The following is a 51,509-nucleotide window of genomic DNA, read 5'->3' as shown; positions in this document are numbered from 1 at the left end:
CCGGCACGACCCGAATCCACGCGGAGTCTCCGTCTCTGGCCTCCCCGCTCGTGGACACCGTCGGCGCAGGCGACACGCTCGCGGCGGGATTCGTCGCCGCGCGACTCCAACAGATGGCCCTGGCGGACGCCCTCGCCTTCGCCGTGGCGTGCGGGACTGCGTCCACGCGCGGAAGCGGCGGCGTCGGTGCGCAGCCCGACGCCGCTACCGCACGCGCCCTCGCCGCGTCAGTGACCGTCTCCGCCTGATCGTCTACGCGCCCGCCCACAGCTGCTCGATCGCGACCGCCCACCCGAGCGTCCGCTCGGCGGCGCGGTGACCCGAGAGCATGGCAGCAGTGACCGTCGCGGGGTCGTCGGTCCAGGTCGCCTCACCGGCGAGATGCAGGATGCCCCCGATGGGCGTGGCAAGGTCGTCGTGGTCGGCGGTGATCGCACCGACCTTCATGTATGCGTAGGAGCCATGCGCGAACGGGTCGTCCTGCCACGCCGTGCGGTGCACGCTCACGGGCTCGGACACGCCGTCGCCATACAGGCGGCGCAGCTGCGAGAGCACGGATTCGGCAACGCGCTCGTCGTCCCAGTCGCGAGTGGCGATCGCGGCGGGGCCGGCCGCGAAGGTGAGGAGCGTCGGCTCGTCGTGCAGCGTGGTGAGGTCGTACCACGAATGCCACCATCGGCCCTCAGGCCCCTGCTGACGCAGTGCGTACACGCCGTCATCCCAGAAGCGCTCGGGGAAGCGGAGAAAGACCTTCTCGAACGCGTTCATCCGCAGACGCGCGAGTGCGTCGCCGTTGGTCGCGGGTAGTGGCGGCACGATCTCCACCGACCCGGACTGCAGCACGCCGACGGGCAGTGTCACCACGGCGGAGTCGGAAGAGAACTCGCCTCGCGTGGTGCGAATGCGGATGCCGTCCGACCAGTCGATGACCGTGACGACGTGTTCGAGACGCACGTCGAGCCCCTCCGCCAGACGGGCGGGCAGCACGTCGTAGCCATCGGGGAACACCACCTCGTCGCCGTCGATCTGGTCGTCATCGAGTCCGTGCGCAGCGAGGTCTTCGATCCACACCCCGTACTGCTCTTCAGAGCGATGCTCCAAGTACTCCCGGACGCGTTGGGTGCGCTCCGCGTCCCAGTCCCGTGAGGTGAGCGCAACCTCGGTCACGTCACGGTAAGAGGCGTCGGCCGCTGATGCGGCGATCGACTCCACCAGCGCGGCGTCCACTTCGTGAACATCGGCCGCGAACGTGCGCGCGGCGTCGTCGGACAGTCGGTGACCGTCGGGGCCGAAGTATGCGATGGGCCTGCTGTCGACCTGGTATCCGCCGACGGAGAACTCGGTGGAGCGCATGCCGAACGCTGCGGTCGCCTCGGCGACGGGGCTGTCGGCGATCCCGTGGATCCATGAGGCGCCGAGATCTGTCGTCGCACCGGTGCGGTCGGTGTGCACCCGTCCGCCGATCCGGTCGCGTGCCTCAAGCACGACGATGCGGCGCCCCGCATCCCGCAGCAACCGCGCGGCGGTCAGACCCGCGACGCCCGCTCCCACCACGATCGTGTCGAAGCGATCCACGGGTCCTCCTAGACGCAGCCATCCACGCGGACGAGCGCCCGCGTTTCCCTGTCATCCCAGCGTATCGTCGCAGGCGGACGGGCCTGGTCCGGAAGGCCGGCCTCGACGTCTCTCCAGACGACATGTACGGCGGATTCATCACGCCACCCGATGACGACGGCGCCGACTTCGGTGTGCTCTTCTGGCACAAGGACGGCTTCTCAACCGCCTGCGGTCACGGCACGATCGCCCTCGGTGCATGGGCGGTGCGCACTGGCCGGGTGCCGTCGAACCCCGACGGCGAGACCACCGTGACGATCGACGTCCCCAGCGGACGCGTGCAGGCGCTCGTGCGCCAGCGCGGTGGACGGATCGATGAGATCACATTCCGGAACGTCGAGTCGCGGGTGCTCGCCCGTGGCATCCGACTGACCACATCGCGCGGGGAGGTCGACGTCGATCTCGTGTTCGGCGGCGCCGTGTACGCGACGCTGCCTGCCTCCGCCGTCGGACTCGAGGTGCGCCCGACACACACCACCGACCTCATCGCGATCGGCCGCGAGATCAAGTGGGCGCTCAACGAGCATCCCGCAGCACAGCTCGCTGACCCGCGACTTTCGGGCGTGTACGGCACGATCCTCTTCGATGACCTCGGCCGCACCGAGAACGGCCCGCACCAGCGCAACGTCACCGTCTTCGCCGACGGAGAGGTCGACCGCAGCCCGTGCGGCTCGGGCACCGCCGCACGCGTCGCCCTGCTCGCCGCAACCGGTGAGCTCGCCGACGGCGAGACATTGATGCACGACTCGATCATCGACACGCGCTTTCACGCCCGGATCGCCGATCGCACGACATCCGGAGTGATCCCCGAGGTGCGCGGCACCGCCTACCGGGTCGGCTCGTCGACATTCGAACTCGACGACGACGACCCGCTGGCGAACGGCTTCAGCCTGCGCTGAGCGCACCACCACCCGACTGACAGGAGCACACATGCCCGCAGCATCCCTCTCGATCACCGGCGCGCACGTCTGGCACGGCGACGGCTTCCAGCAGCGCGACGTGCACATCGTCGACGGTCGCGTCGCCGAGAGCGCCGCCGACGGTGCTCGGATGCTGGACGCCGGCGGCGCCTGGCTGATCCCCGGCCTGATCGACGCGCACTTCCATGCGTACGCGACGAGCATGGACGGCTTCGAGAACGAACGCGGCCCGCTCAGCTACGCCGCGGTCAACGGCGCGCGCCGCCTGACCCGCGCCCTGCAGCGCGGTTTCACCACAGTGCGCGACGTCGCCGGCGGCGACATCGGGCTCGCCCAGGCGATCGACGCCGAGCTGTTCCCCTCGCCGCGCTACCACTTCACCGGGCCGGCACTCAGCCAGACCGGAGGACACGGCGACCCGCGCTCGGCTCACGTGGACGTGTGCTTCTCGCACGGGCACATGTGCGAGGTCGTCGACGGTGTCGACAACCTGCGCGTGGCCGTGCGCGAACGACTGCGCACCGGTGCGCACGCCATCAAGGTGATGGCCTCGGGCGGCGTCTTCTCGCTCACCGACCCGATCCGCATCCCGCAGTACTCCCCCGAAGAGCTGCGCGCCGTCGTCGACGAAGCGACCCGCCGGGGCTCATACGTAGCGGCGCATGCCTATTCCGTCGAGGCCGTGCAACACGCGATCGCCGCGGGCATCCGCTCGATCGAGCACGGCAACCTCATCGACCGAGAGACCGCCGACCTGATGGCGGAAGCCGGCGCGTTCCTCGTGCCGACGCTCGCGGCGTACGACGCGATGGACCGTCGCGGCGCGGAGATCGGCCTGAATGAGGTCTCGCTCGCGAAGAACTCCGAGGTGCTGTCGAAGGGGCAGGATGCCGTTCGCCTGGCCCACGCGGCGGATGTGCGCGTCGGCTTCGGCACCGATCTGATGGGCGACCTCGAAGACGACCAGCTCGCGGGCATCCGTCTGCAGGTCGAGGCGAGCGGTGCCGAGGCGACCCTTCGGTCGATGACGGCGGTCAACGCCGAACTCATCGGCGATAGGGCCCTGGGGCACTTGGAGGCGGGCGCGTACGGGGACGCCGTGCTGCTGGCATCCGATCCTCTCGCCGACCCGTCGGCGCTGTGGCGTCAGGATGCCCGGGTGTCGGTGATCCGCGCCGGCGTGACGGTCTGACCATTCAGCGGGCGAACGAGCCCCAGGTGGTCGAGCGACCTGCCTCGCTGCGCTGCTGCGGCACGCCCCACGGGTTCGCGTCCTGCAGCGGCGCGGGCAGCAGCTCCTGCGGAGCACCCTGATACGCGACGCCGCGCAGGAATCGCGTGATCGCCGCGGTGCCGACGCTGGTCGCATCGCTCGTGGTCGCCGGGTACGGCCCGCCGTGCTGCATCGCCTGGGTCACCGAGACGCCCGTCGGCCAGCCGCCGAACAGCACGCGCCCGCTGGTCTCGGCGAGCGCATCGACGAGCGGTGCGAGTGAGCCGTCGGCCAGCTCCTCCGGCCGGGCGTGCAGCGTCGAGGTCAGGTTTCCGGGGAACAGCTCGGCGTGCAGCGCGGGCAGGGCATCCCGGTCCTGGTATCGCACGATCACCGACAGCGGCCCGAACGACTCCTCGAGCAGGGCGTCGCGGTTCTCGGTCAGGGTGTCGACGTCGACCGTGACGACGGTGGGCGTCGCATGCGTCTGCCCGGCGTCGTCGACGCGCACCTCGCCCTGCGCGAGCACGGTCGCGCCCTCGGCGCCGATCACGTCGTCGCGGCGCTGTGCGAACGACCGCCCGATGCCCGGGTTGAGCAGGCGGTGCTCGCCGACGGATGCCGCAGCATCTGCGACGGCGCTGAGGTCGGCGCCATCGGGCACGAACAGGAACCCGGGCTTGGTGCACAGCTGACCGGCCGAACCCGACACCGAGGCGACGAAGGCATCGAGCAGCGCCGCGTCGGCGTAGGTCGCGTAGACGGGGTTGACGCTGCCGAGCTCGCCGTAGAACGGGATCGGCACCGGCCGGGATGCTGCGATGTCGGCCAGCATCCGCCCGACGTGAGTCGAACCGGTGAACGCCCCGGCGCGGATGCGCTCGTCCTTCAGCATCGCGACGCCGTTCTGCTGCCCCTCGATCAGCTGGAAGACACCCTCGGGCATCCCCGCCTCGCGCAGCGCGCCGGAGACGACTTCGGCAGTGCGCCGGGAGAGCTCCAGATGCCCGGAGTGCGCCTTCACGATCACGGGACAGCCCGCGGCGAGCGCGGCGGCGGAGTCGCCACCAGCCACCGAGAACGCGAACGGGAAGTTGGACGCCGCGAAGTTCAGCACCGGGCCGACCGGCTCCAGCATCCGGCGCACGTCAGGGCGTGGGCCGATCACGTACTCGGGATCGGCGTCGTCGATGCGGGCGTCGAGGTACCCGCCGTCGACGATGGTGTCGGCGAACAGTCGCAGCTGCCACGCCGTGCGGCGCAGCTCGCCCTTCAGGCGCACCTGAGTGAGTCCGGTCTCCTGCATGGCGATCTCGACGAGCTCGTCGCCCGCCGCCTCGAGCGCGTCGGCGACGGCCACCAGAGCGGCTCCGCGCTCACGAGGGCTGGTGCGGGCGAAGGGGCGAGCAGCGGCGGCGGCCGCGGCGGCGATCTGGTCGAGGGACTTCTCGGTGTCGGTCACGGTTCTCTCCTTGGAGGTCGGATCGGAAGGCGGAGTCGAGGGACGTGCTAGAAGACGAAGCCCTCCGGGAACGGGTCGTTCTCGTCGAGCATGTACTGGCCGAGTCCGGTGACCCAGGCGCGTCCGGTGATGGTGGGGATGACGGCGGCGCGGTCGCCGACGGCGGTCTCGCCGATCAGGCGGCCGGTGAACTCGGTGCCGATGAACGACTCGTTCACGAAGTCGGTGTCCAGGGCGAGCTCACCGCGCGCGTGCAGCTCGGCCATCCGCGCGCTGGTGCCGGTGCCGCACGGCGAGCGGTCGAACCATCCGGGATGGATCGCCATCGCATGCCGCGAGCGGACGGCATCCGATCCCGGCGCGATGAACTCGACGTGGTGCACGTGGTTCGCGCCCTCCAGCACCGGATGCACGGGCGGCGCCTGCGTGTTGATCGCGTCCATGATCTGCAGTCCGGCGGCCAGGATGTCGTCCTGCCGCGCACGGTCGAAGGGCAGCCCGACCTGGTCGAGGTCGACCAGCGCGTAGTAGTTGCCGCCGAAGGCGACGGAGTAGGTGATCTCGCCGATGCCGGGAACCTCGATGCGCTCGTCGATCCGGTCGACGAAGCTCGGCACGTTCTCGATGGTCACGTCGACCGCGCGGCCGTCTTCGACCCGCACGCGCGCGATCACAAGACCGGCCGGCACGTCGAGGCGGATCTCGGTGACCGGCTCGGTCACCTCGACCATGCCGGTCTCGACGAGCACGGTGGCGGCGCCGATCGTGCCGTGTCCGCACATCGGGAGGAAGCCGGATGCCTCGATGAACACGATCCCCCAGTCGGCGTCATCGCGGGCGGGCGGCTGCAGCAGCACGCCCGACATGGCGGCGTGCCCGCGCGGCTCGTTCATCAGGAAGCCGCGGAGGCCGTCGAGGTGCTCCATGGCGTACAGGCGGCGGTCGTTCATCGTCGCGCCGGGGATGCGCCCGACGCCGCCGGTGACGACGCGCGTGGGCATCCCCTCGGTGTGCGAGTCGACGGCCTGGATGGTTCGGCGTGCGCGCATCAGCTGCCTCCTGCGAATTCGGTCTCGGGTGTGTGACGGTCATCCTCGCACTCGGTGGGCGAGACGAGGGCGGCGAGTTCGCCGATGCGGACCGACGAGAGCACGGGGCGGTGGTCGAAGCCCGACCCGCCGAGGATGTCGGCCACGCTGCGGCCGCAGGTGCGGCCCTGGCAGGCCCCGAGTCCGGCGCGGGTGGCGAGGCGCATGCCGCGTGAGGAGGTGTCGGCGTACTCGTCGAGCGTCGCCTTCCGCACGTTCTCGCACCGGCAGACGACGGTGTCATCCTGCAGCCATGCCGTCCACCCGGGGCGGATGCCGTGCACGTCCAGCCGCGCGGCGAAGGCCCGCATGCGGCGGCGAGCGGCGAGCGGCGAGCGGTACCGCAGGTCGGCTCCGGGGATGCCCGCGGCTGCGAGCCCGGCGATCTCGCCCTCGGCGAGCGCGGCATCCGCCCCGCCGATTCCCGTGATCTCTCCGGCGGCGTAGACGCCGGCGATGCTGGTGAGCTGCTGCGAATCGACCCGCACGAACCGGTCGGCGCTGATGTCGCAGCCGAACTGGATCGCCGCCTCCAGCCGCGGCGTGAACCCGTGACCCAGCGCCACCGAGTCGCACTCGACCGTGCGCTCAGTGCCCGGGATGGGCCGCCACTGCGGATCGATGCGCTGTACGGTGACGGCTTCGACGGCATCCGTCCCATGGATGCGCGTCACCGCACTGCCGAACCGGTACGGCGTGCGATGGCGGACGAGGGATGCCACGTACGAGCCCAGTTCGCCCGCCTTGCCCGCGGCCGAAGTGAGCTCCCAGGCGCGAGCACCCCAGCCGCGCACAATCGTGCCGATAGAGGCGGCCTCCACGACCTCGGCGACCTCTCCCCCGAGCAGCGCGATGCTCTGCGCGACCGGCAGCAGGAAGGGGCCGGCGCCAGCCACGACGGTGCGCTCGCCGAGCGTGAGGGCGTCGCGCTTGGCCATCGCCTGCGCGGCTCCGGCCGAGGTGACGCCAGGCAGCGTCCAGCCCGGCACCGGCAGCACGCGGTCGTGGGCTCCGGTGGCGACGACGACGGCATCCGCTTCGAGCGTCTCTCCGACGCGCCCGGCGGCATCGGCGGGTCCGGTGAGCACGTGCACGCGCAGCGGAGTGCCGGTCTCGACCCGCCACACGCTGGTCGAGGTGAGCACCCGCACGTTCTCGATGCCCTCGCGCACAGCGGCGAACCGGCCGAGCTGGTGCTGCAGACGGGGATCGGTGAAGTCGGAGTGGTGGCGCCAGAACTGGCCTCCGACGCGCTCACCCTCGTCGACGAGCACGACCTCTGCTCCGGAACCGGATGCTGCTTTCGCAGCGGCGAGCCCGGCGGGGCCGGCCCCGATCACGACGACGCGGGTCATGCGCGGGCCTCGCGCTCGAGCACATCGCCGTCGCAGGCGGCCCGCTGGCAGGCGCGCACGCCCTCGACGCCGTTGACGGTGATCACGCAGTCCTGGCAGATGCCGATGCCGCAGAAGATGCCGCGCTCGGAGCCCTGCGCATCCCGCCAGGTGCGGTGGCCGTTCGCCATCAGCACGCCGGCGATCGTCTGGCCGTCGCGTCCCGGCAGCTCGACCTCACCGAATCGGATGCTGATGCTCATCGCGCTGCCCTTCCCTGGCGTTCCGGGCCGACCCCGGCCACCGAGCCCCGTCCAGGTCGCAACCGTTGCCGCTTAGATGCCGAAATAGCGGCAACGAGTGCGACCTGGAGGATGCTCTGGTGGGACTCGACGCTCATGCTGATGCTCCCTGGAGAGTGAGGCGGGTCGGCAGGAACGGCGTCGGGTCCAGAGGTGCTGACGTGCCGAGCACGGCGTGCGCGATCAGCGCACCGGTGGTCGGGGCGAGACCGATGCCCGCACCCTCGTGTCCCGCCGCGTGGAAGAGTCCGGCGATCCGGGCATCCGCTCCGATGGCCGGAAGATGGTCCGGAGCGTACGGACGGAAGCCATAGTAGCTGCGCAGCAGCATGGTGTCGCGGAGGAACGGGAACAGCCTGACAGCCTTGGCCGCGACCTCCGAGAGCGGGGCGAGCAGGCCCTCGCCCGAGAAGCCGACGCGTTCGCGGCTGGAGCCGATCAGCACCGTGCCGGAAGGGGTCGATTCGACCACCGTCGAGGTCTGCAGCGCGGCATCCCCCGACCCCACCGCGCCGACGTAGTCAGCGTCGTACACCTTGTGGAACACCCGCTGCGGCATGGCTGCGGTGACGAGGATGGTCCCACGGCGCGGGCGGATGTCGAGTTCCGCGCCGAACAGCGCCGCGGCCTCGCCCGCCCAGGGGCCGGCGCAGTTCACCACGGCGTCCGCGTCGATGCGTCCTTCCGTGGTGAGCACCCCGCGCACTCGCTCGGATTCGACGACGGCACCGGTGACCTCGGCGATGCGCAGCTGCGCGCCGAGGTGGCGGGCACGGGCGAGCATCGCCTGGGTGGCGAGGCTCGGCTGCACCTGGGCGTCATCGGGGTAGTGCACGCCGAGCGCGACCTCCGGCGACAGGTGCGGCTCGGCATCGCGCAGCGCCTGCTCGTCGAGGACGTCGGCGCGGATGCCGATCTCGCGCTGCGTGTCGGCGAAGCCGCGCAGGGCATCCGCTCCCCCGTCGAACGCGACGACCACACCGCCCTTGGCCTCGTACTCGGTGGTCGGCTGCCCTGGTACGCGGTCGCCGTCCAGCCGCTCGGCGAGAGCCCGCCAGGCGCGGTTCGCCTCGATGGCCATCAGCGCCTCGGCTCCCGGCTGCTTGTCGGAGACCAGGATGTTCCCCTCGCAGCGGCTGGAGGTCTCAGCAGCCACACCCGTGCGTTCGAGGACGATCACCTCTGCGCCCGCTTCGGTGAGCGCGAGTGCGCAGGCGGCGCCGATCACTCCGGCGCCGATCACGATGATCCGCACGTGCTCACCCTCCCTCGCGTCGAGCCGATAAGTAACATGTTACATGCTACTTCACGGCGAGATGCGCTTCAGCCGCCGAGGTAGGCGTCGATCACCCTGGCATCCGCCGCCAGCTCCGCCGCCGGCCCCGACAGCGTGGTGCTCCCCGTCTCGACGACGTACGCGCGGTCGGCGATCTTCAGCACGGCGCGGGCGTTCTGCTCCACCAGGAGCACCGTGGTGCCCTGCGCGTTCACCGCCTGGATGGTCTCCATGACCTGCTTCACCACGAGCGGCGCGAGCCCCATCGACGGCTCGTCCAGCAGCAGCAGCTTCGGTCCTCCGATCAGCGCACGGCCGATCGCGACCATCTGCTGCTCACCGCCCGAGAGCGTGCCGCCCTGCTGCTTGCGGCGCTCGGCCAGCCGGGGCATCAGCGCGTAGACCTGGTCCATGCGCCGCGAGATCGCCTTCCGATCCTTGACGGTGTATCCGCCGAGCAGCAGGTTCTCGTGCACGCTCATCGTCGAGAAGATCCGCCGGCCCTCGGGGACGTGGATGAGCCCCGCCGAGACGATGTCCCACGGCTTCGCGATGCCCAGATCCATGTCGCCCCAGCGCACCGTGCCCGACTTGGGGCGCACCAGACCCGAGAGCATGTTCATGGTGGTGGACTTGCCGGCGCCGTTGTTGCCGAGCAGACACACGATCTCACCCTCGCGCACCTCGAAGCTCAGCCCGCGCAGCGCATGGACCCGCCCGTAGTAGACGTCGGCCGCTTCGACCGTCAGCGTGCTCATCAGCGCTTCTCCTTGCGGTTCTTCTCCAGCAGCGAGAGATCGACGGTTCCGGTCTGCAGCTTCGTGTCATCGATCGCGTCGTCCTCGACGCCCAGATAGGCCTCGATCACGAGCGGGTCGTTCTTGATCTGCTCCGGCGTGCCCTCGGCGATCTCCTTGCCGTAGTTGAGCACGACGATGCGCTCTGCCAGCTCCATGATCAGCCCCATGTCGTGCTCGATGAGCACCACGGCCACGCCCAGATCGCGGATGCGGCGGATGAGCTGGATCAGCGCCTGCTTCTCGTTGAAGTTCAGGCCAGCCGCAGGCTCGTCGAGCAGCAGCAGCTTGGGTGACGTCGCCAGCGCGCGGGCGATCTCGACCCGGCGCTGCTCGCCGTACGGCAGCTGCGTGACGTAGAGGTTCTCGTCGCCCGTGAACCCGACGAAGTCCAGCCAGCCACGAGCCTGCTCGGCGCACTCGGCCTCCGCGCGGCGGTAGCCGGGGGTGTGCAGCAGCGTCGCCCAGAAGCCCTCGCGCAGGTTCGCGTGCATCGCGGTCTTGATGTTGTCGAGTACGCTGAGCTCGCGGAACAGCCGCAGGTTCTGGAACGTGCGCGCCATTCCCCACTTGGTCACCCGCGACGGGAGCACCCGGTAGAAGCCGAAGCTCTGCAGCAGATCGACCAGGCGCAGCCGGTGCCAGATCGGCGGCGCCTCGCGCACGATGTCCTTGCCGTCGAACACGACCGAGCCGGACGTGGGCAGGTAGAACGCCGAGATGCAGTTGAACGCGCTGGTCTTGCCGGCCCCGTTCGGTCCGATCACGGCGAGGATCTCACCCTCATCCACCGCGAAGCTGAGTCCGTCGACAGCCTTCACTCCGCCGAACTGCAGGCGAAGATCCTTGACCTCCAGGAGTGCACTCATCGCTGCTCCTCTCCGTCCACCGTCTCGAGATCCTCATTGGCCGACGGCGGCGGTACCGCCATGAACCCGGCTGTGGGAGGCGGCACCGGACGCTGCTTCTTCAGCCACGGCAGCACCGCCGTCGCGGGCCACAGTCCCGACGGCCGGAACAGCATGACCACGACCAGCAGCACGCCGAAGATCAGGAAGCGCCACTCCGAGAAGTCGCGCAGCAGCTCAGGGGCGAGCGAGACGAACAGCGCGCCGATGATGACACCGGGCGTCGAGCCCATGCCGCCGAGTACGACGGCCATCAGGATCAGCGCCGAGTAGAGGAACATGAAGCTGTTCGGGCTGATCGCCGACAGGTGAGTCGCCATCAGCTGTCCGGCGAGCCCCGCCCAGACCGCGCCGATGATGTAGGCCGTGATCTTGGCGATGTAGGTGTTGATGCCCATCGCCTCGGCGGCGTCCTCATCGTCGCGCACGGCCTTCCACGCCCGGCCGAGCTTGCCCTTGGCGAGCCGCCCCGCGCCGATGACGCCGACCAGCACGACGATGATGGCGACGAAGTAGTAGAACACCACGCGCCCGGGGAAGTGCAGTCCGAAGATGGTGAAGCCATCGGCGAAGCTCCAGTCTCCGAACGTCCAGGTCGGGATGCCGTGGATGCCCGAGGGTCCGCCCGTGATGTCGAGGTTGTTCGCGGTGATGCGGATGATCTCGCCGAAGCCGAGCGTGACGATCGCGAGATAGTCGCTCCGCAATCGCAGCGTCGGCGCGCCGATGATTATGCCGGCGAGGATGCATGCGAGGACGGTGGCAGGCAGCGCTGCCCACATCGGCCAGCCCAGCACCGTGGTGAAGATGCCCGAGACGTAGGCGCCGACGGCGAAGAAGGCGATGTATCCGAGATCGAGGAGGCCGGCGTAGCCGACCACGACGTTCAACCCCATCGCCAGCATGACGTAGATCAGCGCGCTGGTGGCGATCGAGATCGTGTAGCGGGATGCGTCGAGGAACGGCAGCACCGCGAGCAGCACGACGCTCAGTCCGCCGAGCGCTCGCAGGAATCCGCGGTTGGAGTTGAGGATGCCGTGCGGCGCGGCCGGACGGTCGAACAGCGGCGACGGCGCGCGCAGCGCTGCGTCGCGCGTGAGTGCGGAGCGGGACATGTCACATCCTCTCTACGACGCGGGCACCGAGGATGCCGGTCGGCTTGAACGTGAGGAACAGGATGAGGAAGGCGAACGAGAACACGTCTCGCCATTCGCCGCCGAACCAGGCTGCGCCGAAGGATTCCAGCAACCCCAGCAGCAATCCGCCGAGCATGGCGCCGTAGAGGTTGCCGATGCCGCCGATGACCGCGGCCGTGAACGCCTTCAACCCGATGATGAAGCCCATCATGAAGTCGATCGACCCGTAGTACGCCCCGGCCATGACTCCGGCGGCACCGGCGAGCGCCGAGCCGATGAAGAAGACGGTGGCGATCACGCGGTTGACGTTGATGCCCATCAGCTGCGCGCCCTGCGGGTCAAGGGCGATCGCGCGCATCGCGCGCCCGGATCGGGTGCGCTCGACGATGTGCGCGAGCACCAGCATCAGGGCCGCTGCGATCACGACGAGCACGATCTGCGCGGCAGTGATGCGCATGCCGGCGAAGTCGAAGCCGCTGGATTCGAGCCGCACCGGGAAGGCTTCCGGGTTGGGGCCGAAGATCTGCCGCACGGCGTACTCGAGCGTGAACGAGACGCCGATGGCGGTGATCAGCACCGCGAGGCGCGGGCTCTTGCGCAGCGGGCGGTAGGCGATGCGCTCGATGCCGACGCCGATCAGCCCTGTCGTGACCATCGAGAGCAGCATGATGACCAGCAGCAGCGGAATGGAGGTCTCGTTCGAGATCCCGAAGGCCGACAGGGTCGCGAAGCCGGCGAAGGCGCCGAGCATGTAGATGTCGCCGTGCGCGAAGTTCAGCAGCTTGATGATCCCGTAGACCATGCTGTAGCCGAGCGCGACGAGTGCGTAGAACGAGCCGACGATCAGGCCGTTCCAGATGAGTTGCATCACTGCGGATGTCCTTCCGCGTCCAGGGGCGGCGCCGAACGAGGTGGGGCGGCTCGCGCCGCCCCACCTGTCGGATCAGCCCTGAAGGTCGTCCTCGAGCACGAAGTCGCCCGTCGCCGGGTCGATGCCCACGATCACGAAGCCACCGCCCGACAGGGTGTGGTCCTCCGTGAAGGTCAGCGGACCGGCGAAGGTGTCGAAGTCCTTCAGCCCCTCGAGCGCGGCGACGACGGCGTCGAAGTCGGTGACGCCGGCCTGGCTCATCGCCTCGGCGACCACGCGCACGGCGTCGTACGACTGGGTCGAGTACGGGCCGGGCCGGCCACCGGCCAGCTCTTCGTAGTCGGAGATCCAGTTCTCGGCGCCCTCGATCATGTCGGGCGTCTGGGTGAAGGTGCCCAGCACGTTCTCGGTGTAGCCGGAGCCTGCGATCTCGGCGAACTTCGCGTCGACCGAGCCGTCGCCGACGAGGAAGGCGCCGTCGTAGCCGGCATCCGTCGCCTGGCGGACGATCAGGCCGCCCTCCTGGTAGTACCCCGTCCAGTAGACGAGGTCGGGCTGCGCCTTGGCGAGCTGGGTCGCGGCGGCGGAGTAGTCGCTCTCACCCGGCGTCACGGTGGCCTCGAACGCCATGGTGAGGCCGGCGGCCTCGCCCTGCTCGACGAAGGACTTCGCCAGATCCGCGGAGTACGAGGTGGCGTCGTCGATCACGGCGACGGTCGTCGCGCCGCTCTTCTGCGCGTAAGTGACGGCGGCCTCGGCCTGCTGCGTGCCGGTTCCGTTGATCAGGAACACGCCCGGCAGACCCTGCGACACGAGTTCGTTGGAGTTGGCTGCGGGGATGACCATCGGGATGCCGGCCTCGTCGAAGATCGGCAGGGTCGGCAGCGTGGCGCCCGAGCAGTAACCGCCCACGGATGCGACGATGCCGCCGGTCACCAGCTTGTTCGCCGCGGCCACGGCGGTGGTCGCGTCGCAGGCGTCGTCCTCGGTCAGCAGCTCGAGCTCACGGCCGTTGACGCCGCCTTCGGCGTTGATCTCGTCGACGGCGAGCTGTGCACCGTTCTTCATGTAGTCGCCGAACGCGGATTCGCTGCCGGAGAACGGGGCGAGCATGCCGATCTTGATGGGACCATCTTCGCCGCCTCCGCCGGCCTCGCCGTTTTCGGACCCGAGACCGCCCGAGCAGCCGGCCATGAGGATGATCGCGCCCGCTGCCGCCGCGACGGACAGTGCGCGACGGTAGCGCTGTGTACGAGTGAGCATGTGTTGGCCTCCTGAATGCCGCATTGCATTTCGTCGGATAGTACGTGACACATTACTGATCGGGGACCATCTAAGGGAACACCCCGAGATCAATCCGTGATGCTCGAGGATTCTTCCTGTCCGCTCCAGACGCCGCCCACATGCCGGATGTGCCGCCGCATCAGCGCTTCGGCCCCCTCGCCGTCGCCGCTGACCAGCAGGTCGACCAGTTCGGCGTGCTCGAGAGCGGTGGAGTGCAGCGCGTCGGTCTCGGCGAGATGGGCGAGACCCACCAGGCGGGTCTGCTGCCGCAGTTCGCGCACCACGTCGACGAGGCGGCGATTCCCGGTGAGCTCGAGTATCCGAAGGTGAAAGGCGGTGTCCGCGGCCAGATACTCTGCGAAGCGCCCCGCGTGCCCGGCATCCACGATCTGCTGCGCGAGGCCGCGCAGTTCTGTGACGAGCTCGCCGGCGAGGGTGCCGGCGAGCTGCCTCATGGGCGGCGCCTCGAGCAGCATCCGAACCTCGCACAGTTCGTCGAGCTCTGCGCGCGACACCTCGGTGACGACGAACCCGCGATTGCGGATGGGACGCAGGAAGCCGCGGCGGGCGAGCGTCAGCATCGCCTCCCGCACGGGGGTCGCGCTCACGCCGAAGTCGCCGGCGAGGGTGGGCACCGTGACCACCTGCCCGGGCGCGAGCTCCCCGGCGACGATCAGCGCGGACAGCTGGTCCTCAACCTGCTCGCGCAGGCTCTGAGCGGGGGCGAGCGCCGCCCCGGCTGCGCTCACGGCGCGGCACCCAGGTGTGTCATGTGGCACACCTTACCGAGACGACGGCTCTGAGTCATCCGCTGTCACCAGACGGCGGCGACCGCCGCGTGCGTCTCGAAGATGCCCTCGGTGGTGCCCTCGGGTGCGCGGCCGATGCCGCACTCCGTCGCGACGCCGAAGACTGGGACGAACCGGGATGCCACGGCGATGCGCCTGGTGGCGCCGTCGACCCCGTCCTCGCGGTGCACGAGACCGAGGTACAGCTCTTCGACCGGAGCGAGATCGGCGAGCGGGGCGAAGTACGCCTCGTCATCGCGATCGATCGGCACCGGCAGGTGCAGCCAGCTCAGCGCGCGATCCGCGGCGACCGAGATCCCGTTGGCGAAGTGCACGAGGTTCGCTGTGTCCGCGGGCTCGATGAAGTGCGCCTCGGCGATGTCTCCATAGCAGAGGTGCACGCCGACCTCGACATCCTCCGGAACGGAGTCGATCAGATCGACCAGTCGCAGCAGCAGCCCGTCGAAGGGATCGCCGGGCCACCACGCCGACATGGTCCGGCCGCCCACCGCAGCGCGCTCGATGATGCCCAGCTCACTGGCGACATCCCACTGGATCGCGAGCTCCGCGTGGGGTATCGCGGCGAGGATCTCATCGAGCTCTCGCAGCAGCGCCGCCGTGTACACGGGCTCGATCGCGGCGCGATCCTCGCCCGAGAAGAACGCCGAGACGACGGCGACGACGGTCGGCAGCGACACCTGGAACCGCACGCCGGGCGCGATGACGCCCTCGTCGCGCAGGCGGCGGAAGATCGCGTACGAATCGACGGCGGCCGAGGCGTAGCCCAGCGGCGGCAGCCGCAGGCTTGCAGCATCCGCCCCGTCCGCGATGCGCAGCGGGCGAGCATCGAGGTCGCGCAGCCACACAGGTGCGTCGCCGACGCGCTCCAGGCCGGCCGCCTGACCGAGCACGTCGGGCTGGAACATGATCCAGTGGAATCGCTTCCCCACCTCGCCATCGGGGATTCGCTTCAGGCGCGGCCCGATGATCTCGGCGGCGGTGCGCATCGTCTGTTCGGCGTCGTCGTAGTTCACGCTGCCGACGAGCAGCGCTCCTTGGGGCTGGGTCATATCTCCAGCGTAGGTGCCCGCCTTTCCACGGCGCCGCCTCGACCCTCAGGCACGGCCGCGGATTAGCATGGGAGCAGGAACGGATGCCGGAACGGAGATCGCGATGGGATTCCTCACCTCACCCGCATTGGATGCCACGGGTCTGGTCGTGCTCGATGATCGGAAGCTGACGATCGACCCCGCCGAGTGGCTCGACCTCGACTACATCGGCTGGCGATCCTCCGGCATCACGCGATTCGCGCCACTCGCCAGCTACGCCGGCGAGATCGAGTGCAACGGCTTCTGGAACCACACGCCGCCGCGCACCGACAAGGACGGCGTCTGGATCGACTCGCAGGTGGCGACGGCGCCCACGCTGCAGCGTCTCGCCCTGGAGCCCGGGGCGAACGTCGGCCGCTGCCGGGTGATCGAGCTGCAGCCGAACAGCTACGCCGATGCCGTCTACAACCTGCACCAGGATGACAACAACCGCCTCAACAGCCCTGGCACCGGCTGGGTGGTGCGCAGCTGGCTGAACCTCACCGACGACGCCGATTCGCTGCTGATCCTGCGCACCGACCGCTTCGACCCCGCGACCGAGATCCGCCTGCCGCTGCACGCCGGCTCGCGGATCATCGTCGACACGCAGCGCTTCTGGCACGCCGTCTGGCACCAGGGACCTGCACCGCGGTACTCGCTGATCACGTCGTGGGCATCCGGTCCCGAGCTCGATGCGTACATCGCCGAGGGCGGCGGCGACCAGCATCCGGAATCGGTGCAGCTTCCGGCCGCGCTCGTCGCCGACGCGCAGATGGAGCTGCACCGGCGCATCGAAGAGCGCCGTCAGGCGTTCGAGGCGCAGGGGATCGTGATGGAGCCTGTCGAGTCGCTCTACGAGTGAGACTCGACCAGCACCGCGAGGTTGTGCAGCGACGAGCGCAGCCCCTCGCGGTGATCGGCGGCAGAGATGCCGGCGGGCACATTCTCGGCGCGGAACGTCGCCCGAGTGCCGGATGCCGTCGGCTCGACCAGCCAGCTCATCGTCATCAGCCCCGAGAACGAGGGGTCGTCCGAGGGGAACTCGACCTGCTGCACGACGCGCACGCCGTCGACGATCTCGACGAAGCGCCCTTCCACGACATCGCTTCCCTGACCGGTCTTGCCCGGGTTCGCTTCGGAATCCGCGTAGACGAGCTCCATCCGGTATGTGCCGCCCGCACGGGCGTCGAACCGCTCGACCCGGCCCGTCATGCCGTGCGGCGGCAGCCAGCGCTCCAGCATCCGCGGATCGACCAGCGCGGCGAACACGTCGTGCGTCGCCGCGGAGATCTCGCGGCTCTCCTCATCCGTGCGGGGCATAGGGCAATGGTAGGTGCACGACCCGCCATCCCGTCACCCGCGACGTCCGGCGGTCAGGCGGCGGTCACCGCGGAGCGGAGCACCTTCAGCTGAACCGTGCACTCCTCCGGCCGCGTCGCCGCGCGGACGCAGTCAGCGGCGAGCGGTCCGCCGGCCTGGGTGAGCACGCCCTGCATGAGCCCGAGGTGTACCTGGCACAGCATCGGGCGGTGCTCGGGAGCGCTGGCGGCATGCGGGCACGGCGTCAGCTCGACGGTCAGCCGGTCCTCGTCGATGACCGGCTCGAAGCCGCTCTCCTCGAGGTGCTCGATCAGGGCGTCCAGCTGGTACGTCGCCTCGCGACCCAGCTCGGAGTCGTCCTCGTGCAGCATCCGGCGCAGCATGTCGCCGCGGCGGGCGGCCTCGGCGACCTTCTCCCGGGCGACGGGACTCGACGCCTCCGGCGAACCGGTGGCGGCGCTGTACAGCGTGCGCGGGCGTCCGCGCGTGGTGCGCCGCTCGCTGGTCTGGATCACGTAGCCGCCTTCGATCAGGCGCTGCAGGTGCTCGCGCACCGTGTTCGCGTGCAGGCCGGTGGCCTCGGACAGCTCTCCGATCGTGCGGTCGGCACGAGTCTGGACCAGGTGCAGGATGCGCACCCGTGAATAGCTGGAGATCGGCCCGTAGACGAGCCCGCCGTTGACCATGCTCCCATCATGACAGAGGCCCGACACGCCCGGCCGGGGACCGGCCGTGAATAATCACGGCCGGCGGTTTCCGGGCCGCGGATAGGCTGGTCGCATGATCGTCGCGGCCGTGCTCACCGTCTCGGATCGCTCGGCCGCAGGCATCCGCGAAGATGCTGCGGGCCCGGTCGCGGACGCCGCTCTCCGCGAGGCGGGCTTCGCGTGCGCGGACGCCGTGATCATCGCCGACGGCGCCGATCTCGTCGAGCGCTCGCTGCGGCAGCTGGTGGATGCCGGCATCCGACTCATCGTGACCAGCGGCGGCACCGGTGTCGCACCGCGCGACCAGACTCCGGAGGGCACCGTGCGGGTGATCGAGCGGCAGCTGCCCGGCATCGCCGAAGAGCTGCGCCGCTCCGGCGCCGCGCTGAAGCCGGCGGCGATGCTGACCCGCGGCATCGCGGGCGTCACGGGTCGCGCACTGATCGTCAATCTTCCCGGCTCGCCGAAGGCGGTCGCCGAGGGCATGCCGATCGTGCTCTCCGTCGCCCCCCATGTGCTCGATCAGCTCGATGGAGAGGACCACCGATGACCGTCACCCTCGCCCGCATCTCGGACACAGCGCTGTCGCTCGATGAGCACGTCGCCGCTGTCGACAGCGCGACCGCCGGCGCCGTCTCGACCTTCGTCGGCCGGGTGCGCGATCATGATCCGGATGCCGCGGATGCCGTCGTCGCCCTGGAGTACAGCGCGCACCCGGATGCCGAGCCCGTCCTGCTGCGGATCGCGGAGGAGGCCGCGGCGGGAACGGATGCCGTCGTCGCCGTCAGCCACCGCGTCGGCCGTCTGAGCGTCGGCGAGTCCGCGGTGCTGATCGCCGTCGCCTCCGCGCATCGCAATGAGGCCTTCACCGTGTGCCGCGAGGTCATCGAGGCGATCAAGCGGGATCTGCCGGTATGGAAGCGTCAGGTCGAGGCCGACGGCACGACCGCGTGGAAGGGCATCGGCGGGTAGCGCTGGACTTTCGCGGGCCGTCGCCCTTGTGCTGCAGTTTCCTGCATCTGCGGCACATCTCTGTGCGGCACATGCAGGAAAGTGCAGCGCGAGATCAGCCGCCGGCGAAGGGCGGGAGCACGTCGACGGTTGCAGCTCCGGCGAGCGCGAAGTCGTCATCGACGCGAGCGCCGTCGACGAGCACGGCGCAGCGCGACAGGAGCCCGTGCAGCGCCGGATGGTCGGCGAGCAGGCTCGCCTTCAGATCGCCGAGCGTCCCGGCATCCGTCGCCATGGTGTCGCGCCCCACGGCCTCCTGAGCCGCGGCGAAGAAGCGCACCGTGGTCATGGGGGTGGTGGTCATCATGCCTCCCGTTCCGGCCAGCCGAGCGCCAGCTCCGCGATCGCGGCGACGGCCTCGCGGACCTGCTCGGGCGTGCCGCCGGCGCGTCCGGCGACGAGTCCCGCGACGAACGCGCTGAACGGCGCGGCCGGTCGCGCGACCCCGTTGGCCACGTCTCTGGCGAGGTCGAGGATCAGCGAGATCGGCACGTCCTCGGCGACCAGCCCGAACCGCTCGCGCAACGCTAGAGCCCATTCGTCGAGTGCCTCCGGCGGCAGGGTGCGGGGCGATTCGCTCACGATTCCTCCTCGAGTGCTGCGCGGGCGCGTGCGAGATCCGCCGGGGTGTCGATGTCGGCGGTGATCCCATCATGGTCGGTCAGCCAGGCGATCTCCAGGCCGCCGAGCAGCGCTCGGCAGGAAGCATCAGCGGCACCGCTGCCGAGATCAGCGAGCGCGCTGCGCAGCGCGTCCGTGCGGTAGATGCCCGCCAGCCACTGCGGATGCCCGCCGGCGCGGAACACGATCGCGTCTGACGCGTCGGGCGCTGACGCGTCGGATGCCACGGCCGCCGTCAGCCGCGCGACCACCGGATGCACGTGGGGCAGGTCACCGGCGAGGATCAGCATCCACTTTGGGTTCTCACCAGGTGCGAGCATCCTCATCGCCGCCGCGATCCCCGCGACCGGGCCGGAGAACGGCGGATCCTCCCGCACCCAGCGCACCGGCGCGCGTTCGTCGAGCACGGGACCTGCGGCGATGATCGGCGCGCACCGGGCATCCGACATCGCCGTCACGGAGCGGGCGAACAGCGTGCGCCCGCCGAACTCGATCAGCGGCTTCAGCCCACCGCCCATGCGCCGCGAGCGCCCGCCGACGAGCAGGATCGCACCGACGGTCATCGCCTCATTCCCCCGGACGCTGCCACGAGCCGCTGCGACCGCCCTCCTTCGCGACGATGCGCAGGTGCTCGATCGATGCCGAGCGGTCGACGCCCTTGATCATGTCGATGACCGAGAGGGCCGCGACCGAGACGGCGGTGAGCGCCTCCATCTCGACGCCGGTGCGGTCGGCGGTGCGCACGGTCGCCTCGATCGTCACGCCGTCGTCGTCGATCTGGAGGTCGACGACGGCGCCGTGCACGCCGATCACGTGGGCGAGCGGCAGCAGCTCCGGGGTGCGCTTGGCCGCCTGGATGCCGGCGATGCGCGACACCGCCAGCACGTCGCCCTTCGGCACGGAGCCGTCGCGCAGCAGCGCCACGGTCTCGGTCGCGCAGCGCACGAACCCGCGGGCGGTCGCCGCCCGGACGGTGGGCGTCTTCTCGGTGACGTCGACCATGCGCGCATGGCCGACGGAATCCAGGTGGGTGAAGGTCATCACAGCTCCATGACTTCGATGAGGTCGCCGACGAAGACCTGCTCCGTCTCGGCGGGGACGATCGCGTACGCCTCGGCGAGGCCGAGTCCGACGCTGAGGTGCGAGCCCGATCCGCCCCTGGTCGCCGGGCGGACGACGGGGTGGGCGGGATCGCTTCGGTCGATCACCGCGGGCAGGTACTGTCGCCGCCCTGGCGGGGTGTGCCAGTCGGTGCCCGCCGGCAGCAGCATGCGGGGACGATGAATGCTGTCGCGGCCCTGCAGGCGCAGCAGCGCCGGACGCACGAAAACCTCGAACGAGACGGCGGCGCTGACCGGGTTGCCGGGCAGGCCGAACAGCAGCATCCCGTCGTCGGTCGCTCCGAAGCCCTGCGGCTTGCCTGGCTGCATGGCGACCTTGGCGAACTCCATCGCATCGCCGAGGCTCTGCTTCACGACCTCGTACGCGCCGGCGCTGACGCCGCCGGAGAAGATGATGGCGTCCGCGCCGAGTCGCTGCGCCTCGGCGACGGCCTCGGCCGGACCGTCGCCCTCGTCGTCGACGACGCGGCAGAGCACGACCTCGGCGCCGGCCTCGGCGGCAAGTCCGGCGAGCAGGGAGCTGTTGGATTCGGGGATCTGCCCGCGCCGCAGTGGCTGACCCGGCGAGACGAGCTCGGAGCCGGTCGAGACGACGGCGACCTTCGGGCGGGGTGCGACCTCGACGCGGCCGATGCCGGCGGATGCCAGTGCGCCGATCTGCCGTGGGCCCAGCAGCGTCCCGGTGCCGAGCACGACATCGCCGACGGCGGTGTCTTCGGCTGCCCGCCGGATGTGGGCGCCGAGTGCCTTCGGTGCGTGCTGCACGATCGCGGTCGCGAGCGAATCTGCAAGGCCCCCGGCGGTGTCCTCGAACGGGACGATCGCGTCGGCGTCGGCCGGCACTGGCGACCCGGTCATGATGCGCGCGGCCTCGCCGGGTGCAATCGCGGGATCCAGAGCGCTGCCGGCGGGGATGTCGGCGATGACGCGCAGCGTGACCGGGTGGTCGGGGCTCGCGTTCGCGACGTCGTCGAAGCGCACGGCGAAGCCGTCCATGGCCGAGTTGTCGAAGACGGGTACGGCGCTGACGGCGAGTGCGTCGGATGCCAGGACGCGCCCGCGCGCCTCATCGAGCGGCACGATCGCGGGCGGATGCCGACGGACCGCCGCCAGCACGCGGTCGAGCTGCTCCTCGACAGTCCGGTAGCTCATGCCGCCTCCCGTCTCGTTGTCATGGGGCCCGGATGCACACCCGTTCGGGAGGAGTTCTCACGATCGGGAGGAGAGATTCGGCGATTCGGTCCTCCCGATCGTGAGTTCTCCTCCGGATCGTGCGCGGCATCGTGTGGCAGGCGCCGGGTCATGATGCATGCTCCGCTGATGCGTGCGCCGCTTCCCACGCCTCCATGCCGCCGGTGAGCACCACGGCATCGGCGCCGACGGCGCGCAGGGCCGCAGCGGCGCGGCGGGCGCGGGCGCCGACCTGGCAGATGACGACGATCCGCTCTGTTCCCAGGGCTCCAGGGTCTGTCAGCACTTCGGTCAGCGGCACATGCCGCGCACCGGGGATCGTGCCGCCCGCCACCTCCACGGCCTCGCGGACGTCGAGCAGCAGCGCCCCCGCCTGCGCCTCCTCGGACAGATCTGCGATGGTGATCTCGGCCGGCGCCTCCGGCGGAGCGGATCGAGCCGGCGCAGCAGCGCTGACCGGCGCAGAGCCACCCGCACCAGCATCCGACACAGCGCGCGCACCAGCATCCGACACAGCACGCGGCCGAGCTGCCCGCAGGGGCACCTCGCTCATCCTGGCGCGCAGCGCGTCGATCACCAGCACGCGGCCGAACAGCGGATCCCCGATGCCGGTGATGAGCTTGATCGCCTCCATCGACAGGATTGCGCCGGCCTGCAGGCAGAGCGCGCCGAAGACGCCGACCGCCGCGCAGGTCGGCAGTTCACCGACGCTGCCCGGCGGATACAGGTCGCCGAGCACGATGGCATCCGACCCCGCCGGAGGCGACGACCAGAACACGGTGATCTGCGCGGCGAACTCCTGGATGACGCCCCAGACCAGCGGCACGCCGAGGCGCTCGGTCGCCGCCGCGACCATGAGGCGGGTGTCGAAGGTGTCGGTGCCGTCGATCACGAGATCAACTCCGGCGAGCAGCTCATCGGCGTTGTCGGGGGTGAGCCGCACGCGCAGCGGTCGCACCTCGGTCTCGGGAGAGAGATCGGATGCCACACGCACCGCGCTGTCGACCTTCGCGGCGCCCACGTCGGCGCGGCGGTGCATGACCTGACGCTGCAGATTGGACAGTTCCACGACGTCGTCGTCAATGATCGTGAGGATGCCGATGCCGGCTGCGGCGAGCGCGAGCACCACCGGGGCGCCGAGTCCTCCCGCTCCGACGACGGCGACATGCGACGCCCGCAGCCGGCGCTGACCGAGCTCTCCGAGACCGGCCAGCACCTGGTGCCGCGCAGTGCGGGCGCGTTCGGCGTCGCTCAGTGCGTCGACCGGGTCGACGAGCGGGGGCAGCGCCATACTCTGAGGCTACGGACACCGTGCGCTCGGCGCCAGCCGCGGATGCCGGTGTTATCGAGCGGCGAGTCCGCCTCCGTCGAAATTCCGCAGATGCGGATTATCACTGCCGATTGTTCTGGATCTGCGCCACAAGGCGCCCTAGTGTGTGAGCATGAGTTCGTACCGCATCGCCGAGGCCGCGCGCCTGCTGGGCGTGAGCGATGACACCGTCAGGCGCTGGATCGATCAGGGTGCGCTGCCCGTCACCGGCGACTCGCCCACGCGCATCCCCGGCGCCGCCCTGGCCGAGCACGCCGCTCGTGCGGCCGAGACGCCGAGCCCAGACGGCGACCTGCTCAGCAGCGCCCGCAATCGGTTCACCGGCCTGGTCACCCGTGTGCAGATCGACGGCGTGATGGCGCAGGTCGACATCCAGGCGGGCCCGCACCGGGTCGTCTCCCTGCTGTCGGCCGAGGCTGCTCGCCAACTCGACCTGCAGCCGGGGTCGCTGGCGACCGCGATCGTCAAGGCCACGAACGTCATCGTCGAGACCCCCAAGGACCACCCGTGAGGATCCGCGCCGCGCTCGTGCTCCCGCTGCTCGGAGCGCTGCTTCTGACCGGATGCACGGCGACGACGGCATCCGACAGCCTGGACCCCGACGGCGAGAACGCCGGTCCCGGTACCGAGCAGCCCGGCCTTGCCGGCGAGGTGACCGTCTTCGCTGCGGCTTCCCTGCGCACCGCGTTCGACGAGATCGCCGAGTCGTTCGAGCAGCAGCATCCGAACGTCGAGGTCAATCCGATCGTCTACGACGGCTCGAGCACGCTCGTCACCCAGCTGCAGGAAGGCGCCAGGGCCGACGTGCTCGCCACCGCCGATGAACGGAGCATGCAGCTGGCGATCGAGTCCGACCTGGCATCCGACCCGCAGCTCTTCGCGACGAACACGCTGGTCGTGGCCGTCCCGGCCGGCAACCCCGGCGGCGTCGATTCGCTCGACGATCTCGCCGACGTCGTCACGGTGCTGTGCGCCCCGGAGGTGCCGTGCGGCAAAGCCTCGGCGACGCTGCTCGACGACGCCGGCGTCGCCGTGACGCCGGCGAGTCTCGAGCAGAACGTCACCGCCGTCCTGCAGAAGGTCGCGGCGGGCGAGGCGGATGCCGGACTCGTGTACGCCACCGACATCATCGGCGATGACGCCGTGCGCGGCTTCGCCCCGGATGGCGCAGATGCGGTGGTGAACCGCTACCCCATCGTCGCCCTCGACGGCGCGAGCGAGGCGGGCGTCGCGTTCGCGGAGTTCGTGCGCGGCGAGACCGGGCAGCAGATCCTGAGCGATCTCGGGTTCGGAGCACCGTGAGCCGCGATCACCCGGGCATCCGCGACACCGGCACGGGCGCGCCGTTCCTGCTCTACGCGCCTGCCGTGCTGGGTGCCGCGCTGCTGGTCCTGCCGCTGTTCGCGCTGGTCGGCCGGGCGTCGTGGGCGACCCTGTGGGAGGACATCACCTCGCCAGCCGCGCTGGATGCACTGCGACTGTCGCTGCTGAGCGGACTGTCGGCCACGGCGCTGTGCCTGGTGCTCGGGCTGCCCCTGGCGCTGCTGATGGCCCGCTCGAGTCCGCGTGTCTCCGCGCTGCTGCGGGCCCTGGTCGCGGTGCCGCTCGTGCTGCCGCCGATGGTCGGGGGCGTCGCGCTGCTCTTCCTGTTCGGGCGGACGAGTCCGCTCGGCCAGGTGCTGTCCGACTGGTTCGATCTCACCCTGCCGTTCACTTTCCCGGCGGTCGTGCTGGCGCAGGCATTCGTCGCGCTGCCGTTCCTGGTGCTGGCCGTCGAGGGGACGATCCGCGGCGTCGGCGGCCGCTACGAGCGCACCGCCGCGACGCTCGGGGCGAGACCGTGGCGGGTGCTGTGGCGGGTGACCCTGCCCCTGGCGGCACCGGGGATCGTCGTCGGGGTGATCCTGTGCTTCGCGCGGGCGATCGGCGAGTTCGGCGCGACCGCCCTGTTCGCCGGCAACGCGCCCGGCGTGACGCAGACGATGCCGCTGGCGATCTACACCGCCTTCAACGGCGCCGGCACGGGCCGTGAGACCGCGGTCGCCCTGTCGATCCTGCTGCTGGCGACGGCTGTCGTCGTGCTGCTGCTCGTGCGCGCCTGGCGGCCGGGGGCCCTGAAGTGAATGGCTCTGAAGTGAGCGGCGCGCTCGAGGCGCACGTTGTGGTCGATCATGCCGGCCTGGACGTCGCGGTCGCGGTCGCACCCGGCGAGGTGCTGGCCGTCATGGGTCCGAGTGGCGCCGGCAAGACGACGCTGCTGGATGCCATCGCCGGGCTCACCCGCCTGGACGACGGTCACGTGTCGATAGACGGCGTGCGATTGGCGGATGCCCGCATGCACACGCCCCCGTCGCGACGGGCGATCGGCCTGCTCGGGCAGGACGCGCTGCTCTTCCCGCACATGACGGCCGTGGACAACATCGCCTTCGCCGCGCAGTCCGCCGGAGCCGGCCGCGACGAGGCTCGCACCGTCGCCGCGGAGTGGATGCCGCGCATCGGCCTTCCTGGCCTCGGCGCCCGCCGCCCCGACCGGCTCTCCGGCGGCCAGCGTCAGCGCGTAGCACTGGCCCGGGCTCTCGCCGCGCGACCCCGGCTGCTGCTGCTGGATGAGCCGTTCTCCTCGCTGGATGTTCAGGCCGCTGCCCAGCTGCGCACGGTCGTGCGCGAGCACCTGCAGGGGACGACGACCATCGTCGTGTCACACACCCTCGCCGACGCCCAGGCTCTCGCCGACCGGCTGCTGATCCTCGAACACGGCCGTATCACTCAGCAGGGCCCACTCCCCGAGGTGCTCGCGTCGCCAGCATCCGACTTCACATCCGCGGTAGCAGCATCCCGCTGAGCGGGGACGTTTCGTCTCGCTTCGCTCGCTCAACGACCGGTTAAGGCCGCCGCAGGCGCTGCGGGTCCGGGGCCTCCACCGGGTCCCATCCGCGCTTCGGCGAGCGCGATCCGCGGTGCTCATCGCGCGAGCGGTACACGATGTACGGGCGGAACAGGTATCCGATCGGCGCCGAGAACACGTGCACGAGGCGCGTGAACGGCCACAGCGCGAACAGCAGGCAGGCGGTGATCACGTGCAGCTGGAACAGGAGCGGCACGTCGAGCATCAACTCGGGCCGCGGGCGGAAGATCATGAGCTCGCGGATCCACGGCGAGATCGTCTCGCGGTAGTGGAACCCCGGCCCGAACACCTGGTGCACCACTGTGGCCAGCGTGCCGAACAGCAGCGTCGCGGCGAGGAAGACGTACATCACCTTGTCCATCACCGTGGTCGCGAGGAACACTGCGGGCACCGTGCGCCGGCGGAACACCAGGATCGCAAGCCCCGCGAGCGTCAGCACAGCCGCGAAGGTGCCGAGCACGGTCGCACCGATGTGGTAGATCTCCTCGCTGATGCCGATGGCGTAGAGCCATTCGCGCGGGATGAGCAGGCCGACGGCGTGCCCGGCGATGACCATCAGGATGCCGAGGTGGAACATCGGCGATCCCCAGCGCAGCAGCGTGTTCTCGTACGACTGCGACGAGCGGGTCGTCCAGCCGAACTTGTCGTAGCGGTAGCGCCAGATGTGACCGAGGATGAATACCGCCGCACAGACGTACGGCAGCACCACCCACAGCAGAATCTGCATCGTGTTCACGATCACTCCCCTGTCTTACGGAAGGCCGGCATGGGCAGGCTCAGCCCGACGGTCTCAGTCGGCGGTCCCTCGCTCACCAGCGCGAGCACCCGCTCTCGGGTGGCCTGATCGACCTTCGGCAGCGACAGGGTGATCGCCCGGACGACGTCCGCCCATGCGCTGTCCATGCTCTCCAGCGCCGCCCGGAGCACCTCGATGCCCTCGCGGTGTGCCGAGAGCAGGGCATCCGCCACGTCCGACTGTGACCGCGCCGAGAACTCGAGCACCGCCGGCAGGTAGTCGGGCAGCTCGGCGGCGTCGAACTCCCAGCCCGCCGCCCGGTAGGCGTCGAGGAAGGTGACCAGCGCGGTGCCTCGCCGACGTGTGTCGCCGGTGGCGTAGTAGCTGAGGTACAGCGAGCACTTGCGCTTGAGGTCGAAGGTCGTCACGTACACCTTCTGCAGGTCGGATGCCCCGGCCTCGCGCGCCCGGGCGATGAACCGCTCCAGCGGCTCGGCGACGGGCTTCGGCAGGGTCGCCGCGTTCGCCTCGAAGACGTCCAGCCGCGTGAACCACTCCGCATCCGGGTAGTCCAGCAGCAGCGAGGTGAGCATGTGCACCGTCCGCCGCTCGGCGGCGGTGAGCTGCGCCGGAGTCAGGGCATCCGGCAGCTTCTTGCGCGGTGTGACGCGCGGAGGCAGGACGGTGCTCATGCCTCCTCCTCATAGGAGCGCTGCTCGGCACGCTCGCCCTCGGGCGGGAACAGCCCCTGCGGACTGCCGTTGCCGTCCCAGTTCAGCAGGTTGATGCGTCCGGGGCTCGAGGGCCGGTCGGCGGTCTGCCGATCCTGCAGCGCGTTGAAGTTCTCGATCGCGACGGGGACGGCCGTTCCGCTGGCCGCACCGAACGGCCCGCCCGCGCCGCCCATGCCGGGGCCGCCGTCGAAGTCGAGCGAGCAGCCCATCTCCTCGAGGTCGTGCGCCTGCTCCTGGTGCGCGGGCGGGATGACGTAGCGCTCCTCGTACTTCGCTATCGCGAGCAGGCGGTACATCTCCTCGATCTCGCGTCCGCTCATGCCGACGGCGTTCGCGATCTCCTCCTCGCGGATGCCGTCGATGCTGATGCCGCGCATGTACGAGCGCATCGCGGCGAGCTTGCGCAGCGACTCGTCCACCGGCGCGATGTCGCCGGCGGTGAACAGCTCCGCCAGGTAGCCGATCGGGATGCGCAGCTTGTCGATCGCGGCGAACAGCGTCCTGGCATCCTCTCCGTCGTTGCCCGAGCCGGTGACGACGTCGACGACGGGAGACAGCGGCGGGATGTACCAGACCATCGGCATGGTGCGGTACTCGGGGTGCAGCGGCAGTGCGACCTTGTAGTCGTGGATGAGGCGCCAGACGGGGCTGCGCTGAGCGGCGTCGATCCAGTCGTCGGGGATGCCGTCGCGCCGTGCGGCCTCGATCACGTCGGGGTCGTGCGGGTCGAGCAGCACCGAGCGCTGCGCGTCGAGCAGCTCGTGCTCGTCCTCGACCGCCGCGGCCTCGGCCACGCGATCGGCGTCGTAGAGCACCAGACCCAGGTAGCGCAGCCGCCCGACGCAGGTCTCGGAGCACACGGTGGGAAGGCCCACCTCGATGCGCGGGTAGCACATCGTGCACTTCTCGGCCTTGCCGGTCTTGTGGTTGAAGTAGACCTTCTTGTACGGGCATCCGGAGATGCACATGCGCCAGCCGCGGCAGGCGTCCTGGTCGACGAGGACGATGCCGTCCTCCTGCCGCTTGTACATCGCGCCCGACGGGCAGGATGCCACGCAGGACGGGTTCAGGCAGTGCTCGCAGATGCGGGGGAGGTAGAACATGAAGGCCTGCTCGAACTCGGCCTTCACCTCTTCGCTCATCTTCTGCAGGATCGGGTCCTCGTGCATGGTCTCGATCGAGCCGCCGAGGTCGTCGTCCCAGTTCGCCGACCACTCGACCTTCATGTCCTTGCCGGTGATCAGGCTCTTCGGCCGCGCCACCGGGGTGTGATCTCCGCTCGGTGCGTTGACGAGCATGTCGTAGTCGTACGTCCACGGCTCGTAGTAGTCGTCGATCTCGGGCAGCTTCGGGTTCGAGAAGATGCGGGCGAGCTTCGCGAGGCGCCCGCCGCTGCGCAGCCGCAGCCGGCCGCGCTTGTCGCGCACCCAGCCCCCGCCCCACTTCTCCTGGTCCTCGTAGCCGCGCGGGTAGCCGACGCCGGGCCGGGTCTCGACGTTGTTGAACCAGACGTACTCGACACCGGTGCGGTTCGTCCAGGCCTGCTTGCAGGTGACCGAGCAGGTGTGGCATCCGATGCACTTGTCGAGGTTCATCACCATCGACATCTGAGCCATTACTTTCATGACACCGCGCCCTTCATCGGTACTGCACGTCCTGCGAGCGGCGACGGATCGTGGTGACCTCGTCGCGCTGGTTGCCGGTGGGCCCCAGGTAGTTGAACGCCCACGCCAGCTGCGCGTAGCCGCCGATGAGGTGGCTCGGCTTGAGCAGGATGCGCGTCAGCGAGTTGTGGATGCCGCCGCGCTTGCCGCTCATCTCGCTGAGCGGCACATCGACCGTGCGGTCCTTCGCGTGGTACATGTACACGGTTCCCTCGGGCATCCGGTGCGACACGTTCGCCCTCGCGACGACGACGCCGTTGCGGTTGTACGACTCGATCCAGTCGTTGTCGCGCACCCCGATCTTCGCGGCGTCCCTCGGACTCATCCAGATCGTGGGGCCGCCCCGCGAGAGCGAGAGCATGAACAGGTTGTCCTGGTACTCGGAGTGGATCGACCACTTCGAATGCGGCGTCAGGTAGCGCACGTGTACCTCGGTGTGGGTGCTCTTGCCGGGCACGACGTCGCCGAACAGGCGGTGCATGTCCAGCGGCGGCCGGTAGACCGGCAGCGATTCGCCGAGCTCGTCCATCCAGTCGTGGTCGAGGTAGAAGTGCTGACGGCCGGTGAGGGTGTGCCACGGTTTCAGGTGCTCGACGTTGATCGCGAAGGCCGTGTAGCGCCGCCCGCCGTGCTCCGAACCCGACCACTCCGGTGAGGTGATCACGCTGCGCGGCTGCACCGAGACGTCCTGGAAAGACAGGTGCGTCCCCTCGTGCTCCTCGGCGAGGAACACCATCTCCTGCCCGGTGTGCTTCTCGAGCGCCTTGAATCCCTGCACCGCCAGGCGGCCGTTGCTGGTGCCGGACAGCGCCAGGATCATCTCGCAGGCGCGCCGGTCGCTGTCGAGCCGCACCGAGCCGGTGTAGGGGCCGGCTGCGACCGTGCCGTTGACGCTCTTGAGCCGCTCGATCTCAGGCTCGGCGTGATAGGTGACGCCCTTCGTCGTCAGGCCCAGCTTGGCGGTGAGCGGGCCCAGCGTCTTCCACTTCTCGGCGAGATTCGGGTAGTCGCGCTCGACCACCGTCAGCTTGGGCATCGTCACGCCGGGCACCCGCGGCAGGTCTTCCACCCGGCCGTGCGGGGTCGCCATCACATCCGGGGTGTCGTGCTGCAGCGGCGTGGCCACGACGTCGCGGCGAACACCCAGATGCGTTCGGGCCATCGCGCTGAACCGCTCGGCGAGGACGCGGAACGTCTCGAAGTCGGTCTTCGTCTGCCACGGTGGCGCGATCGCCGGGTTGAAGGCGTGGATGAACGGATGCATGTCCGTCGAGGACAGGTCGTACTTCTCGTACCAGGTCGCCGCCGGCAGCACGATGTCGCTGAACAGCGTGGTGCTGGTCATCCGGAAATCGGCCGTCATCAGCAGGTCGAGCTTGCCCTGCGGCGCGTTCTCGCGCCAGGCGATGGTCGACGGGCGCGACTCCGGCCCGGCCTCGGTGGCGCGCACCGAGGCATCCGTGCCGAGCAGGTGCTTGAGGAAGTACTCGTTGCCCTTGCCGGACGAGCCGAGCACGTTCGCGCGCCAGATGGTCATGATGCGCGGGAAGTTCGCCGGATCGTCCGGGTCCTCCACGGCGAACTGCAGCGATCCGTCGTCGAGGCTGTCGACGATGTGCTGCGCCGGCTCCTTGCCCAGCGCCTCGGCCTCGTCGACCAGGTCGAGCGGGTTGCGGTTGAAGGTCGGGTAATCGGGCATCCATCCGCGCTTCACCGACTCGACCAGGCAGTCGGCCGTGGTGCGCCCGGCGAAGGTGCCGCGGCCGAGGGGCGACGCCAGCTGATCGGCCGGCAGCCCGTCGTAGCGCCACTGGTCGGTGGCCAGGTAGAAGAACGCCGTGCCGATCGTGTGCCGCGGCGGGCGGTTCCAGTCGGCGGCCGCCGCGTACTGCTGGTAGCCGGTGATCGGGCGCACCTTCTCCTGCCCGACGTAGTGTGCCCAGCCGCCGCCGTTCACTCCCTGGCATCCGGTCATCGTCGTCAGCGCGAGGAAAGCGCGGTAGATCGTGTCGGAGTGGAACCAGTGGTTGGTGCCCGCGCCCATCAGGATCATCGAGCGCCCGCCGCTTCGGTCGGCGTTGTCGGCGAACTCGCGGGCGATCCTGGTCGCCTGCTCGGCGGGCACCGAGGTGTGCTCCTCCTGCCAGGCGGGGGTGCCGGGGGCTGAGGCGTCGTCGTACCCGGTCGGCCACTCACCGGGCAGCCCGTCGCGCGCCACACCGTAGCGGGCGAGCAGCAGGTCGAAGACCGTGGTGACGGTCTTGCCGGCGACGGTGCGCACCGGCACGCCGCGGGTGAGCGATCCGGAGCCGCCGGCGTGCTCCTGGCCGGGCTCGGGGGCGAGGTCGAACCGGGGCAGGCGGACCTCGGCCGCGTCGCCGTTCCAGCCGGGCACATCGGCGACCGAGAGCGGTGGCACGACATCGCCGAGATCGAGGTTCCAGCGGCCCTCGTCCTCGGGTGTGAAGCGGTGTCCGAGCGAGCCGTTGGGCACGACGGGTGTGCCGTCGGCATCCATCAGGACGGGCTTGAAGTCGGCGCGCGCCTGCGTGGCGGTCAGACCCTCGAGATCGGAGGCCGTGATGAACTTGCCCGGCACGAGTCCGCCGTCGCGCTGCTCGAGCTCGACGAGGAACGGCGAGTCGGTGTACCGGCGCATGTAGTCCTCGAAGCGCTCGGTGCGCTTCTCGACGAAGTGCTCGCGCAGGATGACATGCCCCATGGACAGCGCCAGCGCGGCATCCGTGCCGGGGTGCGGAGCGACCCATTCATCGGCGAACTTCGTGTTGTCGGTGTAGTCGGGCGAGACGGTGATGACCTTCTGGCCGCGGTAGCGGGCCTCGGCCATGAAGTGGGCGTCCGGTGTGCGCGTGACCGGCACGTTCGAGCCCCACATGATCAGGTAGCCGGCGTTCCACCAGTCGGCGGACTCGGGCACGTCGGTCTGGTCGCCGAACACCTGGGGGCTCGCGACGGGCAGATCGGCGTACCAGTCGTAGAACGACAGCATGGTGCCGCCGATCAGGTTCATGAAGCGCGAGCCTGCGCCGTGCGAGACCATCGACATCGCCGGGATGGGCGAGAAGCCGGCGATCCGGTCGGGGCCGTAGGTCTTCACCGTGTGCACGTGGGCGGCCGCGGCGATCTCCATCACCTCGTCCCAGCTGGTGCGCACCAGACCGCCCTTGCCGCGCACGCGCTTGTAGGCGCGGGCCTTCTCTGGGTTCTCGACGATCGATGCCCAGGCGTCGACGGGGTCGGGATGCTGCGCCTTCGCCTCGCGGTAGAGCTGCGCCAGCGTGTCGCGGATGTACGGGAAGCGCACCCGGGTCGGCGAGTACGTGTACCAGCTGAAGGCCGCCCCTCTCGGGCATCCGCGGGGCTCGTACTCCGGCGAGTCAGGTCCGATGCTCGGATAGTCGGTCTGCTGCGCCTCCCAGGTGATGATGCCGTCCTTGACGTACACCTTCCACGAGCACGACCCCGTGCAGTTCACACCGTGCGTGGAGCGCACGACCTTGTCGTGCGACCAGCGGTCGCGGTAGAACGCATCCCCCGATCGACCGCCTTTGAGGAACACCGCCCGCAGATCTTCGGAAGTCTCCCCTGGTCGCACGAAGCGCCCCATGTTCAGCAGTGCGTCCGCGAGAGGGCCGTCCGTCGCAGGGTCGCTCTCAGTGCGGGGTCCAGGGGTCATTTCTGCTCCTTCCCGGAGTACACGGGGTGTACCCCAGCATCCTGCCCGGCGGTGGAGCTGTAAACAAGGGCGGGCCGTGTTTAATGCTCCTCGCCGCGCGACGGTTTTTCCCGGTGCCGGCTCTGGCCCTCGCGCGCCGGTCACGCTACTGTCGCCGGTATCGAAGGGATGCCAGATGACTGCACCGACCTCGTCCTCCGCACCGTCCTCGACTGATCTGAAGGGCGGATTCGCCCAAGTGCTGCTGGCGACCGTCGCGTCGACCATGGGCTTCTGGGCGTGGATGGCGATCTCGCCGCTGCAGCAGACCTATGCCACGAACATGGGGCTGGATGAGGGGCAGATCTCGCTGATGCTCGCCACCCCCGTTCTGGTCGGCGCGCTGGGCCGCATCGTGATCGGCGCGATGACCGATCGCTTCGGCGGACGGAAGATGTTCACCGCCGTGCTGCTGCTCTCGGCGCCGGCTGTGCTGCTGGTCGCTCTGGCCGGCAGCATCAACAGCTTCCCGCTGCTGCTGGTCTCGGGCTTCTACCTCGGCGTCGCCGGCACGATCTTCGCGGCCGGTGTCCCGTTCTCGAGCGCGTGGTTCCCGCCGGAGCGACGCGGCTTCGCGAACGGCGTGTTCGGCATGGGCATGATCGGCACTGCGGTGTCGGCGATGGCGACGCCGCGGCTGGCGCAGGGCATCGGCTATCTGCCCACGCATCTGCTCATCGCGGGCCTGCTGGTCGCGATGGCGGCGCTGGTCTGGTTCCTGATGCGCGAGTCGCCGGTGTGGCAGCCCAGCCGCGACAGGCTGATCCCCAAGGTGATCGGGGCGCTGAAGCTGCCGGTGACGTGGGAGATGTCGTTCCTGTACGGCATCGTGTTCGGCGGCTTCGTGGCGTTCTCGACCTTCCTGCCGAAGTACCTCACGACGATCTACCCGGAGGTCGACGTGCTCGGTGCCGGCGCCCGCACGGCGCTGTTCGCCGCGGCCGCCGTGATCGCCCGTCCGATCGGCGGTGTGCTTGCGGACCGGTTCGGACCGAAGGTCGTCACGCTGGTCTCGCTGGGCGGCATCGTCACGCTGGCGTATGTGGTCGGTCAGCAGCCGCCCGAGGGCGTGCTCACCGGTGCGGTCTTCATCCTGATGGCGGCCGCGATGGGGCTCGGCATGGGCGGCGTGTTCGCCTGGATCGGGCCGTCGACGCCGAAGGACAAGGTCGGCTCGGTCAGCGGTGTCGTCGCCGCGGCCGGCGGCCTCGGGGGCTACTTCCCGCCGCTGGTGATGGGTGCGACGTACCACCCCGAGACGAACTCGTACTCGCTGGGCCTGTGGCTGCTGGTGCTGGTGGGCGCGTTCGCGCTGGTCGTCGCCGGAATGCTGAAGGACGTCGGCCGGAAGTGAGCTGCGCTACCTCAGCACGACGGGGACGGTCGCCCACCCGCCCAGCGGCGGTTCGAAGCGCGTCGGATGCCGGTCGTCGGCGGGTTCGATCGTCGCGCCGACTTCGAGCAGCGCCATGATCACGGCGCGCAGTTCGGCGTACGAGAGGTCGCGCCCCGGGCACACGTGCGGCCCGGTGCCGAACACCACGTTGTCCCTCGCGTGCGCGACGGGATCGAAATCCGTCGAGAACACGTCGACGTCCTGATTGGCTGCGGTCCAGTCGAGCAGCACTGAGGCGCCTGCGGGGATCTGCATGCCCGACGGGGTGGTCACCGGGCAGGTCGTGACGCGCTTGTTCGCGACGAACGGGTCGTCGATGCGGAGGCACTCCCCGAGGATCGCGTCGAACTCGTCGCGGCGCGCCGTGGCATCCGATCCTCCTTCTCGGATGCCGGCGGCGAGTGCGCGCATGCGCTGCTGCCAGCGCGGGCGTTGGGCGAGCCGATGCACGACGACGCCGACGCAGCGGGCGAGCGAGCCGAGGTCGCCGGCGGTCCAGTTGCGCAGGATCGACACGATCTCGTCGTCGGTCAGCGGCCGGCCGTGCACGCGTTCATCGAGGAGGCGGTGCGTGGCATCCACCGCGCCGTCCCTGCGCGCCGCGCGGTGCGCGTCGACCTGTCGGATGACGAGCTCATCGAACTCCGCCGCGATGGTCGCGTTGCGGGCCGGATCCTGTGCACGGGCCGCGGCGTAGTTGCGCGCCATCCATTCGCGCAGCTCGGTCTCGACGGCGACGGGCCAGCCGAGCCAGCGGCACTGCGCACGCACGGCGAACGCCTCGCCGAGGTCACCGACCGCGTCGAACGGGACGCCGCGGGTGAGCGCACCGACGACGTCGCGGGCGATCCCGTCCAACAGCGGCTCCAGGTCGGCGACGATCTGCGGGGTCATCTGCCGATCCACCACTGCCCGGTACGCGCGGTGCTCATCGCCGTCCATGCCGTTGGGCACGTGCAGGTGCTGTGAGGTGCGGCTGGAGAAGGTCTCGGGATCCCGCGCGGCGGCGACCACATCGACGTGCCTGGTGAGTCGGACCTGTGCGGTCATCGTGCCCTCTCTGGATCGGCTGGGTGAGATCAGCTGGGGCCCAGCTGGGGCCCAGGTTAGCGCGGCGGCGGTGACCCGACGACCGTGAATATCCACAGCGGCCGTTGAGGCTGCGCGACGTCGGATGCCACGGATAGCCTTGGTGCATGGCCACCCGTCGACCCGCACCGCCCGCCTTCGTCTGCACCGAGTGCGGCTGGACGACGGCGAAGTGGGTGGGTCGCTGCGGCGAGTGCCAGCAGTGGGGCACGGTGCAGGAGAAGGTGAGCTCGGGCTTCGCCCGGCAGACGGATGCCGTCGCCCCCGCCGCCCACCGCACTGCGCGCCCGATCACCCAGATCACCACGGCAGATGCCCCGCGGCGCACCAGCGGCGTCGGCGAGTTCGACCGCGTGCTCGGCGGCGGCATCGTGCCGGGGGCCGCGATCCTGCTCAGCGGCGAACCCGGGGTCGGCAAGTCCACCCTGCTGCTGGAGGTCGCGGCCGCCACCGCTCGCGCCGGACGCCGCGTGCTGTACGCCAGCGCCGAGGAGTCCCCCGCGCAGGTGCGCCTTCGAGCCGAGCGCACCGGAGCGCTGCACGACGAGCTCTTCCTGGCCAGCGAGACCGACCTCGCCACGATCCTCGGGCACATCGACGAGGTGAAGCCCGAGCTCGTGATCGTCGACTCTGTGCAGACCGTGGCATCCGGCCTGATCGACGGCGCCGCCGGGCAGCCGAGTCAGGTGCGCGAGGTGGCGGCGACGCTGATCCGCGTGGCGAAGGACCGCGGACTGCCGGTGATCATCGTCGGCCATGTCACCAAGGACGGGCAGGTCGCCGGCCCTCGCGTGCTCGAGCATCTCGTCGACGTCGTGTGCCACTTCGAGGGCGACCGGCAGACCGCGCTGCGCTTCATCCGCGCGCTGAAGAACCGCTTCGGGCCGACCGACGAGGTCGGATGCTTCGAGATGACCGGAGCCGGCATCGCCGAGGTTCCGGATCCGAGCGGGCTCTTCCTGTCGCAGGGCGCCGCAGAGCCCGGCACGTGCGTCGCGATCGCGATGGAGGGGCGCCGCGCGCTGCCCGTCGAGGTCCAGGCGCTGACCATCGCCTCGAACGCGCCGAACCCCCGTCGCGTGGTGCACGGGCTGGACTCCTCGCGCGTGGCGATGGTGCTGGCCATCCTCGAGCGACGTGCGGGCATCGAGACGTCGAAGCTCGACGTGTACGTGTCGACCGTCGGCGGGGTGCGCTTCACCGAGCCCGCCGCCGATCTGGCCATCGCGATCGCCGTCGCAGGGTCGATCCGGCACGTGTCTGTCCCGCGCACGATCGCCGCCGTGGGCGAGCTGTCGCTCGCGGGCGAGATCAGGCCGGTCACGCAATCGGCGCAACGGCGCAGCGAGGCAGCCCGGCTGGGATATCAGCAGGTGCTCGACGACCGGTCGAAGAACCTGCGGACCGCGCTGGGCGATGTGCGCTCTCATGCGAAGAGCGAGCCTCGCGAGGGATCCCGTCGCCGCGAGGATGACATCCCGCCGTTCTGAGCTGCTGCGCCGTCGTGCGTCGCCTTACGCTTCGAGGGCCTTCAGGAGCTCGGCGGGCGGTGCCTGCATGGGGTGGGGGCCTGCGATGTCGAGGAAGACCGTCGTGATCGTCTCGCGGTGCGTCGTGAGGAATGACCTCAGCCACGCCGGTGAGTAGATCCCCACGCCTGGCGGCAGGTTGGCCGGCTTGTGGGTCGCATCGCTGAACAGCAGCAGCGCGACGTCGCCGGTGTTCGGGTCGCGGTAGGTCCAGACCTCGCCGCCGTCGAGGGGGTTGTCCCGAGCGCCGGGCTTGATCAGCGGCACGACCGTGTTGCCGTTGCGCAGCGCGAGGGCGACCGCGGCCATGTCCTGCTTCTCGAGCGCCTGCGCCAGCGCCTCGGAACGGAACTCCTCCGGTGCGGGGCGCTTCGCCCCTGCCCTCTTCTTCGCCATGAGTCCAGCTTATGAGTGGGGCCCTCTCGAGTCCTCCATTGGGGACTGGCGTACTCGAGAGGGCCCTCCTGATTCTCGGCGTCGCGTATGTCGAAGCGCTGGGGACGCTGATGTCGACACCACTGGGGATGGTTTACGCCACATCATGCCGGAGAACCAGACTCCATGGTATCCCAAAATATTGGTGCTGTCAGTTGAATCCTGGTGACTTTCACGCAGTTTCTGTGCGCAGTCTGTACGGCTCCATCGGCCGGTCAGCGCAGAATGATCTGCTTCGATGTTCCGCTCTTGAAACCGCCGATCTCCACGGCGACATGGTACGAGGCTCCCCCGCCCGGTGCTCGCGGGCGGTTCTTCTCGTCGCAGGTATCCACCGACGAGCGGGTGCGGTCCCAGATCACCGGCGTGGCGCTGCTGACCGTCTTCCCGGCCTCGAGCGTCACGATGGTGTCGCTGGGCTCGGTCTGGCAGTCGGTGGAGCGCCACCACTCGTCCGAGCCGCTGGTGACCGTGAACTTCTGCGTGCTGGAGCCGACGTTCATGGTGCAGTCGGGCCCGTTGTTGGTGAGCTCGATCGACAGCTGCGGCAACTCGCCGGCCGCATAGGTGTCGGCATCCGTCACCGCCACGACGCGCACATCGGCCGCCTGGCAGGCGACGATCTCGGGCGTCGCGGTCTCATCGCCGGTCGGCTCGGGGCTTGCCGACGCGCTCGCTTCCGGTGTCGCGGAATCGCTCGCCACCGGGGTCGGGGGCTGCGAGGCCGGCGCGGGATCGGCATCCGATCCGCTCGACCAGGGCTGCGCGATCGCGAGCCACACGCCGGTGCCGATCGCGGCGATCACCGCGAGAAGCACGACGACGGCGAGGAGCCGCCGACGACGGTAGACGGCGGCTGAGGGACGGGACATGCTTCCAGGCTAATTGAGGTGCTTGATCATCCTGGTGTTGCCGAGCGTGTTCGGCTTCACATGCGCGAGATCGAGGAATTCCTCGACACCCGCGTCACCGCTGCGCAGCAGCTGAGAGTACACGTCAGCGTCGACGACCTGCTCGCCGATCGGCGCGTAGCCGCGGCGAGTGAAGAACGCCGTCTCGAAGGTCAGGCAGAACAGGCGCGACAGTCCCAGCTCTCGGGCGCGGATCTCCAGCTCGTCGACGATCGCCTTGCCGACCCCGTGGCGGAGGAAGTCGTCGCGCACGAGCAGGGTGCGCACCTCGCCGAGGTCCTCCCACATGACGTGCAGCGCCCCGCACGCGATCAGCTGTCCCTCGCTCTCGGCGACCACGAACTCCTGCACCGCCCCGTAGAGCACGGCGAGGTCCTTGCCGAGCAGGATGCGTCGCTCGACCAGCGGCTCCAGCAGTGCATGGATGCCGGTGATGTCGGTGCTGCGTGCTGCGCGGACGGTGTACTCGGTCACGGTTCCAGCGTAGAACGAGCTCATGTGTGCCGGATTACTGACGCCCGCCGCTGGGGACGGCGTGTCGGCGGTTCGACACGCCGTCAGCATCCGACGTCGTCCGTGATCCGACACCGCACGGCGACGAAAACGGGCCCGGATGCCGAAGCATCCGGGCCCGTGGGGATCGCGCGTCAGTCGTTGCCGGTGGCTGCGAGATCTGGCGTCGCCGAGATGCCGCCACCGCCGGTGTTCACGCCCACAGACACCTTCTCGCCGCGCGGCGCGTGCTCGAAGTCGAACTTGCCGTCGACGACGTCGACCTTCACGTGGTCGCCCGTGTTGAGCTGGCCGTGCAGGATGCGCTCCGAGAGCTGGTCCTCGATCTCGCGCTGCATGGCGCGACGAAGGGGACGGGCGCCGAGTGCGGGATCGAAGCCGATCTCGATGAGCTTGTCCTTCGCAGAGTCCGACAGCTCCACCGTCATGTCGCGGTCGAGCAGACGCTCGCCCAGCTGCTTGGTGAACAGGCCGACGATCTGGCGAAGTTCGTCCTTGTTCAGCTGCGGGAAGACGATGATGTCGTCGAGGCGGTTGAGGAACTCGGGCTTGAAGTGGCGCTTGAGCTCTTCGTCGACCTTGCCCTTCATCCGCTCGTACGTAGTCTGCGAGTTGCCCTCGATCTGGAAGCCGACCGGGCCACCGGCGATCGCCGACGAGCCGAGGTTGGTCGTCATGATGATTACGGTGTTCTTGAAGTCGACGATGCGGCCCTGACCGTCGGTCAGGCGGCCCTCTTCGAGGATCTGCAGCAGCGAGTTGAAGATGTCCGGGTGCGCCTTCTCGATCTCGTCGAAGAGCACGACCGAGAACGGCTTGCGACGCACCTTCTCGGTGAGCTGTCCGCCCTCTTCGAAGCCGACGAACCCGGGAGGGGCGCCGAACAGCCGCGAGACGGTGTGCTTCTCGCCGAACTCGCTCATGTCGAGCGAGATGAGCGCCGCTTCGTCGTCGAACAGGAACTCGGCGAGCGCCTTTGCGAGCTCGGTCTTTCCGACACCGGTGGGGCCGGCGAAGATGAACGAGCCGGAGGGGCGCTTCGGGTCCTTGAGGCCGGCGCGCTGGCGGCGGATCGTGCGGCTGAGCGCGGCGATGGCCTCTTCCTGCCCGATGACGCGCTGGTGCAGCGCCTTCTCCATGAAGACCAGGCGCGAGGACTCCTCTTCGGTGAGCTTGAAGACCGGGATGCCCGTGGCCTGAGCCAGCACCTCGGCGATCAGGCCCTCGTCGACGACGGCCTGGGTGGCCACGTCGCCCGAGCGCCACTGCTTCTCGAGGCGCAGACGCTCGCCAAGCAGCTCCTTCTCCTGGTCGCGGAGAGCCGCGGCCTTCTCGAAGTCCTGCTCTTCGCTCGCGGCCTCCTTGTCCTGCCGCACCTTCGCGATGCGCTCGTCGAACTCGCGCAGCTCGGGCGGGGAGGAGAGGATGCTGAGGCGCAGGCGCGCGCCGGCCTCGTCGATCAGGTCGATGGCCTTGTCCGGCAGGAAGCGGTCGGAGACGTAGCGGTCGGCGAGGTTCGCCGCGGCGACGATGGCGCCGTCGGTGATCTGCACCTTGTGGTGCGCCTCATAGCGGTCGCGCAGCCCCTTGAGGATGTTGATCGCGTGCGGCAGCGTCGGCTCGTTCACCTGCACCGGCTGGAAGCGGCGCTCGAGCGCGGCATCCTTCTCGAAGTACTTGCGGTACTCGTCGAGGGTGGTGGCGCCGATCGTCTGCAGCTCGCCGCGTGCGAGCAGCGGCTTGAGGATGCTGGCGGCGTCGATCGCGCCCTCGGCTGCGCCCGCACCGACGAGGGTGTGGATCTCGTCGATGAAGACGATGATGTCGCCGCGGGTGCGGATCTCCTTGGTGACCTTCTTCAGGCGCTCCTCGAAGTCTCCGCGGTAGCGGGAGCCGGCGATGAGCGAGCCGAGGTCAAGTGAGTAGAGCTGCTTGTCCTTGAGCGTCTCGGGGACGTTGCCCTTGACGATCGCCTGGGCGAGCCCCTCGACGACGGCGGTCTTGCCGACACCGGGCTCGCCGATCAGGACGGGGTTGTTCTTGGAGCGGCGGGAGAGGATCTGCATGACCCGCTCCGCCTCCTTCTCGCGGCCGATGACGGGGTCGAGCTTGCCGTCGCGCGCAGCCTGGGTGAGGTTGCGACCGAACTGGTCGAGCACCTGCGAGCCGCCCTGCGCGGCCGCGGGGCCGTCGTTCGCCTGGGCGCCGACGGACGCGGTCTCGCGCCCGGGTGCGCCGGAGAGCAGCTGGATGACCTGTTGGCGGACCTTGTTCAGGTCGGCGCCGAGCTTGACGAGCACCTGCGCTGCGACACCCTCGCCCTCGCGGATGAGGCCGAGCAGGATGTGCTCGGTGCCGATGTAGTTGTGGCCGAGCTGCAGTGCCTCGCGCAGGCTCAGCTCGAGCACCTTCTTGGCGCGCGGCGTGAAGGGGATGTGGCCGGACGGCTGCTGCTGCCCCTGGCCGATGATGTCCTGCACCTGCTCGCGCACGGCGTCGAGAGAGATGCCGAGGCTTTCGAGCGCCTTCGCTGCGACGCCCTCACCCTCGTGGATGAGGCCGAGCAGGATGTGCTCGGTGCCGATGTAGTTGTGGTTGAGCATCTTCGCCTCTTCTTGGGCGAGGACGACGACACGACGGGCGCGGTCCGTGAATCTCTCGAACATGCTGTGACTCCTTTTCGCACGGGGCGAAGCGGCTGTGATGCCTTGTACATCGAGAGTAACGACCGCAAGGTGCCTGATCGGCCGTGTTCGCCGTCGGCATAGTGGGGTTGCTTTCCGCCGGTCGGGGCGCCCGAGCCCCACCCCTTGACGCGTATATCGACTGTCGTTATGTTAACGACTAGCGATAACAACGAATATCGATATGGAGAAGAACATGAGCATGAACCACAGGCCGTCGCGGGCCGACGGCTTCGGGCTCGGCCTGATCGCCACCGGCGCCGTCAGCATCGCGGTCGCGGCGCTGGTCGCCGTGATCAAGGGCGCATTCGAGGTGTTCGGCGCCGCCGTGACGGTGCGGATGCCCGTCTCCGGGGAGGCCGTTTCGGCGTTGGCCGGGGTGGATGGCATCCGATCCGCCGACTACTCGCACGCCGACGTCACCTTCTCGTCTCTCTCGGCGGGTGCGCGGTGGATGCTGCTGCTCGAGGGCGCCCTGCCGGCTCTCGCGACCATCGGCGTGTGCGCGGTGGCGTGGTGGCTGGGCGTCTCGCTGATCCGCGGACGGCCGTTCCGCGGAACCATGTCGACGACCATCGGCATCACCGCGTGCCTCGTCACCGCAGGCGGCCTGTTCGGGCAGTTGTCCGGCGCGGTGGGCCGCGCGATGATCACTGATTCGCTGGCATCCGACGACCCGGCGATCTACGACACGTTCGCTGCGTTCTCGATGGATCTCGACCTGGCGCCGATCGGGTGGGGCTTCGCGCTCGCGCTGATCGCGATGGCGTTCGCGACGGGGACACGGATGCAGCGCGACACGGAGGGTCTGGTGTGATGGACACGAATGGTTACGCCGCGCGAAGTGGCGCGCTGATCGTCGCGCTGGCGCTCGGCGCGCTGCTGCTGCTCGGTTCGGCGATCAGCGCCGTGCCGAGAATCACCGGATACTTCACCGGATATTGGAACGGCCACAGCGACCTGCTGACGGGGCGCGAGCCGTCGATCCGGATATCTGACCCGAGTGACGTCGACCGGGTCGACTACAGCGGGATCGTCATCGTCAGCGATCAGACGCTGCTGTTGCCGCGTGTGCTGCAGGCTGCCGCGGAGGGTCTCGGCATTCTCGTCGTCGTGGGCGGCGGTGTGCTGACGGTGATGCTGGCGGTGCGGATGCTGCGCGGCAGGCCGTTCGCGCGGATGCTGGCGTGGGGGCTCGGCTCGGTCGGCGTTCTGGCGATTCTCGTCGGTGCAATTGCGCCACAGCTGCAGGCCTGGGCCGTGGATGCCGCCGTGCGCGAGCTCGGCTATGAGGTGTCCGCCGGATTCGACGGAACGCTGACTCCCGATAGTCCGGAGGTGATCGCGCTGCCGCTGTGGGATCCATTGTGGGTGCTCGATCGCGTGGATATGACGCTGGTGCTTCTCGGCGTCATCATCGCGATCGTCGGGTTGCTCATCGCTGACGGCGTGCGTATGCAGCGCGACACGGAAGGATTGGTGTGATGCAGCTGACTTCGGATGACTTGTTCTCGGGGCTGTCGATGCTCGCGCTGGTGCTGGTGATCGCCGGCCTGGTTGTCGGATTCTCGATCGCGCGGGCGCGGCGGCACGGCAGCACGACACTGGCGCTGGATGTGACGCGGAACGCGTCGTGCGTCTTCTTGGGGCTGTGCTGCGCTGGTGTGGTGCTGCCGGTGTTCAGCGCCCTCGACCCGAACAGCATGTCGCTGGAGGGCGACGTCGCTCAGTGGGTGACCCAGGTGCAGGATCAGGTGCTCAGCCCGGTGTGCCCCTTCGATGACGACGTAGCGAATCTTGCCGAGACGGCTTTGTGCGGAACCTGGCTGTCGAACGCGCCGCTCGCGCCGCGCCTCGTGCTGTGTCTGGGCAGGGTGCTGTCCGTGCTGGCATCCGGAGCGATCGCGTGGGCGATCTACAACGCGACCCGCCGCGCAGGTGCGCGTGAGCCGTTCCATCGCAGCGTCTCGCGTACGTTCGGGGTTGTCGCGATCATCGTGATGGTCGCGGGCGCGCTGGGCGAGCTGGTGCAGCAGATCGCCATGACGATGGCGGCACGGAGCCTGGAGTGGTCCGACGATCTGCTGCCGCCGTTCAGTCTCAGCATCCCGCTGTGGCCGTTCGCTGTGGCGGTCGGTCTGTTCGCACTGTCGGCGATCTTCCGGTACGGCGCGGTACTGCAGCGCGAGACGGAGGGGTTGGTATGACTCCCGCGGACTCGGACGACGAGCTCACCGGCATCCACTGCCGTCTGGATGAGCTGCTCGCCGAGCGGAACATGACGCTGACTGAGTTGAGCGCGCGGGTGGGTGTCAGCATCGTCAATCTGTCGGTGCTGAAGAACGATCGGGCGCGGGCGATCCGCTACTCCACGCTGCGGGCGATCTGCGACGCGCTGGAGTGCGAGGTGGGCGACCTGCTGGTGCTCGCGCCGCGCGCGTGAGCGGCGCGGGAGTCTTCGGGCACCTGTCACGCCGCGGGTCTGAATCTCTTCGGGGGCGGGTCGATGTCGCCGAAGGCGTAGGTGAGGACGGTCCGTGCTCGTAGGGCAGACCTCTCCCCCGATGGATACTGGAGCATGAGGTCGCCGTCGCCCTCGCGGATGATGCGCCACCCGCCGTGATGGAGAGTCATGTGGTGATAGCGGCAGAGCAGGATGCCTCGGTCGATGTCCGTTCTGCCCAGATCTCGGGCCCATTCGTCGATGTGATGTGCTTCGCAGTAGGAGGCGGGTCTGTCGCAGCCTCGCCAGCGGCATCCGCCATCACGGATGGCGAGGGCGATGCGCTGTCTCGGGGTGAACAGTCGGTGTTCCCGGCCGACGTCCAGCGGTTTCCCGCACGCGTCGATTGTGAGGGGCACGAATCCGCTCTCGCAGAGCCGCTGATCGACCGCCGCGGCGGGAACTGAGATCAGGTTGTCTTCGCTATGCGCCACCGGTGCGCGGTTCCCGTCAGCATCCACCGTCTGAACGAGGCGTACGCCTGCCTGCCGCGTGCCGAACACGCTCTCCGCGTCGGCGAGCGCGCCGGCACGCAGCACATCCATGAGGAGGTCATAGGCCAGTTGGTCGTTGGTGCGCGGGTCGTCGGCGAGGGAGCGGGCCTGCTCCTTCTCGTCGGAGTCGACGAATCGCGGCCCACCGCGGCGAGGGCGCAATGCCGACGCCAGCATGGTCTCCAGAAACAGGTCGCCGTCATCGTCGAGCACCATGCTCGCGCGCTTCTGCCCGTCCTGCCCGCGGTACGTGCGGAACGACCGCTTCTCGAACCGCTCGAGGAACCGGTCTTCGGCGCCGGTGGGGTCGAGCAGGTCGCGGATCGTGCGCGCCTGCTGCCAGAGCTCCTCGACCGTCCGCTCACTCGCTTCGCCGATGAGCTGCTCGGCCGCCTGCGCCCAGGCGTCACAGACCTCACGCTGCGCCTGTACCAGCTCGGCGGCAGCCAGTTCTCCGCCATCCACCTCGAACGGCTCTCCCAGCCCACGTCGGATCGCATCGAACTGCGCCGACGTCAAGCAGTTGTCTCGAAGCGCATCGCGAAGCGGCTGGTACCACGGAGCCGCCGACGGGCGCTCATCCTGCAATGCGTCAGCGGGCCCCTCCTGTTGCGAAGCCGCAGCGTCGTCATCGAGCAACGCTTCTCCCACCCGCACCTTGCGAGCAGCATCCGACTTCGTCGAACCCGTGACGTCCTGCACAAACGCTGCCGCCGACCGATGCCCGCGTGACGCCGACAGGCCGGAGTGCCCCTGCTCTCGCTTCGACCGCAGCGCGATCACCCCGGCCGCCGCCACCTGGATCTGCTCGACCTGCTGCACCAGCGCGGCAGTCTCTTCCAGAACGCGCACAACGTCAGCATCCGACATCAGCATCATCCATGCCCGCGCGCGATCCGCATCACCGCCGTCGATGAGCTGCCCACGCAAGGTGGGGATCAGCGCCGCGACGTCGGTGAAAGTTGCCATACTTCATAGTCACAGGGGCCACCGACATTGAGTTCTACGAGGAGTAGCGACTTCAGCGGCCAGTCAGAGCCAATCCCGCAACAATGATGCGGTCATCCACCGAAGTCGCCGCCCATGCTTCTGGTACTGATCGATCAGGTTCAAGGACTTCCCGTCGCGCAGATGCAATGTCCCATCGATTGAGACTGTCCCTATCGCTTCCTGCTCGCGCAGTAACGTCCAGAAGTGACTCTGCGGTTCGCCATGGATTCCGAGACGCGGAAGGTGCATGAGATGGTCGATCGCGGATGGAAAGTGACGGAGGTGATCAGGGTTCTCACCGTATCCGGCGGTGTCGAAGAACTCGCTCCGCACATCCCACGACAGTCGATGGTAGTGGCAGAACTCGAGCGCAGCTGCCAGAAAGCGGTATGTCAGGGTACGAGGCGTCGACGCCGGGGTCTTCTCGGGTTGGGGCAAGTCGACGTGCCATTCCAGTTGCTTCAGGACCTCCCAGCGATGAGCCGGGTCGACAAGATGCTTCCAATGAGCGACAACCACCTGCTCATTACCCGAATGCACTTGCAGTGACCCGACCCGGTTGAGCATTACCCGGGCAGGCGGAAGTGACACACCTGGCGAGAACTGCTCTGGTGAGGCGACGGCCAGCATGTCGTACATGCCACCACCCGGATGCATCTCGTACACGAGCAGTTCCGGGTGTCGACGAGCGAACTCCGCTGCCAACCACCACGAGTGCACGTTGATCGCGCGCGCTTCGTAGTCGATGGACGTGGTCTGGCCTGTCACATCGGCCGGCATCGTCGCGACGTCGCTCCGCACGGGCTGCGCTCCGGACGAGTTCAGCTGTTCAACGAAGGCTGCGTGAGCGGACTCGAAAACGGTCTGCAACGTCGACAGTTCGCGTTCTGGATAGTCGAGCGCGAGGGAATCCCCGACTGAATTCGGCGTCCAGACGCGCCAGTTCGGCGAGCTGTGCGCCTTCCACTCCGCCCATTGCAGCAACGACTCCATGGGCCGTTCGAACAGCGCCTTGCGTCCGCGTTTCTCGAATTGTGTGTTCTGATCCGGGTAGAAGCTCTCATACGCCTCCTCGCTGATACGCCACGCTCCGACGGGCTCGAGTCGACCAGCCGTCACCGTGCGCACTGAGTGAATCAGCAGGAGCGCCATATCAGTTCTCGACGGCCACGACAGTGTCGAACAAGCCGTACCGCCTCAGTCCTTCATGCGATTCGAGCCCGGTGTACGACAACGACGCGTCCTCGTAGCGCCGGAATGCGAATACCGCCTGGTTCATGTGGCTGGCGTTGAAGACGCCAAGGGAGACGAGGAGCTCGAAATCGGCCACAGTGAGTCCGGTGACTGCTCGGAACAAGTCCGGCTCGATCTTGGTGATCACGTCCTTAAGGGTGTGCTCGCGGTAGTCAGTCAGGTACATGAACGCGGGTATGCGGGTGGCAAACTTGATGAGCTTCTCTTGGATCTGCTTCCGCTTGGACTTGTATTCCTTCTCCTCAGCGGTCAACTCCTTCTTCTCGCTCGGAGTGATGTCGTCCCCCTTCTCCTTCTTGGTCTTCGACACCGCCTCGCTCTTATTGACCACCGTCTCGAACACGCTTGAGCCGAGTGCACGGAAGCCCTCGATGTTCATGACCGCGTTCATGGCGGCATCCGAGCCCATGATCTTCTTCAGCGTTTGGTTGTCCACGTTCACGAGAACGGCGGACTCCCATTTGCGCGCAAGCAACGTCGCGGAGGTGCCAGCCATGGCCATGTCGAGGATGCCCGCCGCATCCACCTGCGTCATATTGGATCCGTCGTAGGCGAGGACAGGCAGGAAGCTGACCAGCTCCTCGACTGCCTTCTCAGGATTCGGCGTCTCAGGCGAAAGCCCGCGGCCGTACTCGCTGATCTGCCTGAGTGCACGTGTCGGCGCAAAGTCGAAGACGAAGCTGACGGGCTTGAAAATCGCTTCTTCGTGCGGGTCATCTCCGTTGGGGTTGCGGATCACCCACGGCGACTGGACGCGAAACGCAGCTTGGAAGTATGTCTCGGGGGCGTTTAGATTGCGCAGCATCAGAATCGCCGACCACTGCGGGACGGTGACACCGGTGGTCAGCTTACCGACCGTGAGCGTGATGGTCTTCGTGTCGAACCCTGCGCCGATCGCCGCGCGCACGGGCGGAAGCGCGGCAAGGCCAACCCCCACACCCGGCTTCGAGACATTCACGACGCGATAGTCGCGCCAGTACGCATTCTGCGGCTCGGCGAGCAGATTCTCCATCGCGGCACAGGCCGCGGTGCTCGGCAGCATCCAAAGCGAATGCTGCATGTAAGGAAGCAGTCGCACGTCAGAGTATGGAAACGGCGGACGCGTGCCGGTCTTCAGCGCATCGACCTGAGTAGGCGCGTAGTTGCCCCGGATGATGTCGAGCCACTTCTGCACGTCGTTCTTGTGAGTGAACTGCGCATCGGCTCCGACGCCCTTCGCCTCGAAGAACGCGTTGAGGTCGAACTCGTCGAATTCACCCTGGTTGGCTATCGCGATGAGCTCATCGGGCATCTGGTAGGTCAGCAGGCGCATCTCCGGCAGCGCCGCGTACGGGTTCGGCTCATTCGGATGCTGCTGGGCGAAATCGGCTTTCGCCCGCTGCTCGTCTGTGTAGGTCCAGTTGTAGATCTGCTCCTCGATGAAACGTCCCTCGTTGAGAACTTTGAAGGGCGTGCCCGAGAGATAGAGATAGGAACGGGCCTTGATCGGGACGATCGCGTCCTCATCGAGGCCATTGACTTCGCGCTCTTCGGTGAAGGTCTCGAGGTCGGCGCCGAACTCCTGCGCAGTGGCCTTCTTCTTCGCGGTTTCGTCCTCGCCCTCGAACAGTTCCTTGGCTGTGTCTCGCCAGGCACCGAAGTGGTACTCGTCGAAGACGACAAGATCCCAGGCGACGTCGGTGAGCCATTTGTGCTTCGCTTTGAAGTTCCCGGCCTTGTCTTTGCCCATGAGGTCTTGGAATGAGCCGAAGAAGACGAGTGGAAGGTCGGGGTCGACGGATGCCGGGTCCCTCCCTGCTGCTCTGGACAGGTACTGCCAGCCGTCGAAGTCGACATGCGTCTTGAGGTCGCTTTCCCATGCGTCTTCGACCGCGGGCTTGAAGGTGACGACCAGCACCCGCTTGGCTCCGAGTTTCTGCGCGAGTTTGTAGGTCGTGAACGTCTTACCGAAGCGCATCTTCGCGTTCCAGAGGAACTCTGGGACCGCGTCAGCGTCTTCAGACCAACGATCTTGGAAGTACGCGTAGGTCTTGTCGATTGCCGCCTGCTGCTCTTGACGCGGTGGAAAGTCGAGGTGGTGCGTACCTTCGAGCGCCTGGTTGACGCGAAGCTCGGCGATCGCGGTGCGGACGTCCGCCACTGTGCAGCGCATCCACTCGAGAATCGGGTTGTCGAACCCCTTCTTCTTGAGCCGCTCGCGGACATCGAAGTCTCGGAACACCGATCCATCCGGGCGATCGGCCGGCTCGTCGATGACGATCTCGTAGTTTTCGATCGCAGCAGTCTTGAGTTGCTGGGAAACGCGCAGCTTGACGTCCTGCGTAGTCTGGCCGATCTTGAGGAGTCCGGCGTGCGCATCATCGGCGATCGAGTACGCGTAGATACGCAGGCGCGTCGCAGGTTTCTCGGGGAGGAGTTCGACCTCAGCCCGGCTCACTCGTACGCTCCCTTCCAAGCCACAGGTTTGACGAATCGGTCCATGAACGAACGGTCACGTTCAGTGAGCCCGTACTCCGTTGCCAGGTCGTCGTCCGTCCATGCACGGCTGAAGTCCTGCAACGGGGCGAAGGCATATACGCTTCTCGTGACATGCTGCGACATCCGCAGCAAAGTCAGCATGAAGCGGAAGAACTGCGTCCCCATATATCCGGCGGCATGTCGTGCCTCAGACTCATTTTCGAATGGACCGATCGCCAGGTACGTCTCTGTGGCGATCTCACCCGGTCCAGCGACGATAGGCCGAGACAGGACCAGGTGCGGGTACTCATCACTTCCAGGGCTCGCGTACGGGACGAACAACTTGACTTCGTCCACGAGATCGTGTCCTGCTGTGACCGCTTGACGAGTGGTGTATGAGACCCCACCATTGCGATATACCTTGAGGTCACCAGCCAGCCAGTCCTCACGGCCCAGGAAGTTCGTTGGGAGTCCAAACGGCTTTCGTGAACTCACCAACGCTGAGAATCGTCGATCATCAGGTAAGGTCGGCGATCGCGTCTCGCCGCTTTCCACCCCAATCACCTTCCGGAGTATCTCGAGACCCTCGTTATAGCGGATGAACGTGTTCATTCCCGGCTCAAGCAATGACCGCGATGCTTCGGACGTCACGACCCCGCCCTCATGCGTTCGCACCAGCACTTCTCCGTCGTAGCTCGCATCCCACAAGAAGGTGCAAATGCCCCCTCGGTTATTCACGCCAGGAAAGACATCTCCGGTGTTCGGATAGTCGTCCAGCACACGCATGCGTGCGTCTTGAAGCATCGTCGCTCGGAATTCGTTGAGTCCTTTCCCACCGGCATACCACCTGGCCGGGACGACCATGGAAAGCATGCGTGGCCCAAGCGTTTTCGCCTGCTCCACGAATAGCTGGTAGATCGGCGCAGCACTTGAACCGAATCCTCCGTCGTCCAGCTGGTACGGCGGATTCCCGATGATGACGTCGAACTGCATGTTGGCTCCGAACAGCTCGTCGACCCGAGCCTTGATGTCGTCTGTGTGTATAAATGCGTACGCGTGGGACTCCAGTCCGGAGTCGCGCAGGTATTCAGATTCGGCCGCCCCGCAGAATCGGCATCTCCTCCCGACCATCGTCGGGTTTCCCTCGGCGTCGAGCAGCTCATGATTTGGTCTGCCACCGACCCAGGTGTGCTCGGTGCGTTCGAACCAGATGTTGCCCCAGTCACGGTCGAAGCCCTTCGCGATCGAGTGCTTTCCCGTGGCATCCTTCGAGCAGTACACGCTGCGCCTCGCCAGCAGAGCGGTGAGCTGGGTGATCCCGATCCCGAAGACTTGCTTCGTGAGAATGTGATCGACGCGGCTCTTCAGCTCTGGGATGGCACTCTCGAGGCCGACCGTAAGCCGCGAGACGATCTCACGAAGGAAGACGCCTGACTTTGTAAACGGATCGAGGAACGTCACGTTTGGATCTGCCCAGATCGATGCACCACCGTTCGACTCGGCCCAGGCCTGCTCAACTGTGTCGAGCATCTGATTGGCCAGCTCGGGTGGGGTGAAAACCTCGTCGTTGGAGAGGTTCGCGATACACGTGAGCACGTCCGGGTTATGGCCGCGCAGCGCGAATGCGGCTTTACCCTCGGCGGCGACCGAGATACTCACGACGCCAGTTCCTTCACCGTCATCGCTGGGTACGTCTTTACCGGCGTAAAGATCTCGTGCTCATCGAAGGCGTCAAAGAGTGTGCCCTGCACAGACGCACGCTGCGTCAGGCTGTCGTAGCGGAAATCCCGACGCTGATACTTGCCGCGCCCGAGGTAGCTCCACTCCGGGAACGTGATGTGCTCGCCGGCGACCGTCGTCATCGCGAGCGCATCCCCCTGCACGATGTTCGCGGCGAGCACGGCCTCAGCCGCTCTCGACCACTCATCCTCCGGAGAGAGCTTCAGATACCGGGCGAAAGTACCCAGCAGGTTCTCGCGACACTCCCTCGCGTTGTCCTCCAGCAATTCGATGCCGTAGATGCACATCAGTCCGAACAGCGCGTAGTGGCGTTTCTCGAAGTCGCTCTTGCCCTGTTTCACCTGCACCGCTGCGAGC

General features: G+C 68.5%; 51 protein-coding genes (1 of these 51 only partly in view). 16 read left to right on the top strand and 35 right to left on the bottom strand.

Annotated elements, in window-relative coordinates; all coding sequences use genetic code 11:
* The coding region (locus tag ACQUSX_RS12420) for a PfkB family carbohydrate kinase (RefSeq protein ID WP_428929973.1) at positions 1 to 248 on the top strand (248 nt) is incomplete at its 5' end.
* Between the two features lie 4 nt (positions 249 to 252).
* Here the strand turns inward: ACQUSX_RS12420 and ACQUSX_RS12415 are convergent.
* Positions 253 to 1,575, bottom strand: coding sequence for a flavin monoamine oxidase family protein (locus ACQUSX_RS12415; RefSeq protein WP_428907225.1), 1,323 nt, complete (start codon positions 1,573 to 1,575; stop codon positions 253 to 255).
* Positions 1,576 to 1,697: 122 nt separating this feature from the next.
* Between ACQUSX_RS12415 and ACQUSX_RS12410 the strand changes: the two genes are divergently transcribed.
* On the top strand, positions 1,698 to 2,513 hold the full coding sequence (locus tag ACQUSX_RS12410; protein ID WP_428907224.1) for a proline racemase family protein: 816 nt from the start codon (positions 1,698 to 1,700) through the stop codon (positions 2,511 to 2,513).
* 31 nt (positions 2,514 to 2,544) lie between these two features.
* On the top strand, positions 2,545 to 3,726 hold the full coding sequence (locus ACQUSX_RS12405; RefSeq protein ID WP_428907223.1) for a metal-dependent hydrolase family protein: 1,182 nt from the start codon (positions 2,545 to 2,547) through the stop codon (positions 3,724 to 3,726).
* A gap of 4 nt (positions 3,727 to 3,730) precedes the next feature.
* Here the strand turns inward: ACQUSX_RS12405 and ACQUSX_RS12400 are convergent, their stop codons facing one another.
* The 12 genes from ACQUSX_RS12400 to ACQUSX_RS12345 all read right to left on the bottom strand — a co-directional run bounded on the left by ACQUSX_RS12400 (position 3,731) and on the right by ACQUSX_RS12345 (position 16,063).
* Complete coding sequence (locus ACQUSX_RS12400; protein ID WP_428907222.1) at positions 3,731 to 5,209, bottom strand: aldehyde dehydrogenase (NADP(+)); 1,479 nt, start codon at positions 5,207 to 5,209, stop codon at positions 3,731 to 3,733.
* Positions 5,210 to 5,256: 47 nt separating this feature from the next.
* Positions 5,257 to 6,258 (bottom strand): proline racemase family protein, encoded by a 1,002-nt coding sequence (locus tag ACQUSX_RS12395; RefSeq protein WP_428907221.1) that lies wholly within the window; start codon positions 6,256 to 6,258, stop codon positions 5,257 to 5,259.
* Positions 6,258 to 7,652 (bottom strand): FAD-dependent oxidoreductase, encoded by a 1,395-nt coding sequence (locus ACQUSX_RS12390; RefSeq protein ID WP_428907220.1) that lies wholly within the window; start codon positions 7,650 to 7,652, stop codon positions 6,258 to 6,260. Before ACQUSX_RS12390 ends, ACQUSX_RS12395 begins: the two co-directional genes overlap by 1 nt.
* Positions 7,649 to 7,894 carry a (2Fe-2S)-binding protein gene (locus ACQUSX_RS12385; RefSeq protein ID WP_428907219.1) on the bottom strand — a complete coding sequence of 82 codons (246 nt, stop codon included), beginning with the start codon at positions 7,892 to 7,894 and terminating at the stop codon, positions 7,649 to 7,651. The genes ACQUSX_RS12390 and ACQUSX_RS12385 overlap by 4 nt, the downstream gene beginning before the upstream one ends.
* A 133-nt stretch (positions 7,895 to 8,027) precedes the next feature.
* The gene (locus ACQUSX_RS12380) at positions 8,028 to 9,188 is read right to left on the bottom strand and encodes an NAD(P)/FAD-dependent oxidoreductase (RefSeq protein ID WP_428907218.1); all 1,161 of its coding nucleotides are present in this window, start codon (positions 9,186 to 9,188) and stop codon (positions 8,028 to 8,030) included.
* 68 nt (positions 9,189 to 9,256) lie between these two features.
* Positions 9,257 to 9,967: an ABC transporter ATP-binding protein gene (locus ACQUSX_RS12375; protein WP_428907217.1), complete on the bottom strand. Its 711-nt coding sequence runs from the start codon at positions 9,965 to 9,967 to the stop codon at positions 9,257 to 9,259.
* Positions 9,967 to 10,875, bottom strand: coding sequence for an ABC transporter ATP-binding protein (locus tag ACQUSX_RS12370; protein WP_428907216.1), 909 nt, complete (start codon positions 10,873 to 10,875; stop codon positions 9,967 to 9,969). The genes ACQUSX_RS12375 and ACQUSX_RS12370 overlap by 1 nt, the downstream gene beginning before the upstream one ends.
* Positions 10,872 to 12,029 carry a branched-chain amino acid ABC transporter permease gene (locus tag ACQUSX_RS12365; RefSeq protein WP_428907215.1) on the bottom strand — a complete coding sequence of 386 codons (1,158 nt, stop codon included), beginning with the start codon at positions 12,027 to 12,029 and terminating at the stop codon, positions 10,872 to 10,874. Before ACQUSX_RS12365 ends, ACQUSX_RS12370 begins: the two co-directional genes overlap by 4 nt.
* Position 12,030: 1 nt before the next feature.
* Positions 12,031 to 12,918 (bottom strand): branched-chain amino acid ABC transporter permease, encoded by an 888-nt coding sequence (locus ACQUSX_RS12360; RefSeq protein WP_428907640.1) that lies wholly within the window; start codon positions 12,916 to 12,918, stop codon positions 12,031 to 12,033.
* A gap of 75 nt (positions 12,919 to 12,993) precedes the next feature.
* Entirely contained in the window at positions 12,994 to 14,184 is a 1,191-nt protein-coding gene (locus ACQUSX_RS12355; protein WP_428907214.1) for a branched-chain amino acid ABC transporter substrate-binding protein, read from the bottom strand.
* An 89-nt stretch (positions 14,185 to 14,273) separates the two neighbouring features.
* Complete coding sequence (locus ACQUSX_RS12350) at positions 14,274 to 14,954, bottom strand: GntR family transcriptional regulator (protein WP_428907213.1); 681 nt, start codon at positions 14,952 to 14,954, stop codon at positions 14,274 to 14,276.
* Positions 14,955 to 15,019: 65 nt separating this feature from the next.
* Positions 15,020 to 16,063, bottom strand: a complete 1,044-nt coding sequence (locus ACQUSX_RS12345; protein WP_428907212.1) for a hypothetical protein — start codon at positions 16,061 to 16,063, stop codon at positions 15,020 to 15,022.
* A gap of 67 nt (positions 16,064 to 16,130) precedes the next feature.
* On the opposite strand from ACQUSX_RS12345, the gene ACQUSX_RS12340 reads away from it, so the two are divergent.
* Entirely contained in the window at positions 16,131 to 16,943 is an 813-nt protein-coding gene (locus ACQUSX_RS12340) for a hypothetical protein (RefSeq protein ID WP_428907211.1), read from the top strand.
* Here the strand turns inward: ACQUSX_RS12340 and ACQUSX_RS12335 are convergent.
* Both ACQUSX_RS12335 and ACQUSX_RS12330 read right to left on the bottom strand, forming a co-directional pair.
* Positions 16,934 to 17,401, bottom strand: coding sequence for an SRPBCC domain-containing protein (locus ACQUSX_RS12335; protein WP_428907210.1), 468 nt, complete (start codon positions 17,399 to 17,401; stop codon positions 16,934 to 16,936). The two genes, ACQUSX_RS12340 and ACQUSX_RS12335, sit on opposite strands and share 10 nt — an antisense overlap.
* A gap of 53 nt (positions 17,402 to 17,454) precedes the next feature.
* The gene (locus ACQUSX_RS12330) at positions 17,455 to 18,087 is read right to left on the bottom strand and encodes an ArsR family transcriptional regulator (RefSeq protein ID WP_428907209.1); all 633 of its coding nucleotides are present in this window, start codon (positions 18,085 to 18,087) and stop codon (positions 17,455 to 17,457) included.
* Positions 18,088 to 18,181: 94 nt separating this feature from the next.
* Between ACQUSX_RS12330 and ACQUSX_RS12325 the strand changes: the two genes are divergently transcribed.
* Positions 18,182 to 18,658, top strand: a complete 477-nt coding sequence (locus ACQUSX_RS12325) for a MogA/MoaB family molybdenum cofactor biosynthesis protein (protein ID WP_428907208.1) — start codon at positions 18,182 to 18,184, stop codon at positions 18,656 to 18,658.
* Complete coding sequence (locus tag ACQUSX_RS12320; RefSeq protein ID WP_428907207.1) at positions 18,655 to 19,080, top strand: molybdenum cofactor biosynthesis protein MoaE; 426 nt, start codon at positions 18,655 to 18,657, stop codon at positions 19,078 to 19,080. The genes ACQUSX_RS12325 and ACQUSX_RS12320 overlap by 4 nt, the downstream gene beginning before the upstream one ends.
* A 94-nt stretch (positions 19,081 to 19,174) precedes the next feature.
* On the opposite strand, the gene ACQUSX_RS12315 is transcribed toward ACQUSX_RS12320, so the two are convergent.
* The 6 genes from ACQUSX_RS12315 to ACQUSX_RS12290 all read right to left on the bottom strand — a co-directional run bounded on the left by ACQUSX_RS12315 (position 19,175) and on the right by ACQUSX_RS12290 (position 23,343).
* Positions 19,175 to 19,423, bottom strand: coding sequence for a MoaD/ThiS family protein (locus ACQUSX_RS12315; protein ID WP_428907206.1), 249 nt, complete (start codon positions 19,421 to 19,423; stop codon positions 19,175 to 19,177).
* Entirely contained in the window at positions 19,423 to 19,701 is a 279-nt protein-coding gene (locus tag ACQUSX_RS12310) for a DUF6457 domain-containing protein (RefSeq protein WP_428907205.1), read from the bottom strand. Before ACQUSX_RS12310 ends, ACQUSX_RS12315 begins: the two co-directional genes overlap by 1 nt.
* Positions 19,698 to 20,303 carry a molybdenum cofactor guanylyltransferase gene (gene mobA / locus ACQUSX_RS12305; protein ID WP_428907204.1) on the bottom strand — a complete coding sequence of 202 codons (606 nt, stop codon included), beginning with the start codon at positions 20,301 to 20,303 and terminating at the stop codon, positions 19,698 to 19,700. The genes ACQUSX_RS12310 and mobA overlap by 4 nt, the downstream gene beginning before the upstream one ends.
* A gap of 4 nt (positions 20,304 to 20,307) precedes the next feature.
* Positions 20,308 to 20,781 (bottom strand): cyclic pyranopterin monophosphate synthase MoaC, encoded by a 474-nt coding sequence (gene moaC, locus ACQUSX_RS12300; RefSeq protein ID WP_428907203.1) that lies wholly within the window; start codon positions 20,779 to 20,781, stop codon positions 20,308 to 20,310.
* Positions 20,781 to 22,013, bottom strand: a complete 1,233-nt coding sequence (locus ACQUSX_RS12295) for a molybdopterin molybdotransferase MoeA (protein ID WP_428907202.1) — start codon at positions 22,011 to 22,013, stop codon at positions 20,781 to 20,783. The genes moaC and ACQUSX_RS12295 overlap by 1 nt, the downstream gene beginning before the upstream one ends.
* Before the next feature lie 148 nt (positions 22,014 to 22,161).
* Positions 22,162 to 23,343: a ThiF family adenylyltransferase gene (locus tag ACQUSX_RS12290; RefSeq protein WP_428907201.1), complete on the bottom strand. Its 1,182-nt coding sequence runs from the start codon at positions 23,341 to 23,343 to the stop codon at positions 22,162 to 22,164.
* A gap of 151 nt (positions 23,344 to 23,494) precedes the next feature.
* Here ACQUSX_RS12290 and ACQUSX_RS12285 point away from each other — a divergent pair, with 151 nt between their 5' ends.
* Genes ACQUSX_RS12285 through ACQUSX_RS12270 form a run of 4 tightly spaced genes read left to right on the top strand, consistent with a single transcriptional unit; the run spans position 23,495 to position 26,224 of the window.
* The gene (locus ACQUSX_RS12285; protein ID WP_428907200.1) at positions 23,495 to 23,893 is read left to right on the top strand and encodes a TOBE domain-containing protein; all 399 of its coding nucleotides are present in this window, start codon (positions 23,495 to 23,497) and stop codon (positions 23,891 to 23,893) included.
* On the top strand, positions 23,890 to 24,684 hold the full coding sequence (gene modA / locus ACQUSX_RS12280; protein ID WP_428907199.1) for a molybdate ABC transporter substrate-binding protein: 795 nt from the start codon (positions 23,890 to 23,892) through the stop codon (positions 24,682 to 24,684). The genes ACQUSX_RS12285 and modA overlap by 4 nt, the downstream gene beginning before the upstream one ends.
* Entirely contained in the window at positions 24,681 to 25,505 is an 825-nt protein-coding gene (locus ACQUSX_RS12275; RefSeq protein WP_428907198.1) for an ABC transporter permease, read from the top strand. The genes modA and ACQUSX_RS12275 overlap by 4 nt, the downstream gene beginning before the upstream one ends.
* Positions 25,506 to 25,516: 11 nt before the next feature.
* Positions 25,517 to 26,224, top strand: a complete 708-nt coding sequence (locus tag ACQUSX_RS12270) for an ATP-binding cassette domain-containing protein (protein ID WP_428907197.1) — start codon at positions 25,517 to 25,519, stop codon at positions 26,222 to 26,224.
* Between the two features lie 40 nt (positions 26,225 to 26,264).
* On the opposite strand, the gene narI is transcribed toward ACQUSX_RS12270, so the two are convergent.
* The 4 genes from narI to ACQUSX_RS12250 are packed head-to-tail and all read right to left on the bottom strand — an operon-like array spanning position 26,265 to position 33,118.
* Positions 26,265 to 27,014: a respiratory nitrate reductase subunit gamma gene (gene narI, locus ACQUSX_RS12265; RefSeq protein ID WP_428907639.1), complete on the bottom strand. Its 750-nt coding sequence runs from the start codon at positions 27,012 to 27,014 to the stop codon at positions 26,265 to 26,267.
* Between the two features lie 11 nt (positions 27,015 to 27,025).
* On the bottom strand, positions 27,026 to 27,715 hold the full coding sequence (gene narJ / locus ACQUSX_RS12260; RefSeq protein ID WP_428907196.1) for a nitrate reductase molybdenum cofactor assembly chaperone: 690 nt from the start codon (positions 27,713 to 27,715) through the stop codon (positions 27,026 to 27,028).
* Positions 27,712 to 29,382, bottom strand: a complete 1,671-nt coding sequence (gene narH / locus ACQUSX_RS12255) for a nitrate reductase subunit beta (protein ID WP_428907195.1) — start codon at positions 29,380 to 29,382, stop codon at positions 27,712 to 27,714. Before narH ends, narJ begins: the two co-directional genes overlap by 4 nt.
* Positions 29,383 to 29,395: 13 nt before the next feature.
* Entirely contained in the window at positions 29,396 to 33,118 is a 3,723-nt protein-coding gene (locus ACQUSX_RS12250) for a nitrate reductase subunit alpha (protein ID WP_428907194.1), read from the bottom strand.
* A gap of 175 nt (positions 33,119 to 33,293) precedes the next feature.
* Here ACQUSX_RS12250 and ACQUSX_RS12245 point away from each other — a divergent pair, with 175 nt between their 5' ends.
* The gene (locus tag ACQUSX_RS12245) at positions 33,294 to 34,511 is read left to right on the top strand and encodes an MFS transporter (protein ID WP_428907193.1); all 1,218 of its coding nucleotides are present in this window, start codon (positions 33,294 to 33,296) and stop codon (positions 34,509 to 34,511) included.
* A gap of 6 nt (positions 34,512 to 34,517) precedes the next feature.
* Here the strand turns inward: ACQUSX_RS12245 and ACQUSX_RS12240 are convergent, their stop codons facing one another.
* Positions 34,518 to 35,603, bottom strand: a complete 1,086-nt coding sequence (locus ACQUSX_RS12240; RefSeq protein WP_428907192.1) for a cytochrome P450 — start codon at positions 35,601 to 35,603, stop codon at positions 34,518 to 34,520.
* A 146-nt stretch (positions 35,604 to 35,749) separates the two neighbouring features.
* On the opposite strand from ACQUSX_RS12240, the gene radA reads away from it, so the two are divergent.
* Entirely contained in the window at positions 35,750 to 37,132 is a 1,383-nt protein-coding gene (radA, locus tag ACQUSX_RS12235) for a DNA repair protein RadA (RefSeq protein ID WP_428907191.1), read from the top strand.
* 24 nt (positions 37,133 to 37,156) lie between these two features.
* Here radA and ACQUSX_RS12230 read toward each other — a convergent pair whose 3' ends face one another.
* From ACQUSX_RS12230 to ACQUSX_RS12215, 4 genes are all read right to left on the bottom strand, one after another.
* Entirely contained in the window at positions 37,157 to 37,567 is a 411-nt protein-coding gene (locus ACQUSX_RS12230; protein ID WP_428907190.1) for a dehydrogenase, read from the bottom strand.
* 254 nt (positions 37,568 to 37,821) lie between these two features.
* A complete protein-coding gene (locus ACQUSX_RS12225; RefSeq protein ID WP_428907189.1) occupies positions 37,822 to 38,478 on the bottom strand; it encodes a hypothetical protein in 657 nt (218 codons plus the stop codon).
* Positions 38,479 to 38,487: 9 nt separating this feature from the next.
* Entirely contained in the window at positions 38,488 to 38,991 is a 504-nt protein-coding gene (locus ACQUSX_RS12220) for an amino-acid N-acetyltransferase (protein WP_428907188.1), read from the bottom strand.
* Between the two features lie 173 nt (positions 38,992 to 39,164).
* The gene (locus ACQUSX_RS12215) at positions 39,165 to 41,696 is read right to left on the bottom strand and encodes an ATP-dependent Clp protease ATP-binding subunit (RefSeq protein ID WP_428907187.1); all 2,532 of its coding nucleotides are present in this window, start codon (positions 41,694 to 41,696) and stop codon (positions 39,165 to 39,167) included.
* 214 nt (positions 41,697 to 41,910) lie between these two features.
* On the opposite strand from ACQUSX_RS12215, the gene ACQUSX_RS12210 reads away from it, so the two are divergent.
* The 4 genes from ACQUSX_RS12210 to ACQUSX_RS12195 are packed head-to-tail and all read left to right on the top strand — an operon-like array spanning position 41,911 to position 44,157.
* On the top strand, positions 41,911 to 42,531 hold the full coding sequence (locus ACQUSX_RS12210; RefSeq protein ID WP_428907186.1) for a hypothetical protein: 621 nt from the start codon (positions 41,911 to 41,913) through the stop codon (positions 42,529 to 42,531).
* Positions 42,531 to 43,199 carry a hypothetical protein gene (locus ACQUSX_RS12205; RefSeq protein WP_428907185.1) on the top strand — a complete coding sequence of 223 codons (669 nt, stop codon included), beginning with the start codon at positions 42,531 to 42,533 and terminating at the stop codon, positions 43,197 to 43,199. The genes ACQUSX_RS12210 and ACQUSX_RS12205 overlap by 1 nt, the downstream gene beginning before the upstream one ends.
* The gene (locus ACQUSX_RS12200; protein ID WP_428907184.1) at positions 43,199 to 43,921 is read left to right on the top strand and encodes a hypothetical protein; all 723 of its coding nucleotides are present in this window, start codon (positions 43,199 to 43,201) and stop codon (positions 43,919 to 43,921) included. Before ACQUSX_RS12205 ends, ACQUSX_RS12200 begins: the two co-directional genes overlap by 1 nt.
* Positions 43,918 to 44,157 (top strand): helix-turn-helix domain-containing protein, encoded by a 240-nt coding sequence (locus ACQUSX_RS12195; RefSeq protein WP_428907183.1) that lies wholly within the window; start codon positions 43,918 to 43,920, stop codon positions 44,155 to 44,157. Before ACQUSX_RS12200 ends, ACQUSX_RS12195 begins: the two co-directional genes overlap by 4 nt.
* Positions 44,158 to 44,183: 26 nt before the next feature.
* On the opposite strand, the gene ACQUSX_RS12190 is transcribed toward ACQUSX_RS12195, so the two are convergent.
* The 5 genes from ACQUSX_RS12190 to ACQUSX_RS12170 all read right to left on the bottom strand — a co-directional run.
* Positions 44,184 to 45,680, bottom strand: coding sequence for an HNH endonuclease signature motif containing protein (locus ACQUSX_RS12190; protein ID WP_428907182.1), 1,497 nt, complete (start codon positions 45,678 to 45,680; stop codon positions 44,184 to 44,186).
* 63 nt (positions 45,681 to 45,743) lie between these two features.
* The gene (locus tag ACQUSX_RS12185) at positions 45,744 to 46,853 is read right to left on the bottom strand and encodes a TY-Chap2 family putative peptide chaperone (protein ID WP_428907181.1); all 1,110 of its coding nucleotides are present in this window, start codon (positions 46,851 to 46,853) and stop codon (positions 45,744 to 45,746) included.
* Between the two features lies 1 nt (position 46,854).
* Entirely contained in the window at positions 46,855 to 49,392 is a 2,538-nt protein-coding gene (locus ACQUSX_RS12180; RefSeq protein WP_428907180.1) for a GIY-YIG nuclease family protein, read from the bottom strand.
* Positions 49,389 to 51,071, bottom strand: coding sequence for an Eco57I restriction-modification methylase domain-containing protein (locus tag ACQUSX_RS12175; protein ID WP_428907179.1), 1,683 nt, complete (start codon positions 51,069 to 51,071; stop codon positions 49,389 to 49,391). Before ACQUSX_RS12175 ends, ACQUSX_RS12180 begins: the two co-directional genes overlap by 4 nt.
* A protein-coding gene (locus tag ACQUSX_RS12170; RefSeq protein WP_428907178.1) for an N-6 DNA methylase crosses the window boundary here: on the bottom strand, positions 51,068 to 51,509 show its 3' portion. It continues 185 nt past the right edge of the window; the window shows 442 of its 627 coding nt (coding positions 186-627); the start codon falls outside the window, past its right edge — the gene reads right to left on this strand; the stop codon is at positions 51,068 to 51,070. The genes ACQUSX_RS12175 and ACQUSX_RS12170 overlap by 4 nt, the downstream gene beginning before the upstream one ends.

It is taken from the genome of Microbacterium alcoholitolerans (genome assembly GCF_050408615.1).
Lineage (GTDB): Bacteria > Actinomycetota > Actinomycetes > Actinomycetales > Microbacteriaceae > Microbacterium.
This window is presented reverse-complemented; position numbering and strand designations above follow the sequence as displayed.

Coding starts and splice junctions, on each gene's coding strand:
- ACQUSX_RS12410 (WP_428907224.1), top strand. CDS start 1,698: ATGTACGGCGGATTCATCACGCCACCCGATGACGACGGCGCCGACTTC.
- ACQUSX_RS12405 (WP_428907223.1), top strand. CDS start 2,545: ATGCCCGCAGCATCCCTCTCGATCACCGGCGCGCACGTCTGGCACGGC.
- ACQUSX_RS12395 (WP_428907221.1), bottom strand. CDS start 6,258: ATGCGCGCACGCCGAACCATCCAGGCCGTCGACTCGCACACCGAGGGG.
- ACQUSX_RS12390 (WP_428907220.1), bottom strand. CDS start 7,652: ATGACCCGCGTCGTCGTGATCGGGGCCGGCCCCGCCGGGCTCGCCGCT.
- ACQUSX_RS12385 (WP_428907219.1), bottom strand. CDS start 7,894: ATGAGCATCAGCATCCGATTCGGTGAGGTCGAGCTGCCGGGACGCGAC.
- ACQUSX_RS12375 (WP_428907217.1), bottom strand. CDS start 9,967: ATGAGCACGCTGACGGTCGAAGCGGCCGACGTCTACTACGGGCGGGTC.
- ACQUSX_RS12370 (WP_428907216.1), bottom strand. CDS start 10,875: ATGAGTGCACTCCTGGAGGTCAAGGATCTTCGCCTGCAGTTCGGCGGA.
- ACQUSX_RS12365 (WP_428907215.1), bottom strand. CDS start 12,029: ATGTCCCGCTCCGCACTCACGCGCGACGCAGCGCTGCGCGCGCCGTCG.
- ACQUSX_RS12360 (WP_428907640.1), bottom strand. CDS start 12,918: ATGCAACTCATCTGGAACGGCCTGATCGTCGGCTCGTTCTACGCACTC.
- ACQUSX_RS12355 (WP_428907214.1), bottom strand. CDS start 14,184: ATGCTCACTCGTACACAGCGCTACCGTCGCGCACTGTCCGTCGCGGCG.
- ACQUSX_RS12345 (WP_428907212.1), bottom strand. CDS start 16,063: ATGACCCAGCCCCAAGGAGCGCTGCTCGTCGGCAGCGTGAACTACGAC.
- ACQUSX_RS12340 (WP_428907211.1), top strand. CDS start 16,131: ATGGGAGCAGGAACGGATGCCGGAACGGAGATCGCGATGGGATTCCTC.
- ACQUSX_RS12335 (WP_428907210.1), bottom strand. CDS start 17,401: ATGCCCCGCACGGATGAGGAGAGCCGCGAGATCTCCGCGGCGACGCAC.
- ACQUSX_RS12330 (WP_428907209.1), bottom strand. CDS start 18,087: ATGGTCAACGGCGGGCTCGTCTACGGGCCGATCTCCAGCTATTCACGG.
- ACQUSX_RS12325 (WP_428907208.1), top strand. CDS start 18,182: ATGATCGTCGCGGCCGTGCTCACCGTCTCGGATCGCTCGGCCGCAGGC.
- ACQUSX_RS12320 (WP_428907207.1), top strand. CDS start 18,655: ATGACCGTCACCCTCGCCCGCATCTCGGACACAGCGCTGTCGCTCGAT.
- ACQUSX_RS12315 (WP_428907206.1), bottom strand. CDS start 19,423: ATGACCACCACCCCCATGACCACGGTGCGCTTCTTCGCCGCGGCTCAG.
- mobA (WP_428907204.1), bottom strand. CDS start 20,303: ATGACCGTCGGTGCGATCCTGCTCGTCGGCGGGCGCTCGCGGCGCATG.
- moaC (WP_428907203.1), bottom strand. CDS start 20,781: ATGACCTTCACCCACCTGGATTCCGTCGGCCATGCGCGCATGGTCGAC.
- ACQUSX_RS12295 (WP_428907202.1), bottom strand. CDS start 22,013: ATGAGCTACCGGACTGTCGAGGAGCAGCTCGACCGCGTGCTGGCGGCG.
- ACQUSX_RS12290 (WP_428907201.1), bottom strand. CDS start 23,343: ATGGCGCTGCCCCCGCTCGTCGACCCGGTCGACGCACTGAGCGACGCC.
- ACQUSX_RS12285 (WP_428907200.1), top strand. CDS start 23,495: ATGAGTTCGTACCGCATCGCCGAGGCCGCGCGCCTGCTGGGCGTGAGC.
- narI (WP_428907639.1), bottom strand. CDS start 27,014: ATGCAGATTCTGCTGTGGGTGGTGCTGCCGTACGTCTGTGCGGCGGTA.
- narJ (WP_428907196.1), bottom strand. CDS start 27,715: ATGAGCACCGTCCTGCCTCCGCGCGTCACACCGCGCAAGAAGCTGCCG.
- narH (WP_428907195.1), bottom strand. CDS start 29,382: ATGAAAGTAATGGCTCAGATGTCGATGGTGATGAACCTCGACAAGTGC.
- ACQUSX_RS12250 (WP_428907194.1), bottom strand. CDS start 33,118: ATGACCCCTGGACCCCGCACTGAGAGCGACCCTGCGACGGACGGCCCT.
- ACQUSX_RS12245 (WP_428907193.1), top strand. CDS start 33,294: ATGACTGCACCGACCTCGTCCTCCGCACCGTCCTCGACTGATCTGAAG.
- ACQUSX_RS12240 (WP_428907192.1), bottom strand. CDS start 35,603: ATGACCGCACAGGTCCGACTCACCAGGCACGTCGATGTGGTCGCCGCC.
- radA (WP_428907191.1), top strand. CDS start 35,750: ATGGCCACCCGTCGACCCGCACCGCCCGCCTTCGTCTGCACCGAGTGC.
- ACQUSX_RS12230 (WP_428907190.1), bottom strand. CDS start 37,567: ATGGCGAAGAAGAGGGCAGGGGCGAAGCGCCCCGCACCGGAGGAGTTC.
- ACQUSX_RS12225 (WP_428907189.1), bottom strand. CDS start 38,478: ATGTCCCGTCCCTCAGCCGCCGTCTACCGTCGTCGGCGGCTCCTCGCC.
- ACQUSX_RS12215 (WP_428907187.1), bottom strand. CDS start 41,696: ATGTTCGAGAGATTCACGGACCGCGCCCGTCGTGTCGTCGTCCTCGCC.
- ACQUSX_RS12210 (WP_428907186.1), top strand. CDS start 41,911: ATGAGCATGAACCACAGGCCGTCGCGGGCCGACGGCTTCGGGCTCGGC.
- ACQUSX_RS12205 (WP_428907185.1), top strand. CDS start 42,531: ATGGACACGAATGGTTACGCCGCGCGAAGTGGCGCGCTGATCGTCGCG.
- ACQUSX_RS12200 (WP_428907184.1), top strand. CDS start 43,199: ATGCAGCTGACTTCGGATGACTTGTTCTCGGGGCTGTCGATGCTCGCG.
- ACQUSX_RS12195 (WP_428907183.1), top strand. CDS start 43,918: ATGACTCCCGCGGACTCGGACGACGAGCTCACCGGCATCCACTGCCGT.
- ACQUSX_RS12190 (WP_428907182.1), bottom strand. CDS start 45,680: ATGGCAACTTTCACCGACGTCGCGGCGCTGATCCCCACCTTGCGTGGG.
- ACQUSX_RS12185 (WP_428907181.1), bottom strand. CDS start 46,853: ATGGCGCTCCTGCTGATTCACTCAGTGCGCACGGTGACGGCTGGTCGA.